The sequence below is a fragment of the Absiella sp. AM29-15 genome (genome assembly GCF_003434225.1).
Taxonomy (GTDB): Bacteria; Bacillota_I; Bacilli_A; order Erysipelotrichales; family Erysipelotrichaceae; genus Hoskinsella; species Hoskinsella hominis.
This window is the reverse complement of record NZ_QVFL01000005.1, coordinates 115,344-173,014: the sequence shown is the minus strand read 5'-3', so window position 1 is coordinate 173,014 and position 57,671 is coordinate 115,344. Positions and strand designations below refer to the sequence as shown.

General features: G+C 32.3%; 65 protein-coding genes and 1 pseudogene (2 of these 66 cut by a window edge). 7 read left to right on the top strand and 59 right to left on the bottom strand.

What is annotated here, in order from left to right:
• From DW761_RS07150 to DW761_RS07010, 30 genes and pseudogenes are all read right to left on the bottom strand, one after another.
• On the bottom strand, positions 1-176 hold the 5' end (the start) of the coding sequence (locus tag DW761_RS07150; RefSeq protein ID WP_199485606.1) for an ADP-ribosylglycohydrolase family protein. Its footprint begins 859 nt before the window's first position; the window shows 176 of its 1,035 coding nt (coding positions 1-176); its start codon is at positions 174-176; its stop codon lies beyond the left edge, outside the window.
• A 215-nt stretch (positions 177-391) separates the two neighbouring features.
• Positions 392-787, bottom strand: coding sequence for a hypothetical protein (locus DW761_RS07145; protein WP_117517147.1), 396 nt, complete (start codon positions 785-787; stop codon positions 392-394).
• An 18-nt stretch (positions 788-805) separates the two neighbouring features.
• The gene (locus DW761_RS07140) at positions 806-1,186 is read right to left on the bottom strand and encodes a hypothetical protein (protein WP_199485605.1); all 381 of its coding nucleotides are present in this window, start codon (positions 1,184-1,186) and stop codon (positions 806-808) included.
• A 10-nt stretch (positions 1,187-1,196) separates the two neighbouring features.
• Positions 1,197-1,844, bottom strand: coding sequence for a hypothetical protein (locus DW761_RS07135; RefSeq protein ID WP_117517145.1), 648 nt, complete (start codon positions 1,842-1,844; stop codon positions 1,197-1,199).
• A 74-nt stretch (positions 1,845-1,918) separates the two neighbouring features.
• Entirely contained in the window at positions 1,919-2,329 is a 411-nt protein-coding gene (locus DW761_RS07130; RefSeq protein ID WP_117455215.1) for a hypothetical protein, read from the bottom strand.
• A 100-nt stretch (positions 2,330-2,429) separates the two neighbouring features.
• Positions 2,430-2,762 carry a T6SS immunity protein Tdi1 domain-containing protein gene (locus DW761_RS21160; protein ID WP_199485604.1) on the bottom strand — a complete coding sequence of 111 codons (333 nt, stop codon included), beginning with the start codon at positions 2,760-2,762 and terminating at the stop codon, positions 2,430-2,432.
• Positions 2,695-2,982, bottom strand: a complete 288-nt coding sequence (locus tag DW761_RS21155; protein ID WP_199485603.1) for a GAD-like domain-containing protein — start codon at positions 2,980-2,982, stop codon at positions 2,695-2,697. Before DW761_RS21155 ends, DW761_RS21160 begins: the two co-directional genes overlap by 68 nt.
• 378 nt (positions 2,983-3,360) lie before the next feature.
• Positions 3,361-3,711 (bottom strand): DUF7674 family protein, encoded by a 351-nt coding sequence (locus DW761_RS07120; RefSeq protein ID WP_117517143.1) that lies wholly within the window; start codon positions 3,709-3,711, stop codon positions 3,361-3,363.
• A gap of 248 nt (positions 3,712-3,959) precedes the next feature.
• A complete protein-coding gene (locus DW761_RS07115; RefSeq protein ID WP_117517141.1) occupies positions 3,960-4,427 on the bottom strand; it encodes a hypothetical protein in 468 nt (155 codons plus the stop codon).
• Between the two features lie 402 nt (positions 4,428-4,829).
• Entirely contained in the window at positions 4,830-5,066 is a 237-nt protein-coding gene (locus DW761_RS07110; protein ID WP_117517139.1) for a hypothetical protein, read from the bottom strand.
• A 625-nt stretch (positions 5,067-5,691) separates the two neighbouring features.
• Positions 5,692-6,246: an SMI1/KNR4 family protein gene (locus DW761_RS07105; protein WP_117517137.1), complete on the bottom strand. Its 555-nt coding sequence runs from the start codon at positions 6,244-6,246 to the stop codon at positions 5,692-5,694.
• A 512-nt stretch (positions 6,247-6,758) separates the two neighbouring features.
• The gene (locus tag DW761_RS07100) at positions 6,759-7,493 is read right to left on the bottom strand and encodes a PoNe immunity protein domain-containing protein (RefSeq protein WP_117517135.1); all 735 of its coding nucleotides are present in this window, start codon (positions 7,491-7,493) and stop codon (positions 6,759-6,761) included.
• A gap of 454 nt (positions 7,494-7,947) precedes the next feature.
• The gene (locus DW761_RS07095; protein ID WP_117517133.1) at positions 7,948-8,445 is read right to left on the bottom strand and encodes a DUF2247 family protein; all 498 of its coding nucleotides are present in this window, start codon (positions 8,443-8,445) and stop codon (positions 7,948-7,950) included.
• A 1,236-nt stretch (positions 8,446-9,681) separates the two neighbouring features.
• Positions 9,682-10,395 carry a hypothetical protein gene (locus tag DW761_RS07090; RefSeq protein WP_117517131.1) on the bottom strand — a complete coding sequence of 238 codons (714 nt, stop codon included), beginning with the start codon at positions 10,393-10,395 and terminating at the stop codon, positions 9,682-9,684.
• A 175-nt stretch (positions 10,396-10,570) separates the two neighbouring features.
• Complete coding sequence (locus DW761_RS07085; RefSeq protein WP_117517129.1) at positions 10,571-10,873, bottom strand: hypothetical protein; 303 nt, start codon at positions 10,871-10,873, stop codon at positions 10,571-10,573.
• Between the two features lie 10 nt (positions 10,874-10,883).
• Positions 10,884-11,087, bottom strand: coding sequence for a polymorphic toxin type 50 domain-containing protein (locus DW761_RS07080; RefSeq protein WP_233513051.1), 204 nt, complete (start codon positions 11,085-11,087; stop codon positions 10,884-10,886).
• 20 nt (positions 11,088-11,107) lie between these two features.
• Entirely contained in the window at positions 11,108-11,644 is a 537-nt protein-coding gene (locus DW761_RS07075; protein WP_117517125.1) for a hypothetical protein, read from the bottom strand.
• A gap of 123 nt (positions 11,645-11,767) precedes the next feature.
• On the bottom strand, positions 11,768-12,145 hold the full coding sequence (locus DW761_RS07070; RefSeq protein WP_147323314.1) for a hypothetical protein: 378 nt from the start codon (positions 12,143-12,145) through the stop codon (positions 11,768-11,770).
• Between the two features lie 140 nt (positions 12,146-12,285).
• On the bottom strand, positions 12,286-12,426 hold the full coding sequence (locus DW761_RS21390; RefSeq protein WP_233513047.1) for a hypothetical protein: 141 nt from the start codon (positions 12,424-12,426) through the stop codon (positions 12,286-12,288).
• Between the two features lie 199 nt (positions 12,427-12,625).
• Positions 12,626-13,051, bottom strand: a pseudogene (locus tag DW761_RS07065) (RHS repeat-associated core domain-containing protein); the annotation flags it as partial.
• A 254-nt stretch (positions 13,052-13,305) separates the two neighbouring features.
• Positions 13,306-13,674, bottom strand: coding sequence for a hypothetical protein (locus DW761_RS07060; protein ID WP_117517121.1), 369 nt, complete (start codon positions 13,672-13,674; stop codon positions 13,306-13,308).
• A gap of 735 nt (positions 13,675-14,409) precedes the next feature.
• Complete coding sequence (locus DW761_RS07050) at positions 14,410-14,727, bottom strand: hypothetical protein (protein WP_117517117.1); 318 nt, start codon at positions 14,725-14,727, stop codon at positions 14,410-14,412.
• Positions 14,728-14,739: 12 nt separating this feature from the next.
• Positions 14,740-15,090, bottom strand: coding sequence for a hypothetical protein (locus DW761_RS07045; protein ID WP_117517115.1), 351 nt, complete (start codon positions 15,088-15,090; stop codon positions 14,740-14,742).
• A gap of 65 nt (positions 15,091-15,155) precedes the next feature.
• Complete coding sequence (locus DW761_RS07040) at positions 15,156-20,801, bottom strand: RHS repeat-associated core domain-containing protein (RefSeq protein WP_117517113.1); 5,646 nt, start codon at positions 20,799-20,801, stop codon at positions 15,156-15,158.
• Positions 20,776-23,610 (bottom strand): DUF6531 domain-containing protein, encoded by a 2,835-nt coding sequence (locus DW761_RS07035; protein ID WP_117517111.1) that lies wholly within the window; start codon positions 23,608-23,610, stop codon positions 20,776-20,778. The genes DW761_RS07040 and DW761_RS07035 overlap by 26 nt, the downstream gene beginning before the upstream one ends.
• Positions 23,611-24,069, bottom strand: a complete 459-nt coding sequence (locus DW761_RS07030; protein WP_117517109.1) for a hypothetical protein — start codon at positions 24,067-24,069, stop codon at positions 23,611-23,613. It abuts the gene before it with no gap.
• 268 nt (positions 24,070-24,337) lie between these two features.
• Positions 24,338-24,958, bottom strand: coding sequence for a hypothetical protein (locus DW761_RS07025; protein ID WP_117517107.1), 621 nt, complete (start codon positions 24,956-24,958; stop codon positions 24,338-24,340).
• 41 nt (positions 24,959-24,999) lie between these two features.
• The gene (locus DW761_RS07020) at positions 25,000-25,278 is read right to left on the bottom strand and encodes a hypothetical protein (protein ID WP_117517105.1); all 279 of its coding nucleotides are present in this window, start codon (positions 25,276-25,278) and stop codon (positions 25,000-25,002) included.
• A gap of 78 nt (positions 25,279-25,356) precedes the next feature.
• The gene (locus DW761_RS07015) at positions 25,357-25,707 is read right to left on the bottom strand and encodes a DUF2185 domain-containing protein (RefSeq protein ID WP_117517103.1); all 351 of its coding nucleotides are present in this window, start codon (positions 25,705-25,707) and stop codon (positions 25,357-25,359) included.
• Positions 25,708-25,717: 10 nt separating this feature from the next.
• Complete coding sequence (locus DW761_RS07010; RefSeq protein WP_117517101.1) at positions 25,718-26,074, bottom strand: immunity protein Imm33 domain-containing protein; 357 nt, start codon at positions 26,072-26,074, stop codon at positions 25,718-25,720.
• A 352-nt stretch (positions 26,075-26,426) separates the two neighbouring features.
• On the opposite strand from DW761_RS07010, the gene DW761_RS07005 reads away from it, so the two are divergent.
• Complete coding sequence (locus tag DW761_RS07005) at positions 26,427-26,789, top strand: hypothetical protein (protein ID WP_117517099.1); 363 nt, start codon at positions 26,427-26,429, stop codon at positions 26,787-26,789.
• A gap of 29 nt (positions 26,790-26,818) precedes the next feature.
• Here DW761_RS07005 and DW761_RS07000 read toward each other — a convergent pair whose 3' ends face one another.
• The 10 genes from DW761_RS07000 to DW761_RS06955 are packed head-to-tail and all read right to left on the bottom strand — an operon-like array spanning position 26,819 to position 34,060.
• Positions 26,819-27,727, bottom strand: coding sequence for a transketolase family protein (locus tag DW761_RS07000; RefSeq protein ID WP_117517097.1), 909 nt, complete (start codon positions 27,725-27,727; stop codon positions 26,819-26,821).
• Complete coding sequence (locus DW761_RS06995; protein WP_117517095.1) at positions 27,720-28,538, bottom strand: transketolase; 819 nt, start codon at positions 28,536-28,538, stop codon at positions 27,720-27,722. Before DW761_RS06995 ends, DW761_RS07000 begins: the two co-directional genes overlap by 8 nt.
• Complete coding sequence (locus DW761_RS06990) at positions 28,535-29,170, bottom strand: ketohydroxyglutarate aldolase (RefSeq protein ID WP_117517093.1); 636 nt, start codon at positions 29,168-29,170, stop codon at positions 28,535-28,537. The genes DW761_RS06995 and DW761_RS06990 overlap by 4 nt, the downstream gene beginning before the upstream one ends.
• A complete protein-coding gene (locus DW761_RS06985; RefSeq protein ID WP_117517091.1) occupies positions 29,163-29,663 on the bottom strand; it encodes a hypothetical protein in 501 nt (166 codons plus the stop codon). The genes DW761_RS06990 and DW761_RS06985 overlap by 8 nt, the downstream gene beginning before the upstream one ends.
• Before the next feature lie 15 nt (positions 29,664-29,678).
• Positions 29,679-30,557 carry a 4-hydroxy-tetrahydrodipicolinate synthase gene (dapA, locus tag DW761_RS06980; protein WP_117517089.1) on the bottom strand — a complete coding sequence of 293 codons (879 nt, stop codon included), beginning with the start codon at positions 30,555-30,557 and terminating at the stop codon, positions 29,679-29,681.
• A complete protein-coding gene (locus DW761_RS06975; RefSeq protein ID WP_117454967.1) occupies positions 30,554-31,177 on the bottom strand; it encodes a KpsF/GutQ family sugar-phosphate isomerase in 624 nt (207 codons plus the stop codon). Before DW761_RS06975 ends, dapA begins: the two co-directional genes overlap by 4 nt.
• Positions 31,174-31,941 (bottom strand): HpcH/HpaI aldolase family protein, encoded by a 768-nt coding sequence (locus DW761_RS06970; RefSeq protein WP_117517087.1) that lies wholly within the window; start codon positions 31,939-31,941, stop codon positions 31,174-31,176. Before DW761_RS06970 ends, DW761_RS06975 begins: the two co-directional genes overlap by 4 nt.
• A 59-nt stretch (positions 31,942-32,000) precedes the next feature.
• Positions 32,001-33,281 (bottom strand): PTS ascorbate transporter subunit IIC, encoded by a 1,281-nt coding sequence (locus tag DW761_RS06965; RefSeq protein ID WP_117517085.1) that lies wholly within the window; start codon positions 33,279-33,281, stop codon positions 32,001-32,003.
• Between the two features lie 36 nt (positions 33,282-33,317).
• Positions 33,318-33,596, bottom strand: a complete 279-nt coding sequence (locus tag DW761_RS06960; RefSeq protein ID WP_117517083.1) for a PTS sugar transporter subunit IIB — start codon at positions 33,594-33,596, stop codon at positions 33,318-33,320.
• A 14-nt stretch (positions 33,597-33,610) separates the two neighbouring features.
• On the bottom strand, positions 33,611-34,060 hold the full coding sequence (locus tag DW761_RS06955) for a PTS sugar transporter subunit IIA (RefSeq protein WP_233509611.1): 450 nt from the start codon (positions 34,058-34,060) through the stop codon (positions 33,611-33,613).
• A gap of 351 nt (positions 34,061-34,411) precedes the next feature.
• Here DW761_RS06955 and DW761_RS06950 point away from each other — a divergent pair, with 351 nt between their 5' ends.
• A complete protein-coding gene (locus DW761_RS06950; protein WP_117517078.1) occupies positions 34,412-36,505 on the top strand; it encodes a BglG family transcription antiterminator in 2,094 nt (697 codons plus the stop codon).
• A gap of 151 nt (positions 36,506-36,656) precedes the next feature.
• The gene (locus DW761_RS06945; RefSeq protein WP_117517076.1) at positions 36,657-37,916 is read left to right on the top strand and encodes an aminoacyltransferase; all 1,260 of its coding nucleotides are present in this window, start codon (positions 36,657-36,659) and stop codon (positions 37,914-37,916) included.
• A gap of 52 nt (positions 37,917-37,968) precedes the next feature.
• Here DW761_RS06945 and DW761_RS06940 read toward each other — a convergent pair whose 3' ends face one another.
• Positions 37,969-38,859 carry a PHP domain-containing protein gene (locus DW761_RS06940; protein ID WP_117517074.1) on the bottom strand — a complete coding sequence of 297 codons (891 nt, stop codon included), beginning with the start codon at positions 38,857-38,859 and terminating at the stop codon, positions 37,969-37,971.
• 143 nt (positions 38,860-39,002) lie between these two features.
• Between DW761_RS06940 and DW761_RS06935 the strand changes: the two genes are divergently transcribed.
• A complete protein-coding gene (locus DW761_RS06935; RefSeq protein WP_117517072.1) occupies positions 39,003-39,299 on the top strand; it encodes a hypothetical protein in 297 nt (98 codons plus the stop codon).
• Between the two features lie 38 nt (positions 39,300-39,337).
• On the opposite strand, the gene DW761_RS06930 is transcribed toward DW761_RS06935, so the two are convergent.
• From DW761_RS06930 to DW761_RS06870, 13 genes are all read right to left on the bottom strand, one after another.
• On the bottom strand, positions 39,338-39,964 hold the full coding sequence (locus tag DW761_RS06930; RefSeq protein WP_117517070.1) for a zinc metallopeptidase: 627 nt from the start codon (positions 39,962-39,964) through the stop codon (positions 39,338-39,340).
• Positions 39,965-40,219: 255 nt separating this feature from the next.
• Positions 40,220-41,422: a hypothetical protein gene (locus DW761_RS06925; protein ID WP_117517068.1), complete on the bottom strand. Its 1,203-nt coding sequence runs from the start codon at positions 41,420-41,422 to the stop codon at positions 40,220-40,222.
• On the bottom strand, positions 41,415-42,107 hold the full coding sequence (locus DW761_RS06920) for a LytR/AlgR family response regulator transcription factor (protein ID WP_117455010.1): 693 nt from the start codon (positions 42,105-42,107) through the stop codon (positions 41,415-41,417). Before DW761_RS06920 ends, DW761_RS06925 begins: the two co-directional genes overlap by 8 nt.
• 38 nt (positions 42,108-42,145) lie before the next feature.
• Entirely contained in the window at positions 42,146-43,216 is a 1,071-nt protein-coding gene (locus DW761_RS06915; RefSeq protein WP_117517066.1) for a hypothetical protein, read from the bottom strand.
• Between the two features lie 210 nt (positions 43,217-43,426).
• On the bottom strand, positions 43,427-43,804 hold the full coding sequence (locus tag DW761_RS06910; RefSeq protein ID WP_117517064.1) for an SdpI family protein: 378 nt from the start codon (positions 43,802-43,804) through the stop codon (positions 43,427-43,429).
• Between the two features lie 5 nt (positions 43,805-43,809).
• A complete protein-coding gene (locus DW761_RS06905; RefSeq protein ID WP_117517062.1) occupies positions 43,810-44,145 on the bottom strand; it encodes a hypothetical protein in 336 nt (111 codons plus the stop codon).
• A gap of 11 nt (positions 44,146-44,156) precedes the next feature.
• Positions 44,157-44,531, bottom strand: a complete 375-nt coding sequence (locus DW761_RS06900) for a hypothetical protein (RefSeq protein WP_117517060.1) — start codon at positions 44,529-44,531, stop codon at positions 44,157-44,159.
• Positions 44,528-44,929: a DUF3887 domain-containing protein gene (locus tag DW761_RS06895; protein WP_117517058.1), complete on the bottom strand. Its 402-nt coding sequence runs from the start codon at positions 44,927-44,929 to the stop codon at positions 44,528-44,530. Before DW761_RS06895 ends, DW761_RS06900 begins: the two co-directional genes overlap by 4 nt.
• A gap of 136 nt (positions 44,930-45,065) precedes the next feature.
• Positions 45,066-45,383 (bottom strand): DUF1648 domain-containing protein, encoded by a 318-nt coding sequence (locus DW761_RS06890; RefSeq protein WP_117517056.1) that lies wholly within the window; start codon positions 45,381-45,383, stop codon positions 45,066-45,068.
• Positions 45,370-46,026, bottom strand: a complete 657-nt coding sequence (locus tag DW761_RS06885) for a YhfC family glutamic-type intramembrane protease (protein ID WP_117517054.1) — start codon at positions 46,024-46,026, stop codon at positions 45,370-45,372. The genes DW761_RS06890 and DW761_RS06885 overlap by 14 nt, the downstream gene beginning before the upstream one ends.
• Positions 46,023-47,132: a sensor histidine kinase gene (locus tag DW761_RS06880; RefSeq protein WP_117517052.1), complete on the bottom strand. Its 1,110-nt coding sequence runs from the start codon at positions 47,130-47,132 to the stop codon at positions 46,023-46,025. The genes DW761_RS06885 and DW761_RS06880 overlap by 4 nt, the downstream gene beginning before the upstream one ends.
• 155 nt (positions 47,133-47,287) lie before the next feature.
• A complete protein-coding gene (locus DW761_RS06875) occupies positions 47,288-47,971 on the bottom strand; it encodes a LytR/AlgR family response regulator transcription factor (RefSeq protein ID WP_117517050.1) in 684 nt (227 codons plus the stop codon).
• A 112-nt stretch (positions 47,972-48,083) separates the two neighbouring features.
• Positions 48,084-48,398, bottom strand: coding sequence for a hypothetical protein (locus DW761_RS06870; RefSeq protein WP_117517049.1), 315 nt, complete (start codon positions 48,396-48,398; stop codon positions 48,084-48,086).
• A 553-nt stretch (positions 48,399-48,951) separates the two neighbouring features.
• Between DW761_RS06870 and DW761_RS06865 the strand changes: the two genes are divergently transcribed.
• Positions 48,952-49,281 carry a hypothetical protein gene (locus DW761_RS06865; RefSeq protein ID WP_117517047.1) on the top strand — a complete coding sequence of 110 codons (330 nt, stop codon included), beginning with the start codon at positions 48,952-48,954 and terminating at the stop codon, positions 49,279-49,281.
• A gap of 232 nt (positions 49,282-49,513) precedes the next feature.
• Here the strand turns inward: DW761_RS06865 and ispF are convergent, their stop codons facing one another.
• Entirely contained in the window at positions 49,514-49,990 is a 477-nt protein-coding gene (gene ispF, locus DW761_RS06860) for a 2-C-methyl-D-erythritol 2,4-cyclodiphosphate synthase (RefSeq protein ID WP_117517045.1), read from the bottom strand.
• Positions 49,991-50,196: 206 nt separating this feature from the next.
• On the opposite strand from ispF, the gene DW761_RS06855 reads away from it, so the two are divergent.
• Both DW761_RS06855 and DW761_RS06850 read left to right on the top strand, forming a co-directional pair.
• A complete protein-coding gene (locus DW761_RS06855; RefSeq protein ID WP_117517043.1) occupies positions 50,197-50,940 on the top strand; it encodes a hypothetical protein in 744 nt (247 codons plus the stop codon).
• A gap of 215 nt (positions 50,941-51,155) precedes the next feature.
• Entirely contained in the window at positions 51,156-51,713 is a 558-nt protein-coding gene (locus tag DW761_RS06850) for a manganese efflux pump MntP family protein (RefSeq protein ID WP_117517041.1), read from the top strand.
• Positions 51,714-51,846: 133 nt separating this feature from the next.
• Here DW761_RS06850 and DW761_RS06845 read toward each other — a convergent pair whose 3' ends face one another.
• The 4 genes from DW761_RS06845 to DW761_RS06830 all read right to left on the bottom strand — a co-directional run.
• The gene (locus tag DW761_RS06845; RefSeq protein WP_117517039.1) at positions 51,847-52,893 is read right to left on the bottom strand and encodes a Fic family protein; all 1,047 of its coding nucleotides are present in this window, start codon (positions 52,891-52,893) and stop codon (positions 51,847-51,849) included.
• Positions 52,894-53,134: 241 nt separating this feature from the next.
• A complete protein-coding gene (locus DW761_RS06840; protein ID WP_117517037.1) occupies positions 53,135-54,580 on the bottom strand; it encodes a glycoside hydrolase family 1 protein in 1,446 nt (481 codons plus the stop codon).
• Positions 54,570-56,357, bottom strand: coding sequence for a beta-glucoside-specific PTS transporter subunit IIABC (locus DW761_RS06835; protein ID WP_117517034.1), 1,788 nt, complete (start codon positions 56,355-56,357; stop codon positions 54,570-54,572). The genes DW761_RS06840 and DW761_RS06835 overlap by 11 nt, the downstream gene beginning before the upstream one ends.
• A 152-nt stretch (positions 56,358-56,509) precedes the next feature.
• Positions 56,510-57,671, bottom strand: the 3' portion of a protein-coding gene (locus DW761_RS06830) for a GH39 family glycosyl hydrolase (protein ID WP_158553760.1). The gene runs 1,082 nt beyond the window's last position; only the last 1,162 of its 2,244 coding nucleotides appear in the window; the start codon falls outside the window, past its right edge — the gene reads right to left on this strand; the stop codon is at positions 56,510-56,512.

The window sequence follows — 57,671 nt, the reverse complement described above, 5'->3', positions numbered from 1 at the left end:
CTTTTTGTGAATTCAACAGGAACACCCATTGCATCTCCAAGTATAAATCCCCATATTCCTCCATAAAGTTTTGATTGATACTCATTCTTCACTTCTATATTTATAGGAAATTTACTTTTAAAATGTATACAACCTTTTCGACAAAGATATACATCCACAGGCTTTTTTTCTTCCACATACTTTTCGCAATGATATACATCTATATCATAATTATTATGAATACAAGATTTACAAATCGGAATAGAAAGCATATTACCATGCTTTTCATAATATTCAGTATCACTTTTCCATCTTTCACCTATACTCAATTGTTGATTTTTCACTTTTTTCCGCCATTTCATTTTATTTATACTCCCTATATATTTACTTTTTTCATGATAAAAACGTTGTATTAAAGACTGGCTAATGTAATCTTTTCTCCTACTTCATATCTGTCAAAATCAGTTAATTTATGTGAAAAACTAATTATATTTCCTAAATAGGTATTCAAATTACATTGACACTTATAATCTTCATTTCTTATATCAATATGTATCATTACATGTCCCAAAGCATCTATTTTGATAAGTTCCAAAATCAAGGAAGATTCTTTAAATTTTTCAGAATCACTCCAGCTAACTGTATTCTTAGTTTCTATAAATTCATTTATCTTATCACTTAACTTAGATAATCTTCCACAATTTATATACGTTTGATGAATAGCACTAACTTTTTCTGTCACAAATTTAATGCGAACTTCATAAAATGTTTCATCTGTCCATATTTTTTCAATTACAATATTATCCATAATCTACCTCACTCATCTTTATAGATTGCTCATATGTAATGCCATAAACCTATTGGAAATCAAAACAACAAAATCTTCAATTGATATTTTAATACGAGTTATTTTTTTATCAACGCCAAATTCCTCTCCTATCATATCAATGATGATCACTGTTTTGTCATCGATATTTCCTATCAAATATTGATTTCCTTCTATATACATCCCCTTGTATCTGTCACCTTCATATAATAAGTCATGATACTTTTCTTTTTTTTCTATATCAGAACAATTTAAAAATTCTATGGTTTCTTGCACATTTTCTTCCTCAATCTCTGACAGCAAAAAATCTTTAATTCTATTCATCTGTTGTATATCATATTTAGCTAAAATAGTGCTTATTATTTCAATTTTGTTTTTCATTTTTCTACCATTAACGTTTATCATCATTCAGCCATTTTTCATTTGCATAGTTATCAAAAAATTCTATAACTCTTTTATCAGTAAACGTATTGCTAATATATAAATCAGTTAACAAATCATCAACTTCTGGACACGCTTTATATTTTTCTATATTTGAAACTATAACATATATTAAGTCCTCATCAAATCTTAGTTGACGATTTAATGCAATAAGTGAAAACTTTTTGATATATTCATCGTTCGCCTTTCTAAAGAAAGCAGATAACAAGATGAAATAATGTTCCTCTCTAGAATTTTCATTTTTCAAAAACTCGAATAATTCTTCTTGCGAACATTCTAATGAAAATATTTCTATTGATGCTTCTACTATCTTTTTATATGTTTCAACTGATTCACCATCTTCACTATAATAATCACTATAAAATGTTGGATAAGAAAGCTTATGATACCTATATTCTTTTTCACCTACATTATCCTCGATTTCTATATAATTCGTACGATCATTATGGATAACCTCAAAACGATTTATATGATTTCCTAAGTATCTTCCTTCTTCTAAAATTTTATATGCACCATGATCATCATAAGCAATTACTGCATAAACTCTGCCTACTATCAAACCTTCTCCATCTCTACACATCGTACATTTTACTATCATATATTTTCACCCAGCTCTTCTATTCTTGAATCGAATATATAATGATTTCTATACAATACATCTTTATTCATATATTAATTCATGATTACAATTGGAACGATTTCTTCAAACACTTTTTTTCTAACTGCTTTCCTTTCTTCTTCTGTAATATTAGGAGCAAAATCAAATTTATTATTTGTTATAATAAAATTATTTTTAAACAGCTCTTCTTCTTCCACTAATACTTTTAAAACCTGACACCATGGATAATTATCATCTAATGATAAAGGTCGCATAGATATTTTTCTACCTTCTGCTATCCATCTTTCTCTTTTATATTCTAACCTCAACCAAGCTAATACATCAGTTATAATGCAAATTAACGTCATCATAGAAATATCTGCCTTTATTAGCAATATCTCATTTTTTTTATTTTTGCTTTTACTAAAGTTGATCATTAAATCAATTGATTCATTGATATTCATTTCTGCTGCACCCACTTTCAAAAATCATTCCTTTTTTAAGCATATTCTGCTTAAATCTTTCTTACTTTTAATATATGCAAATTCATTCTATCTCTAATTATCTTTGTTGTATATTTCTGAACTATTCTATTCTTCCAACCAATTCAGTAATCAATAAGATATGTTCTCTAATCTTTACTTTGGATAAATTAGAAACTTCTTCAGAGCCTCCTAATCCAAGCAATGGTACATATCCATAGCACTCATCAAATTCTAATGGTCCTTTCATTTTTAATGCTTCGGCATATTTATCAAATTCAAAGATTTCTCTTTTGAATCTATTAGAAGTAATTAGATCGCCCCAAAAATATCTAAAACTTGCTGCTATTCCTTTAAGTGTTCCATTTTTATATTTGACACTTTTTATAAAAGTATTTTTCTCCCATGTGATGATATCTCCGAATGCTGTTACCATGATCGGTATGGATACTGATGCCGCAAAAATAAGAAGCATCTAAAATATCTTGATAATCCATTGGATTTACAATTTTTATATAGCCATTCAAAATGGTTCCAAAACCATATTTTTTCCATATTTCTAGAAATTCATCTGGCAATATATTCTTATATTTTTCTAATATAACTTCATCGACATCTTTATATTTTTTAAACCCTTCAAATACATTTTCACTCATATTGATCCTCCCTAAAACATCCATCTTTGTTGATATCGTGACTCATATCAAACATTCCATTATCTAAATTTACTATTGATCTATTACACAACATAACAAACTTTATATGATATGTATACAGACTATATAAAACTTAGAAATTAATGTTTTATATGCTCAGGATTGTACAGTTTTTACGTATGATTTCTTATGTTTTTCCATTTAATCTAAATTAGTACATACAATATAAACTTTAACTATAAAATAAAAAAGAATCTAATGTTGCTAACTCAGCATACCTTTAGATTCTTCTTATCTCAAATCTGTATATAATTTTTCCACATAAATGTTAAAAGGAATTTCACAATATGTTTCTTTACTCTGAATACCAATTCATAATTAAACACAATTTTGAAAGCTCGCTTTCGTTAACTTTCCATAGAATTTTGTTAATGATTCATCATCCCAAGTATACTGAGGATCAAGAAACAAGCTCTCAATTACCGCTACTTCTATTAAGTTCTTCGTATCATCATCTCCATTTTCAAGCATATCTTCAACAAAATCAAAGATATCTGATAATTTAGATTCATTATATTCTTTAGCTTTATTTATGATGTTTGTTGTAAATACTTGCTCATAGAACACATAAGGAAGGCCCTCATAGAAGTCCTCCTCGATATTATAGATTATTCCCAAGCTTGGAAATCTTGTTATTAAAATAGTTATTGCTTTGCCATAATCATACATAAAGTATTCTCCTAATTGATCATTTAAATTCTGCATGTAGCCAAATAGACTTTAATTTTTTTGCACATAATACTGTAAGATTTTTCTCTGCAAATTGCACTCATAAATCGCTTTCTGAAACATATTTGTCACCGATACAATACCAACCAATAATTTCATCGAAATCGTTTTACTCCTTTTATAATTTTATCATTTGTATCATATTCCTCTATCCAATTAGAAAATTAACTATACGACAAGATGTTTTTTCATTCCTGTTCAAACAATATACTTCTAAATTCATCGAACATTTCAAATTCAATTTCTAATATTTCTTTTAAATCTTCATAGCTTCCGATTACTGGGCTTTTTGTCCTATAATCAACATCTATCAACATTCTTGAATATACAGCTAAAGGTGATGCCAAAATTAATTTTTTATTTTCTCTTACAATCCAAATCATATCGACAATTCCAACATCTAAGATGATATGAGCTCCATAAGTATATTTCCCATGTTTATTCTCCTTAATCTTAAAAAATTTTTCTTTGCGATCAAACTTAGCTTCGTATCCTAATTCATTTAAGATTTTCATTACTATATCAATATCAATATTTTCAAGTCTTCCATTCATTTCTGCTCTATCATCATTAAATCTCATATACAGTTTCTCATATTTTCCAACGAAATCCATATCTAATAAAGCTTGTTTAATTCTCGGTTCTAAAAATATCATTTTATCTTCTCCCTAGATTATTTATCCCTTAAATTATTCCTATTAACCAATAATATCAAATATTATAGCTTACGTACATAAGCTATATAAAAAATTAGAAATTCATGTTTTATATACTGTCATTTGTACAGATTTTGTATATAATTTCTTCTGATTCTATGTTATACATATTTTAAAATTTAATTATAATGTCATTTAAATGCGTTTCTTATTTAACATGACCTATAGTCTTATAGGTATACTATTCATTTGAACAAAATAAAAGAGAAGCAATAAGTGATATAATCAAAAGTGTTTCCCATTTATGATGTTATCAATTTTCTTTAAGCCTTTTTAAAATATTAAATGAATTATAATTTATTCCAACTCCTCCTTTTTGCATGTTGAGCTTAATTAAAGATATTATAAAAAGAATCTACCAAGACTATCAATCAAATCCTCTAATTTTTTACCATAATCATTAATTTCTCCATTGATGGAAAATCCTTTTTTGATAAGTTCATCACATACAATATCTCTTAATTGATTATATTGTTCTTTACTTAAATGATTTATATCCTCATGATAATCAAATGAAATCTTTTTCTTTTGCAAACATGTTTTTAATAACGCAATTTCGTTTAGGTTTAGTTTTTTCAATATTATTTACCTCCACATATCCATTGTGATTCTTTTGCATATGTTGTGATAACATTTATTATATCAATCATCATAGACTTTATTAATCTAATTCAACTCCTCTCCAAGAAAGGTAAAATATTTTTAGATTTAATTCTAATAATGATATTTTTTTAATACTTCTGATGATATCACGTAATTTACTTGTGCATAATATGATTGAACATAACAATAAATAAATGTTATATTCATTCTTAATTTGTTTAATAAAGTTTATATTTTCTTACAATATATCTACCAATTTATTTAGAGCATTATTGGGATTTCCACCGTTGTTGTAGCATATATCGAAACTCAATAAATCAAACTTATTTTTTCCAATCACTTTACTATTAACTTCACTTTTGATAAACTTTTTTGTGCTTTCAATACCTCAATTTTATTAAAATTTAAATTTTCAGCTTTTATTATAAAACTGCAAGTACCACTATCTTCCATAATTCACTATCTCCAAAAAAATTTTTTCACCTGATCTTCTGATTTCTTTCCATATAAAATTTTTTATTATTTAGTACAAATTCTTTAAAACTTTCCACATAATCGTCAAATTTCTTTTTGAAAAGGATGGTTTTTATACTGCCTCATTCTAGTCTTCTAATATTACTTTCTCTTGATGAATATTTGCATATAAATCAATTTCAGCTTGCCATCCTGCTATTTTTTCAGGAGTTATTTTATGCCCATTTCCTAGAGATATTAAATCGTTTTTTCTTTCATCTATACTTCGTATATGACCAATCTTTTTACTTTTACATTTACTTACAAAACTCGCAAAATCTTCTGCAATTTTAATATACTTTTTTTGTCTATCATGGAATAAAAAATTTACAGAGCCATTTCTTAAATCAATAACAATTTTATCACCAAAACTATTAATTCCAATTGGAAACATCTTATCTATTATAAATTCTTCAAGTGGTATATTTTCGATGCAAAATGTCTTATCTTCACACTCAAAGCCATAAAATCCTTCAATATCAGATGAAATTTTACTTAATCTGAAAGTTGTATCAGGTGTCAAGCCACCATTATATTTTATCAAAAATTGCCTATATTGTTTAGGTATTCGAATATTAAACTCTTTCTCCAATATCAATGTATTATCTAATACATTTTCTGCATTGAATTTTGAAATTAACATTTTTCCTCCACGTATAATTACTAATTTTACAATAATGCCATTAAAAGCATTTTAGAAACATATAAAACCGTAATATTTGACTTTTACTACTTTTGATTATATAACATTCAAACTTTTTAGTATCTTAAATTCTACTTGATTTATATCTTGTAATTGACTCCAACTATATCATTATCTTTATTACATAAAACATAATTTTTTAGTAAATCTTTTTTCATAAAATCAATATTTTCATTGTTAGTTAGACAAATATTAGCATAAACTATACAAAATATAACACTATCAATTTCACAATTTTTCTCATTAGAATCAAAATCATGTAATAATGAATAAAAAGTATCCAGCAATGAATGCCCAAAATCCTTATATAAACCTTCATATGTTTCAATTACAGCATTTTTTTATTCTTCATATGGTAACAATTTTCTCCTATTTAGTTAATATGTTTAACTCTAACAATTATAGTTATAGATTATTAATAATCTCAATTAGAACTTTTACTATTTGAGTAATTATCCAATTCTTTTGTTCATACTTATTTTATTACTATAGATATCTTTGGTACCTTCATCTATGAAATGAACCAAATCATATGGATAATACTGTTGGTTTTTTAATTTTTCATCGTTCAATTTGAAAATTTTCGCAATAGCACCTAACTCAAAACACCAGTAACCACGATAAGTATTATTTTTTGATTTATGTGTATCATACCATGAAGCATCTTTATGGAAGGAATACCATTTTTTTATCACTCTCATCAAATTTTCAACTTTATTCTCTCCATTTAACAACTCATTTAAATACGATAATATTGAATTTTTATTGTCTTTAAAATCAAATCCTAAATAACGTAAACAAGCATTTATCATACCATCATCTAAATTCAATTTTTTTACTATTGCGATTAAATACTCAGCAAAATCTTCTTTTCTTTTTTCATAGAAAACTGCAATTGAAAACATATCTATTATGTCATACATGCTATCATCTTTTGTACAAATCTCGCTATATAATTTAATCCACTCTTTATAATAGATATAAATATCTTCAATAGAGTCCCCCACTGAATACAATAATTTAAAAAGATTTTTATTGAAATTTGCTATAATCATTAACCCATTATAACGACCTCTAACATTTTCTGGTTCAAGACTTGCTAGTACTTGGCTAAATTCATTTATATTATTTTTTTCATACGTTATACATTCGTCAAAATATTCTTGACTTTTTATAATATCTCTCATAATTTTCTCCTTTTTTAAAATTTATCTGATATAGATTTCTTAATAACACCTTCTAGGAAAATGTTAATTAAATGAGTTTTAAACTTATCATGAATTAGGATGACAGCTTTCCATTTTAACCTAATTGATTCTGTCATAACCTTGTTGTTTATAGTGATTGTCATTTCTCCATTGATACCTTTTTGTATATTACTAGTAAGCTTTATGTCACCTTCTATGCCTGATAATGATCTTCAGCATCTTTTTTGCTATTTTACGATTATAATATGAATATATAACAATATTTTCTAAATCATAAGACATCTCAAATAACTTTCTACTGATACTTTCATTAATTTTCAGTATGTTTATTAGAAATATCTTGAATCATATTATTTCTCCTCTACGATTAATCTAACAGTCTAATATTATATCTATTCTTCTAATACTACACATCCTTAAAATATGAATATCATTATGGACAATGAATACCAAATCTTTTACATTGTTCTTTTATATAATTAGCCCAAGATTTTTCTATACTAATGCCAGTGGAAGGGAAATAATAAATAAGTCCATCCATATCTTTTGGATGATTAAAATCTGCCCCTATTTCCGCTATTTTTTCATAGACATTCGTATACTGATCTCTTTTAAAATATAATTGCAGCAACATTGCAAAACGCCATTTATCCATTATTACATCAATTTGCTCATCTTTTTCTAGATTAGCTAATACTTGTACTTTACTTTTAATATCTTCAACATCATCTGAAATAGCTATATCTAATATTAAATCAAAATTTTGAATGCCTTCTTGTAAAATTGATTTAGAGTACTCTATTACATCAACACTATTGATCAATTCAATTTCTAATCCTATATTCAATTCTCTCCATGTCCAATTTTGAATGAAATCAATCATTTCTAAGAATTTAAAATCCTTATACAAAGGATATACATAATTTAACATAATAACCCCCCATTAGTTTCAATATTTATGAAAAGAGCCTTTTTATCATTTAAATATATCATCTAGTGCTCCTAATTTGATATGATTTATCACGTCATCTCTTCTCATCATCTCATTTTATCATCTAGATTTTTCATTGATATAATATATAGCTTATCAAACTTTATATATTATGTACATAAGCTATATAAAACTTAGAAATTAATGTTTTATATGCACAGGATTGTACAGTTTTTACATATGATTTCTTTTGCTTTTGATCAAAAAGCAGCTAGAATTCCTCTACTACTTCTTGGAAAGCAAGTGATGAAATGACCACAATAATCCTTTGACATTATAATAGATCTTATTTCTAGCTAACTTATAATAAAATAAGCCATAACTTTATGATTATAGTTATAGCTTATTAATTTTTCTCACATTCCAAAAACTTTCATGTCATTACTCTATTTGTATTACTAATATGCCTAATCGCTTTATTATTAGAACGCTCTGATAATTTATATGCACCTTGAGTTCTGCTTGTAGATAATAAACAATTTGTAATCTACAAGCATCTGTTTGAAACTAATTTACTCACATATAATGCTATTTAACTTAAGCTCTAAATCATCTGAATTTTCATATGTACATGTTATTAATTTAAGTAAAATTAGTGTTGCTAAACCAAATATAGATTGACTTGAACCATAATATCCATGAGCACCGATATTAAATATCAGTTCTCCGGTTGAACATGCATTATCATTCAAATACTGTTTGGCTACTCGTATGATTTCTTCACCATATTCTTTAGGTATCCCAAGATGTACTTCATCTCCAAGGGTGGCAATAGTATTATCTACTATGCTTCCATCATCACATCCGATATAAACTTTTAAGTCCAGCTCTCTGCTATCCTTTTTTATATATTGTACGCCTAGTTTAGCATAATTACTAAATGGTTTTCTTTTTACACAAAGTTCAATTAGATAAGAATTCTCTTTCCATTGACTCCAATTATCCTTTACCTGTATTGGTTAGTTTTATCATTTTATACTCTCCCAAAATTTTTTCCAAGCAATAGAGAACTCTTGAGGATATTTTACCCAATCCATTGCCACTAAATTCTGCATTTCCAGAGTATGCTCCTGCTTTTAAGTTATTATTTATATCTGCCCACTAACTTCATTAAACTCTTTTACATATTCAAATGCTTTTGATCCTGCATACACGGAACCAGAACTTAATGCACTGTCAAATATCAATCCACCTAGATTGTCCTATCACTGGATTATAATATCTTGCGCGTAGATAGATCAGTCCTGTTTCATCCTGTTCTTCTCCATTATAACCGAATCCACTCTTGATGTCATCGCTATATCCATAATCTGTGTATTCGATCGCTTTATATTTGTAGCGGATATCTCCCCATGCATTCTCTGTTGTTGCCATGCCATACACAGAGTTGTTATTACCATTGACATAGTTGATCATTTTATTGATGCCATCATTTGTTTTGGAGTCTGTAGATAATCGTTCATCTTGTCCATAGATATTAATTTCACCAGTGCTGGTTGCGAGTACTTCTGCATTTTCTAAGCTCTTATCTAAGATATAGGCAATGTTTTTGTTTTCCCAGTCATCTCCATCACTGTCCCAGTTTTCTTCTTCCATCAGTACACATTTGTGATGTGTCTTACGATAGTTGCTTTGGTAACGTACAGACTCTATGATCTGATCACTGTTCTTGTCATCCAACAGTTCTTCTACTTCTTCAAAGCTTGTCTGTTCTAGGGATTCATACCATGTATCGTTGTCATAGGCTTCACTGTAGTTCTTTTGATAACGGATACGATCTCCTTGGGCATCATAGCTGTAAGTTGCCACTTCTTTAGAACCTTTGGATACCTTCGTGATCTTATGCATATCGTTGTATTGATAATTGATCTTGGTATTCTTATAGTTCATGCTTGTCTTATTGCCATAGATATCCTCATATTATATAATTTACATAGACTGTTAATCATTTGCAACTTAAGAACTCATTGTATTGAAGAATATACTGCTTAATTTTTCACTTTCATAGAAAAATTATGTCCCATAATAATCATCATAAAATTCCTTTTCTCTCTAAATCTTTTCATTAAATTTTCCATATAACCAAACCATTTTCAAGAGTTATTTCAGCTGGAGTATTTTGCATGGAAATTTCAATCATACTATTTTCTTCAATACCATTGATTTTATTTGTTTTTTTAAATATCTCTAAAACCATAATTAAGCAAACATAAAATTCTTTATATTCACTTGATTCAGGTTCCTGTCCATTGTCAGTCTCATAAATTGTATCAATTTTTCCCTTTAATGATGTTCCATCATTCCATTTAATCATCAAAATTGTTCCATTCGGATACTTATTTATTTTTCTTATCATTTCATCCATCATTTTTTTCTCCTTACGGTCTAGCAGGAACAATATGAGCTTGTCCTTTACTATTATAGTGTATAATTCCTTTAGTTGTATCTAAATATTTCCCAGTCTGCTCATCATAATATTGACCTATTACTTTACCAAAATCTACTCTTTCTTTATTGGTTCCAATTTTTGTTCCTGTTCCTGCATAATCATCAAGCAATCGTTGTGGATCTTCTCTTAAAATACTTTTAAATTTACCATTTGCTATTTCTTGATTATAATTACTAGTATCTGGTTATATACATATTCCTCAACATTTTCTGCATTTTCATTCGTTATTTCATCATACACATATCTACTTCCTGCATGTTCAATCAACTCTTCCTCTGCTTCGGCAAAGACTGATTTCTCATACACTGTAAATGATGTTGTGATGGATGCTACTGTTTTCTCTATCTTCTTTCCAATGAATGGTATACTACATACTTTTTCATTTAACCATATCGCAAAATCTGGTACCTTATCTATGATCTTCTTTGCTACATTTTTAACTCCATCTGTTGCCCATCTTAATGGTTTTAATACTGCATCTCCGATTGCACTGAATACGATGAATCCCATACTGATGATACTATCTATATACATTCCTCTTTGGAAATATATACACGCATTAATTCCATCACAGAAATCTCCTAATGCAGGTAAGAATCCTGTACTGCCTTCTTCTGTGAAGATACTTGTCAGCTGGTTGTAAACTTCATAATCTTTTTTTATTGATATATCCTGCGTTATCCATCTCAATAATGTCACTTAGGTTATTATTAGGAATTTTCCCATAAAAAGAACTATAACTACTAACAATTATAGCTTTTGAATTTAAATCATCAGTTATTCCGTTTTTGCATTTTCACTCAAAATAGTATATCAGTATATCAAAAATTCTGAATCAATCCTATTCACCTCAAATGTCACATATTTACCATACAAATATGGATAATCATAAAACAATTCATTATCTTCTATAATAAATCCTATATCTAATTTTCCATTTTCAAACAAATATCCATGTATTATATATCCAAACGTTTCACCCATTCTATTAATTTCTATTTTCTTATCTAAGCTCTCGGTTATATTCAATATATCTCCAAACAACGTAATATCTACAGGATATTCTTCACCTATTTTAATTTTATAAGGTGTAAATGCAATAAATGTAGTAAAGTCAATATTATTTATCGAAATTATTGCTTCTTCTTCTATATTATCATTTAATTCTTTAACTATTGCTGTATACATCATTTTACCTCCTCGTATAATCACGATTTAATGAATTTAAGTTTCTTCTAAAATACTTATAATTTACTTTTATACTTCGATCCATTTTATAAATACATTCATTTTTAAAATCAAAACAAATAATTCTTATTCCACTGGATTAATTACATGAATATTTTTACCATTAAGCATCTTCCAAAATGATTTGCCACTTTAAACATGATATGTCGTAATATCTCTTGCTCCCTGCAAATAATCATCAACACTTTTAATGGAATAACAAAATCTTTTTTATGTTTTTTCAAAATGCTCTTCCAATTTCTCTCTGTTCGCAAAATTAGGCTGAATATCTTTAATGTGATTATTTATACCGTTAATAATAGCTGGTGCTTTTGTAGCTCCATAACCAAACGTTGCTCCAGCATAGCTGCTCCTAATGTAGCTAATACATCTAGAAAACTATCTAAGAATTCTCCTACTGCTTTTGCACCTTTTGCAATTTATTTACCTACCGTCTTTCAATCCTTTTAATACTTCTTCTTTAAAGTCGTTTAGATTTTTACTTAATGTTTCTATTGCTGAACAAGCTGGACTTGGTAAATAAGTTTCTCTTGTTGTATTTGCTGTCTTTGCTTTTGGATTTCTTTGGTCTTGTGTTTGTGGTGCTTTATATGACGTCGATGGCTTTTGATGTGCCCTATTGTAATCAGCTTTTGTCGCATACACGCCTTTTGGTTTTCCTCCATAGTTGTAATTCATCAGTCTGGCTGCTCGTCCATTCTTATCGATGTATTTGTTTGGATTGTTTAATGCGTAAGCATAGCGGTTTTGGCTTTCAATGTTGCCTGCATTACCTCGGTTTTCATCTAGCTGGATGAATTGTCCTATCACTGGATTATAATATCTTGCGCGTAGATAGATCAGTCCTGTTTCATCCTGTCTTCTCCATTATAACCAAATCCACTCTTGATGTCATCGCTATATCTATAGAAAAAAGCGCCAAACATTGTACACCAAGTACGATATTTAAACACTTATAATACCTGTTTTCTGCTTCTTAGTCTGTATGTGTAGGGCGGTGTTACTTAGCACCCAGACATGAATTGTCTTAAAGCGACAATAACCAAGCCCACTTAACATACTTGTCGGTTGGGCTTGATTATCACCTATAACTTATTATAATTCTAATACAAGTCTAATCGCCCCACTTCAAATTCAATATAATCCCCATCGTTAATATCATTTGGAATATTGGCTTCTGAAATATCTATTTGCAATTCTCCGATGCTAACAATTTTATCTTCTCTTTTTTCTAGCTTTCCTCTCAAAGTATATTCATAAAATCCATTTTTCTTTATAACAGCAGGATAGCTTTCAAAAGATTTAACAATGTCTTTGATGTTAAAACAATATATTAAGTTTTCAAAAATATCCTTTTCATTTTGATTAAATGGATAAGAAAAGCATAATAGAGTATAAGTTCCATCAGTAATGGTTACATCCGCTTCTCTTTCATCTTTATCAACCCAATTTATTTTATCTACGATTACCATATAATTCCTCCATACTTTTTAATTTCTAAGCTAGGTGCTTTTTTACTTAATTTTGACGCCGTTTTGAAGTGAAATATGGTTATCTCACCAGTTGTTCTAAACCCTTTAACATAATCAAATACTTTTGATCCTGCATACACAGATCCAGAATATAATGCACTATCAAATATCAATATTCTCCACCACTATCTACGCCTTTTAGTTCTAGGAACTTCTCTTTATCGAAATCTGCATTCGCATAATCAGTAGCTTCTTCTCCGACTATAAAACCTGTTCCTATCACAAGTGCTTATAACAACAGACTTTATTCCATCAAAACACTATGCGTATATAAATTTCTGCACGATCATACATGACTATAATTCTTAAAATCCTTCCTCATATGATAATGAGAAAGGATTTTTTTATTATCAACATTTAGAAATCGTATGGATCAGCAACTGTAAAATCATCTTCTGTTAATTATCTATCATCTGGTAGATAAGACAAAAAATCTCTAATTGCTTCTTATAATGCTTCTTCTATTGCTTTCCCACCATTTAGGTTTTGCTTATAAACTTCACGTTTATAGGCAAGATAGATTTTTTAACAGACTCCTTATTTTAGAAGAATTATTTGAAATATTGCGATTGAAAATGTTAAATCTTTAGAACCATTTAAAAACATAAAAAGTAATCGTATAAAATATACATCCTTGTTCTATTGATCTTTTTAAATCCTGTCAATAACTTCTTATCATAAATCCTCTAGTTTAACATCATTTTCTATTTCAAAATCAAAACCTACTTTTTCCTGAAGATTTGATTCCACACTTGTAATTTTATTTAAAAATTCTTTTCTTTTATCAGAATCATTAAATCCAATATATTTAAAGTCAATTCCATTATCTAAATATAATTCATCAAATTTTTTTTGAAGTTCAATGCATTGTTGCTCTATATCCTTATCATTAAGTAGCCTATTTGGTAAATCATTATTAATAAAATTATCTTTCTCATCATATAGCCAAATGGGAAAGCATCTATATTCTAACCTTATTTTAATTTTTTTCATAATTTTCTCTCCTTACTTCATGGATGAAGGATTAGCTCCTACTATAAATCCATTATCTCCTATAGTTATTCCTACTCTTTGTGTAGTTCCATTATATACAAATTCGTAAATAGGCCTTCCTGTGCCTCTCCCTTGGTATCCCACAATCTTGCCTTTTTCAACAGCACTTGCAAGATAATCAGGTATTTCATCTTGTGAAATTCCTATTTTAATAAAGTCCTTACCATGTTTTTCAATTATATGATTTAAGCCAGCAGAATCGCCTCCATATTCAAGCCATACTAACTTTCCACTTGAATTTTTTGTTATCATAACCACATCTTCTACATTGTATTTAACTCCACTTTCTGCCAGTTCTTTCATCAACTTTTTATTAACTCTAGCTCCACTTACTCCCTTAAACCCTTTAACATCATCGAAATAGCCATCTAAAATCCCTGCATATGCATACTTTTATTTACCTCATTACTCAATCTATTAATATAACCAATGAAATCATCACATATATTTTTTAAACGGGCTTTCGCTTCTTTAAATCCAAATAGCACGTTATCAACTTTAGTAGATATTCCTGATATAAAATTCTTTATGGTTGGTAAGAATCCATCTATTTTTTGTGATATCTTAAACACTTTATCTACAGCATTTCCTGCTGCATATAAAAATGGTTTCAATACAGCATCTGCCACTAATGGAAAGACTGCACATCCAGCTGATATCAACGCCTCAAATTCCATTCCACGTTTATAATATATCCCAGCATTTATTCCATCTGCAATTTCACCAAATCCTGGTATGATACCAATAGCATTTAGCATATTCTGCAAAGAATCTAATCTTGCTTCTCTTTGTTCTGCTGTTTCTGGACATGGCTCTGGTATATACGTTGGTCTTGTTGTGCTTATTGTTTCTGCTTTTGGACTTCTTTGGTCTTGTGGCGGTTTTGGCTTATATTTATCTTTCTTAGCGTTTTTTGAATCTTTCTTTATTGATTTTGCTGCTTTATTTGCCTCGTTTTTAACGATATCAGTGATTCCACCTTTAGCTAATCCGCCAAGATTAAAGGCTCCACTTGACCTGCCACTTGTGGAGAATCCCCCGCTTTTACGCTTACTACTTCCTCCATCATTCATTAGTCTGGCTGCTCGACCATTCTTATCGATGTATTTGTTTGGATTGTTTAACGCATAAGCATAGCGGTTCTGGCTTTCGATGTTGCCTGCATCACCTCGGTTTTCATCTAGCTGGATGAATTGTCCTATCACTGGGTTATAATATCTTGCTCGTAGATAGATCAGTCCTGTTTCATCCTGTTCTTCTCCATTATAACCGAATCCACTCTTGATGTCATTGCTATATCCATAATCTGTGTATTCGACTGCTTTATATTTGTAACGGATATCTCCCCATGCATTTTCTGTTGTTGCCATGCCATACACAGAGTTGTTGTTTCCATTGACATAGTTGACTGTTTTATTGATGCCATCACTTGTTTTGGAATCTGTAGATAATCTTTCATCTTGTCCATAGATATTGATCTCACCAGTACTGGTTGCGAGTACCTCCGCATTTTCTAAGCTCTTATCTAAGATATAGGCAATGTTTTTGTTTTCCCAGTCATCTCCATCACTGTCCCAGTTTTCTTCTTCCATCAGTACACATTTGTGATGTGTCTTACGATAGTTGCTTTGGTAACGTACAGACTCTATGATCTGATCACTGTTCTTGTCATCCAACAGTTCTTCTACTTCTTCAAAGCTTGTCTGTTCTAGGGATTCATACCATGTATCGTTGTCATAGGCTTCACTGTAGTTCTTCTGATAACGGATACGATCTCCTTGGGCATCATAGCTGTATGTATAGCTCTTGTCTTTATCATTTGTTACTTTGCTTAATTGTCCATATTCATCATAGTCATAGTGTTCTTTGCCACCGCCTGCATATAAGACATCTCGCATATTGCCATTTTTGTCATAATAGATATCGGTACTGCCTTCTTCTGTGAAGATGCTTGTCAGCTGGTTGTACTTGTTGTAGTGGTATCGTTTGAATTTACCATTGGATGATATCTCTACTTTATTACCGTTCAAGTCATAGGCATAGGTCGTCGTTACTTCTTTTCCTTTGATGTACTTGATAGATTTTGTTAGTTCATCCATGGCATCATACGTGTAGCTGTTCTTCTTGCCATTGATCGTTTCTGTTAAGATGTTGCCTGTGCCATCGTAGGTATATTCGTATTTGGCTGTTTGTTTCTTATTGCGAGTAGTAACAGCACTCAGCTTACGATTCAATTCATCATAGGTATACGTCGTACTCAGTTTACCATTGGTCTGTTTGGTGATGTTTCCTCTGGCATCATAGCTGTAAGTTGCGACTTCTTTAGAACCTTTGGATACCTTCGTGATCTTATGCATATCGTTGTATTGATAATTGATCTTGGTATTCTTATAGTTCATGCTTGTCTTATTGCCATAGATATCCCATGTATAAGATACGACGTTGCCATTGGCATCTTTTACTTTCGTGATCTGATTGAATTTATCATATGTATAAGATACTGTTTTATTGTTTAGCGTAGCTGTGGAAAGGTTGTTGTGTTTATCATAGGTAAAGCTTCGTTTGCCTTCTGATAATTTGTTGCCGAGTTTATCGTATGTGTAAGTAAGTGTCGTACCATCTGGTTTGGTATGTTTCAGAAGGTTTCCATCGACATCATACTGGTACTCATTCTTCTTGCCATATTCATCTTTTTCTACTGTCATATGATCATTTGCATCATATGTATAGGTAGCTTTCTTATCGTTGATGAATTTCACTGTCATATTGCCATTGCCATCGTATTCGTATCTTACGATGCGATCGAGCGCGTTTTGTACCTTCTTGATATTACCGACACCATCGTAGTCATATCTTGTCGTATGGTCGTTTTCATCTGTTTCACTCGTGACTTCCCCATATGGTGTATAGGTCATCTTCTTGCTCTTGCCATAAGCATCTGTTGTCTTGATCAGATTGCCTGTTTCATCATATGCATGGGTATAGATGGTACTGTATTCACCTTTATCGTTTGGATAGGATTCTTCTAAAACACGATTCATTACATCATAGCTATAACGTACACGAAGTCCGTTATCCATCTTTTCTAATACGTTGCCTAAAGCATCGTATTGATTTGTAGAGATGACTTTGCCATTCTGTGTCTGTTTGATCGTACGACCTAAGATATCATACGTATAGGTCGTTACCTTATCAGTATTTTCTACCTTTTTGATCAGCTGGTTTTGATCATCATAACTGTTTTCTGTGATATATCCTTCGTTATCCGTCTTGATGACATTGCCATAGTTGTCATATGTCGTCGTTGTGGAATGATCTAACGCATCAGTTGTTTTGATAATCTGATTGTATGCATCATATTCATTCTTTACGGTATAGGTATCATTTTCTTTTGTGGAAACTAATCTACCTAACTCATCATAATCATTGATGATGGTCTTGTTTGGAATCACCTGTTTTACGACATTGTTCAATGCATCATATTCAGCTGTTGTGACATTGCCATTTGGATCAGTTTTCTTTGTGGTATTGCCATAGATGTCATATGCATATGCTGTGACATTTCCGTTTTGATCTGTTTCTTCTTTAATGTTGAGATGTTCATCATAGCTACGTTTGACTTTGTTTCCATTTTTATCGATGACATGATCGACAAGCAAGCGGTCGTTATAGACATATTCGGTAACGAATCCTCTTTCATCGACTTCTTTAGAAACAAGATTGAACGCATTGTAGGAAGTCTGTGTCGTGCTTCCTGCGGCATTGATCGTCTTGATGACATTACCTAGACCATCATAAACAGTCTTAGTTTTTTGCCCTAAGGCATTTTCACTTTCAATGACCTGATTCTTCGCATCATAGGTTGTCTTTGTAATATTGCCTGCTTTATCAGTTGTTTCTATGACATTGCCAATGCCATCATATTTGTTTGTGGTAGTCTTATCTGTGAATGAATCCCATGTAGAAATGTTTCTTCCTGCTTTGTCATATGTGTATTTTGTAGTAACACCCTTTGGATCTTTGGAAGTGATCAATTGTTGTAAAGCGTTGTAGGTATTGATTGTTTCATTGCCATATTTATCTGTGGATTTTATGACATTGCCATAGATATCATATGTGGAAGTCGTTGTTTCATTTTCATAATTGATGTTCTTTGTGACTTGTCCAAAGACATCATAAGTATTGGTTTCTTTTCTGCCATAGGCATCTTTTGTTTCTAAGAGTTGTCCATAGTCATCATAGGTGTATGTTGTTGTACGATCATTGTTGTCTATTTCTTTGATTAGACGATTGAATCGATCGTATTGTTTTTCTATCGCAAGTGTTGTGATAAGATTAGTTTCTTTGATCACTCTGCCATAATTGTCATAGGTATAGGCAACACCTGTATTCGGTGTCGTTTCTTTGATGACTCTGCCATAAGCATCATATTCTTTTTGAGAAACGATGACTTTATTAATGATTGCTTCTAGCTCATTTCCATAAGCGTCATACTTATAAGTTGTTGTTACGCTATTGGCGTTGGTAGAAGCTTCTAATAAGCCTTTTTCGTTATAAGCATACGTTGTTTTATAACCAAGCGCATCAACATCGGCAATCTTATAACCATTGACATCATAGATTGTTTTTGTAGAGTTTCCATTAGCATCAATGGTTTCTATTTCATTATCATTCGCATCATAAACATGTTTTGTTTGATTGCCCATGGCATCTGTTTCAGATACAAGACGACCTAACAAATCATAGGCTTTCTTCGTGGTATTTCCTAATGGATCGGTTTCAGAAATAAGGTTTCCATAAACATCATAGGTATACGCTGTAATATTGTCATTTTCAGTTTTCTTGATGACATGATCATCTGTATCATAGGTATAGGTGATCTGGATACCACGTTCATTTGTTTCTGTAATAACACGATGGAATTCATCATATGTTTTTTCATTTTTTAAGCCTTTTTCATTGACTGTAGAAATGATATTGCCTTGTTCATCGTAGGTTGTTTTTTCAGATTTACCATTTGGTTTAATAGTTTCAATCATACGATTTTTATCATCATAGCGATATTCTGTTTTATTGCCAAGGGCATCGGTTTCAGAAATCAAATTGTTTTTATCATAGACATAGGTTGTTTTATTACCTAAGGCATCAATTTGTGAAAGCTTATGACCTGCTTTATCATAGGTATACGTTGTAGCATTTCCATAAGCATCGATTTCTTTTATAATATTGCCTGCTGGATCATAGACAGTTTGTTTGATACGTCCTTGTTCATCTGTTTCTGATATGATTCTATTTTGAGCATCATAGGTTTTCGTTGTCACAAGGGTGCCTTTTTGTGTCTTAATCAGATTGTTATTGTTGTCATAGACACTGATGGTTTTAGCACCTAATTTATCAACATATTGTACAACATTGCCATTGCCATCATATACATAGGATTCTGTTTCCCCATAGGAATCTGTAGTAGTAAGAAGCTGATTGTTGTGATCATATGTATACGTTGTAGTTTTTCCCTGGTTGTCTGATTCTTTAATGACATTGCCCATGGCATCGTATACATAAGAAATCACCAAGCCATTACTTTGTGTGACTTTACTGATTTGATTGCCAGAATATTCATATTCTTTATATGCACCTTTTGCATTTGTTTCTTTAATGAGATGGCCTTCTTCATCATAAGTGAAAGTTGTTGTTAGACCTTCTGCATCCGTTTTTGATGTGACATTGTTATGTGCATCAAATTGATATGTTTCAACTTTTCCATCGGCACTACGATAAGAAATTACATTGCCTTTTTCATCGTAAGCATATGTTTCATATGTGCCATCAGGATTATCTTGACGCAATAAGTGATCATTTTCATCATAGGTGTACGTTGTTTTATTTCCTTCGCCATCTATTCTGGAAGTCATATTTCCATGATCATCATATGTATAACGATCGCCTGTACCATCACTATTGGTGATACCTGAAACGTTGTATTCATCATTAAATGCATACGTCTTTGTTTCCATCAGAATAACTAAGTTTTACATTACCTTTTTCATACGTGAACTTGATTGTATTTCCATTGCCATCTTTTTGTGTTAAAACTTTACCATCTTTGTCATAAGTGTTTTCCGCAATTTTCTTGCCATTCTTATTGATGATAGATGACATTTTACCTTTTGCATCATAAGCATATTGTTCACTGTTTCCAAGTGCATCAATAAACTTTGTCAATTGATCGTTTTGATTAAACTCATATTGAACCTTTGCGCCATTTGGTAATGTAATAGATTTTACAAGATTACGTTTTGGATAATATTCAAACGTGATTTTTTTCTTACCAAATGTGATATCTGTAATTTTTCCACTTTCATCATAATGAATGGTAGAACGATTACCGGTTTTGGTTTCTAATACTTCTAATATACCAAAGCCATTGAAATGCAATTTTTCTCCAGTATCTTTATCTTCTACAACAAAGCCATCTTTTTCTTCTTTGATTTTGTAATTTTCATCATCCTCAAAACCATTTCCTGCTTTTTTGAACTGAAAGATTTTTCCATCCCCTGCAAAATATAACAGGTTTCCTTCTTTGTCATAACTTAAGTATTGTTCAAGGTTGGAATTAAAACCTAAACCAAAGATGGAAGAATTTTCTTCACCCAAAGAGTTATAGGTACGCTGCATAGCAATATCTTCATAATCAGACATGGTGAAGTCTTTTGACTGATGATAGAAGTTACCTGTAGAAACACTGACTGGATCTCCAACACTACATTTACCAGCACATTTTGGCCCACGATATTTATATTCCGCAATATATGTTGTGATACGTTTTGGTGGTGTGTAGACATCTTCACTTAAATAAGGATTTTCATGTGGAAAATCAATAAACAAGATATCACCGGTTTTCACCATTTTCTCACTTGTATTGTTGTATTTTAAAATATCCTGTACAGAAACTCCATAATGTGTCGCAATACTTTGTAGGTTATCACCCATTTTCACTTCATAAAATACAAAGGAATCGGTGGTTAATGCTTTACTTGTTTTTCCATCTTTTTCTACTGAAATGTGGAAGTTATATAATGTGTCTTTCTTTGGAAAGAAATCCAAAGTTAGATAATCAGTTGTATAATTAGTATCTTTTGCGCTGTATTTCTGTACACCTTCTATTGGAGATTTTTCAAAAATCGGTTTTACTTTGTATGCATCTGATTTTGTGGAAATACTTTTTACTTTTGTTTCTTTATCTGCGCTTTTTTCATATAGATCAAACGTCACATTACTGTATGGTTTTGCGATACCATCGATACTGATACCCTTAAAGTTATTATACCCCTTGGTGTAATAACGGAAATGTTCATCAAAGGATTCAATATCCATATCTGGATCAAAATCATATGCAGCTTGATCTACAACATTGATACATGGTCTTGTACCTGTTGACTCACTATAGAATGCAATCATGTAATAACGGTTGCTTTCATCGCTTGCTCTTAATTCGATCGAAGTAGGATTGCCTGCATATATCTTCTTTGCTGCAGCTGTGATATCAAAAACTTTATTTCCAACGCCTCTCAAGTTACTGTTCGTTGAAATCTTTGTAACGTTTTGAGGCTGATTACTCCAATTTACTGTATGAACATCAAGTTTTTTATTAGTATCATATACATCAATAGAAGGTACTTCAAAATCACCATAATCTGTAAACTTATCTAATACCAAAGATGCAGAAACAAGCTTACGATCTGAATCAAGTTTTGGCATTTCAAAAGTTAGAAAAGTTCTTGCTTTTGCTATAATCGTAGGATCGTGTAATGCTGACACTGCACCATCCTTGTCATATCCAACCATCAAGTGATCATATTCGCTCGTTACTTCAGGTGAACCTGAACGGATATAAGAGGAATCCATTTTTAGTGTTGTATCTTTTATAACACCTGAGGATACCTTTACAGGATATGCTGTTTCTTCATCAGTAAGGAATTTCTGATCTGGTGTATACGTAACTGTATATCCATCATCAGCTTTCTCTAGTGTTACCTTTGTGTTTGTGGATAACTTTCCATTCTGGTCTTGTACAATCGGTGCTGTAACAACATAGTTTTTCCCATCAATTAATAGATTACCATCTTTTTCTTTGATTTCTTTATCTGTATGGATTTGATAAGTAAAGCTTTCTTTTTCTTTGTACAGATTAACATCCTGAAACAGATGATTACTACGGACAGTATATTGTACATCTGTATCATTTTCCACATGGTTATATAATACAGCGTTTTCTTTAACTGCATAGGATGACATATCCCCTGTAAGAATAGTCATATCTTCATCAATTTCAATACCATTTTCATCAAATGTTACTGGCAATATACCATCTTCATTTGTAAATTCTTTTTTAGATGAACGGAATAAGGATTGTTTCTGTTCTAGTGTATCATCTATATCTACCCATTCTCCATTCACCTTTTTATGAATTGGCTCAAAGTATTGTTTTGTGACTCTGCTGCCATCTGATAATTGAAATGTTTTGGTATTTTCTGTTCGTTTTTCAATGATTTCCATTGAACTATCATATTCTTCTACTTCTTTTGAAACTTCTGGTGTTCTTTCTACTTTATCCGGATCACCAACTTTCACAGTTTCAGAATTGGAGTCTTGTTCATTTAATTCTTTGTTGTACATCGCACCATGTGATGCTGATGTTTGAATCAACTCACGTTCATGCGCAAGAACTGTCGTAAATCCTTCCCCAGTATTTAAGAAGATGGCGAAAGCAAGTGCAAAAAGTGTTACCTTTTTCGCTTTCTTAAAAAGCTGTTTCCCCCTCATTTAGTTTCCCTCCTTTGGATAAAGACTGTAGTAATAATCATGATACTTGTGATAGCTTTCTTTCACTAAATCAAGATGTTCATCAGACATATTATCTAATGACTTTCTTAAACTAATCACAAGATCAAGCTGTAACTTCATCATCTGTTGCACTTCCTCATCCTTTGACCACTTATTACGTTCTAACTGTGCTTCAAACATTTCGATACAGGAATTAAATTCCTCATACCATTGTGGAGAGCATAGAGAGCTTCCATTTAAAATCTTCATAAGAATGAGCATGTTTGTGACTGGTGTTTTTTCTTTATCGAATTTACCGATGTCTTTTCCATGCAGGGTATAAAACCCGTTGTTTTGTTTCGCATAGGTTGGATTTGTTTGCGAGTAACAAGCGTAGCCAATGCCTGTAGACGCAATCACGCCAACCAAAATGAGCGCAGTGGTGCGTTTCATTTTCATATAATTTCTCCTCCTTTTAAATAAAGTTATACTAGCAGAAATAGGTAAAAAAATATACAATTTTAACTAATTTTAGAAATGGACACCTAAAACTGTACAATAAGGCACTTTTTGAGATACGATTTATGACCTTATAAGAGATAAATATTCAAAAGACTATATTTTTAACATTTTGTAAATTATCAAAAAAGTAACTTTTAAATAAAAAAGAACCTAAGATTTAATCCTTAGATTCTCATATGTATTGATTACAAAAAACTATTTACAGTTATTTTATGCTCTCTTTATTATTGTTTATGTAATTTTCTTCCCAATACTTATATGTATCATACATATAAGTATTGGGATCATTTTTTGTTTTAATTATTACTACATGTGTCATAAGACAAGGCTTAAAAAACTTTCCATTTTTAAAACCTAATAATCCTGGCGCATTAGGAAACATATAATTTGGAATTTGTTTCAATGTTACGATATCCCAATATAGCTCTGGATATTTTAATAAAAATATCTTTGCCCAATAATATGCAACATCTACAGTGATTTTAATTATTTCATTTGTAAAAACTTTTTTATCTGGTATTAGCTGATGCACTAACCAGTCTTTCTTATTAAACCTTTCTTTCATCCATTGAAATCCTTTTGATTCTTTTATTATTTGCTGTGCAAGCCATTTGTTTAATGGTATCAATGATTCAGCTGAATAATCTAGATTTATTTTATCTAACATTTCAGGATCACTATCTATAAAATCTTTTAATATCGCTATACGTTCATCCATATGGTCTACATACCATTTCAGAAATTCATATGCATCCTCTTCGCCTAACTCATCTATTTTAAATCGTTCCTTATCTATTATAAGACTTGGATATTCTCTTTTTGACATATGCTTTCTCCTAGCTCTAATGGAAAATATATTTTATATTTTTAAGGTGTAATATGATTATATCTTGGAACGATTTCATCTAAGTCTTTTTCCGTATCAAATGACAGCATCTTAGCACCTTCAGGAATCTTGACTCTGCTGATATGAATTCCATTTGAACAATGATGACACCATACCTGAAGATATCCTATTTTTGTTTTTTTATCACCGATATAAAGATAGTCTAATGTCTTTCTACCACATGTAGGGCAATTGATATTATTGATATCTTTAAAATTTTTTGCTACATTAGCGGATGTCATTAACCATATTTTATACATTATTTTAACACCCGTTTAATTGTATATTTTGATTTATCTTCCATAGAATACCTCCTCATATTAATTTATGATCGATGACTATAGATATTTTCTGATGAACTTTTTTAATGAAATCGATTTATCTTTTGTTAAATCATAAAAGTCTTTAAAGTTGCCGTTTTCATCATATTGCCAGCACAGATCAGTACCATAAGGTGCATCAAATATCTGTATCATCAATGGCGCTATTTGATAAACGGATTCTGCGCTAAGAATCACAAAGTTATTAGAATCATTAACATATGCATCATCATCTTCCATAGAATAGATCGTCCAACCATTTAATTGTGGAATTGTGCTTTTTTCCCGATATGTATATCGAATTGGTTTTCCATCAATGACATTTTTTGATACGATAAATCCACCAAAATCATCATTATTTATTTCCATTTACATTTTCTCACTTTTTACTTTTCTTTTTTAAGATATCATCAATAAATGTTTCTTTTCTTTGATTCATATCATAGAAACCGGCAAATTGTCCTTTTTCATCATACTTCCAACATAAATCCGTACCATAAGGTGCATCAAATATTTCCAACATCATTGGAGATACTGTATTGATAGTATCTGCATTTAAAATCACAAAGTTTTTATGGTTTTTCACAAACTGATTATCATCTACCACACTATAAATTGTCCATCCATTGAGTTCAGGAATTTCACTTTCCTGACGATATGTATAACCAATTGCTTTCCCATGCATAACATTCTTCGATACAATAAAACTTCCATACTCTGTATTATTTATTTCCATTTTTTCTATCCTCCATTTGTTTCACAATAAAATCTTAATTAGCGAAATTAAACTCTTATGTGAATCAATTTCTACCTGTATACTAACAAAATTATGAAGGAAAGTATACATATTTAGTTAATTTCAGAAATACGCATATAAAATTGCTCGTATTGAACAAATTCAGGATATGATTTCAAATGTTTTTTTACAATATTTTGTATTTAAATTATGAAATATTGCGATAATTTTTACTCTTTAAGCAAAAAAACAACAATTTATAAATGCAATTAGTTATTTTTTCATTCTACCTTGCTTTTTTATAAATCAGGCATATACTGAATGTATTCTTTATAAAGAAAAGGAGAAAGCTATGAAAAAAGATAAGCTTCTAATCGCTGTCGTAATTCCTGTCTATTTGATTGTGAATTTGATATGCTACTATTTGAAAGTAGATAAGATGATTTTATTACTTGTGAATGTTGCTGGTATTGGCATCATAACACTTATTTTAAATTTTGTTGTATATGGGCATAAAACTGATAATCATGATACAAAGTTGTTGGATAACCAGTTTTTCTTAAGTGTTCTCTTTATCGTTACTATGATTTTCTATATTCTTACGTTAACTGTGTGGATAGATTTATCTACATTTGGCTTGTTGTTTTTTATGATTACATTAATTTTAGTCACAAGGAATGCCTATAAAAATCTGCATAATCATGAGGTGAATTAAAAACGATGCAATCGCATCGTTTTCTTATATTATAGGCTCTGTATAACGTTTCGGATAGAAGCCGCATCAATCCCATACTTTTCAAACAGCTGTGCTGGTTTTCCACTTTCGCCAAAGCTGTCTTTTACACCAATCATGATTTGTTTACACAGCTTACAAGGTGCTAGTACTTCAGCAATTGCACTGCCTAAACCTCCAATGATGTTATGTTCTTCACAGGTAATGATATATTCATGGGTTTTCGCAAGTTCAAGGATAAGTTTATCATCGATTGGTTTGATACAAGGCATATCGACAAGAGTAATGTCCATATCCTGTGTGGCATGTATGGCTTCTTGTACCATTGCGCCACTGGCAATGATGGCGATACGGTTTCCTTTTTTTAAGATATTTCCCTTTCCGATTTGGAAATGGGAAGTTGTTTCATATACATCTTCTACAGCACTTCTTCCAAGGCGTACGTAACATGGTCCTTGATAATCTGCGATACATTCTATGACTTCTCTAGTTTGGATATCATCACATGGCTGTATCACCACCATATTAGGGATAACACGCATTAATGCTAAATCTTCAATACATTGATGACTGGCACCATCTTCTCCTACCGCAAGTCCTGCATGGGTAGCGCATATTTTTACGTTTAATTTGGGATATGCGATACTATTGCGTATTTGTTCATAGGCTCTGCCTGCCGCAAACATCGCAAAGCTGGATGCGAATACGGTTTTTCCACTCGCCGCAAGTCCTGCTGCTACCCCCATCATATTTGCTTCCGCAATGCCCATATTGAAATGCTGGTTAGGACATACGACTTTGGCTTCATTTGTTTTTGTGGATTTACTTAAATCTGCGTCTAATACAATGATATCGTGACGTTTGGATACAAGGCTGGCTAATGCTTTTCCATAAGCTTCTCTTGTAGCTGTTTTACTCATGATCACACCCGCCTTTCAGATCTTCGCAAGCTATGTGGTATTGTTCCTTATTCGGTGCACTTCCATGCCATGCGGGGTTATTTTCCATAAAGGATACGCCCTTGCCTTTGATCGTATGGGCGAGAATCATCGTTGGCTGATTCTTACATGCTTTCGCATGTGCACATGCCTGTGCGATTGCTTCAAAGTTATGACCGTCAATAGAAATGACATGCCAGCCAAATGCTTCAAATTTCGCATCGATTGGTGTAGGATTCATGACTGTATGAATATCTCCATCAATCTGTAGGCCATTGTAATCCACAAAGACACAAAGATTATCTAATTGATAATGAGCCGCAGCCATTGCGGCTTCCCATACTTCACCTTCTTCACATTCTCCATCTCCAAGCAAGGCATAAATGCGATGATTGTTGTGATCAATTTTATTGGCGAGTGCCATACCTACAGCTGCAGATATCCCCTGTCCTAAAGAACCGGTAGACATATCTACACCTGTGACTTCATTCATATTAGGATGTCCCTGTAAGTTGGAATTGATTTGACGAAAGGTGGATAATTCTGATTCTGATAGAATGCCTTTTTCCATAAGAACGCTGTATAATAAAGGACTGGCATGTCCTTTGGACAACACGAAACGATCACGATCGATACTGTCTGCGTTTTCTTTTGTGATATCCATTTCTTCGAAATATAAGTATGTTAAAATATCTGCGGCTGACAAGGAACCGCCAGGATGTCCGCTTTGGGCAAGATATACCATATCCACAATACGTTTTCTTATCTGTTGCGCATGTTTCTTTAAATTCATTTCCTTCCTTCTTTCCTTGTTTCATCTATTTTATTTCTGATGGCTTTTGCGTTTTCTGCGATATCTTTAGATGTACCTTTGGTTAATAATCCCCCAAAGCCTAAACAATCAGCACCCTTCTTGATCCATACAGGGATTTCATCCAGTGTGACTCCCCCACTGGCTAAGATTGGCATATAGGGAATCGGTGTTTTAAATACACTGATTAAATCTGGACCATAAAAGTTTGAGATGGGAAATGCCTTAATCATAGAAGCGCCTGCTTCTAGTCCTGTGATTGCTTCTGTGATACTGGTGCATCCTGGCATATAAGGGATACGATATCGATTACAGGTTTTCGCAACATCTAATGATAAATTTGGCGCAATGATAAACTGTGCACCTGCTAAAATCGCAAGGCGTGCTGTTTCACTGTCTAATACAGTGCCTGCTCCTACTAATAATGTATCCTTATAGCGTTCTCGTAATGCTTTAATCACATCATTGGCATTGGATAGTGTAAAACTTATTTCCATGATGGGTACGCCACCTGCGATTAATCCATCTGCGATTTCACAAGCACGTTCGATAGAATCTGTACGTACGATTGCCATCGCTTTTATTTCATCGATTCTTTGTAATATTTTATACATTGACGTTTACCTCTTTTTTTATACAGGCTGCCATACGCACCTGAATATGATGCTTATGAAGCCATTGATACAGGTATTCTTTATCCTGTTGTAACTGACTGTGTGCGAAAGGATGGTGCAAATCAATCAAATACACGCCACTTGGATGATGAATGTTTTCCCCATGAATAATCATACGGATACGGTGTGCTTCTTCTTTGATTTCCACATCTTCAATATCTTTTACTGCCATGATTTTCCCATCTCCTGATGGCATAGCAATTTCTATTTCTTTATCACGAAGTACACATAATGGTTTATGTTTGATAAAACGATAGATGGCTCTGCCACCCCATTTGCCTGTGAACCAGCATAGTGTTAACATCATGAATACGCCAATGGGATTTAATGGTAAAAAACCCATAGAGATAAAGATGACAACAAGAAGTAGCAAGTTGATAATGCCTTTGCCTAATAATAATATTCTATCGTAGTGGATCGTGTATGATTTCATAAACATCTTCCTTTCTTACATATGATAATATTCCAGCATTTCTTTTACTTTCTGGGTTGTTTTTTCATCTGGTGCACATACAGGATAACGGGCATCTCCTACCGGAATACCTGCCATATGCACAGCTTTTTTTAGGATGGATGGTACTGTCCCAAGTTTTAATACAGCACGTAATGGTTCTATTTCTTCTTGATAATACTGCGCTTTTTCTATATTGCCTGCTTTATAATTGTCATAGATAGCGACATCGATATCACATAACAAATTACTGGTACCGGCAACTGCGCCAACAGCTCCCATTTCAAAAGCTTGAAGCATTTTGGAATCTGAGCCAATCAGTACTTCAAAATCATAACGTGATGCGACATCTAAGTAATCTTTCAAATTATCCATATTGCCACTGGAATCTTTGATGGCAACAATATTGTCTACTTTCGCAAGTTCTTCTACCACTGCCTTAGATAAATTGATACCTGTACTCTTTGGGATATTGTATAAAATAATAGGCAAATGAACTGCTTCTGCGATCATTTGATAATGCGCAATCAGTTCTTCATCTCTTGGAGCGATAAAGTATGGGGTGATAATGGATAAGGCATCTGCGCCAAGGGCTTCCATTTGTTTAGATAACGCAATGACATGTTTGGTAGAACAGCCGCCAGTTCCTACGTATACGGGTACACGGTGGTTGGTTTTTTCTATGACATATTTTGCGAAAACAATCTTTTCTTCATCATCTAATACATGGAATTCTCCATTGCTTCCTAAAATAAACAAGCCTTTTACACCATGGGCAATCAAGTGTTCTATCAACTGTCCACATGCTTCATAGTTGATTTCCTGATGTTCATCAAATGGTGTTACAATCGGTGTAATGATTCCTTCAAAATTCATGCTGGTTCTCCTTCCTTTAAGGTTTCTTTAATGCTCTTGCCAAGACTTCCTCCCGGATGCCATTTGACATATTGTTTAGGATCTAAGTGTTTTTCATTTTGTAGAAGAATGCTTAAACACTGTAAGATAATAATCTCCGCTAGAATGGATGATCTTGGTGGTTTATTTAAATCATCCCCTTCCTGTTTTACACCCGCAAACAAATAAGCATCTCCTTGTTTTGCCAGCCAGGAATCTGGATTTCCTGTCACGGAAATAATTTTAGCGCCATTGCGTTTTAATGTTTCTACGGTTGCTTTCAGCTCGTTTGTTTCTCCGGAATTGGATATAGCAATGACCACATCTCCTTCCTGTACCTGACCACTGCTTCCATGCACAGCTTCTGTACCATGCAGTTCATATGCTGGTGTTCCTGTACTGGACAATAAGCTTGCGATATAGCCTGCCACATGTCCTGGTTTTCCAATCCCTGTCACATGTACACGATTTTTATTTCGTTCTGCTTCAAGTATCAAATCTCTTGCGTTTATCAATGATGCTTCATCAATCTGATCAATGAAGTTTTGTATTTCATTTGTTTCTATATCTAAGAATGTTTTAATCTGTTGTTGTTCATTCATTTTAAATCTCCTATCATATCTTCGTATGTATTGACTGCCTGCATCATGGCATTTCTGATCATATTGGTATCAATGGCAGATAGAAAGAAGTCGATATCCTGTTTAAAATATTGAAGTAAAGCGACGCCTCCTATAATACCGAAATACTTATGATGTGCATGTGCAGCATCAATTACTTTTTGTATCATTTGTAACTCCTCACATGCCATGACATTGTCTGGATTATTCATCGATATCCCTAAATCACATGGTCCAACGATTACTGCATCTATGCCTTCTACTGATAATATTTCATCAATATTGGCAACCCCTAAGCAGGTTTCTATTTGTACGATGGACAGGGTATTGGCGTTTATTTCTGCCATATGTTTTGCATGATTTCCACCCGGGCCATAAAAGGTATTGGCACCCCCGGAATAACTGCGTTTTCCAATCGGTGGATATTTACTGTATGCGACTAGCTGCTCTGCTTGTGCTTTGGTTTCTATCATTGGTACCATGACACCCCTTGCGCCATAATCAAGAATCTGTGAGATATCCTTTCTTGCACATTGTGCTACTCGCACAATGGATGGTAATTGTATGGCATTACCAAACAACATGAGATCATGCAGCTTACGATAGGTAAGTACCCCGTGTTCAAGGTCATAAAACAGAAAGTCCATGCCACAATCTTTTGCCATACAAACAATCGCAGGATTTTCTATGATTTTTACCAGCATCCCTTTATAAGGATGGTTTTCTATATTCTGAATCCATGTCATTTTCTTATCCTCTTAAAAATAAGAACAAGGATGAAGCTCCTTGTTCTTAATATATTTCATTAAGCAAAGATGCTTAAGATCTTATCTAAGATAGCGCCGATGATGTTGTAGTCAACATTCGGGAAGCTTGCGCCTGCAATACCTAACTGCGCAAATGCAGGATACAGAATTAATGGAAGTGCTGTTAAGGCAATACCAACGATGAAGCTGCCGACCAGTGCACCTTTCCATCCACCATATGCATTACCGAATACACCACAAGTACCACCTGAGAAGAAACAGATACCAGCAGCAGGAATCATAATGGTTTCACTACCCATCATAACCATACCGGTCATAGCAACCAAACCACCTAAGAATGATCCAACAAAACCAATCAATACAGCTGTAGGTGCGAATGGGAAGATTGCAGGACAATCAACAGCAGGTTTAGAATTAGGAATATATTTTTCAGAAATTGCAACGAATGCTGCAGTAATTTCTGCGATAAACTGACGAACACCATAAATCAATACACTCATACCAGCCGCAAACTGAAGTGCCTGTAAGAATGGATAGATAAACCAGATATCATTTCCAGATTTTTCTAATACAAAATCCATGTGACCATTGACTACACAAGCGATGACAGCAATGTAGAATAAGATAACCATAAACAATGCGATGGAGAAAATAAAGTCACGGAATAATTCAAAGAATTTAGGCATTTTTACAGTACTTGCGTCTTTGTGTTCTTTATTTCCTTTAGAGAATAATTTACCAACATAACCTGAGAAAGCATAACCAATACAGTTAAAGTGACCGATTGCTAGATTGTCTGCGCCAATGATTTTGTTCATGAATGGCTGACACATAGAAGGAAGTGCAGCACCACAGAAACCTAAGATGATACCTCCACCGATGACTGTCACAGGCATTGGAAGTCCACTGGAAATGAATACTAATGCAAGTACACATGCAAAGTATAAGAAGTGCTGTCCTGTTAAGAAGATAGCTTTAAATCTAGTGAATTTAGCGACTAACAAGTTGATAACAAAACCAAGCAGCATAACCATGGCAACTTCTGTACCATATGTATTTAAGGCTAAGCCGGTTGCAACTTCTACCTGTGTGGTAACCCCGTTGATTCCAAAGCCGGTATTGAATAATTCGTTGAATGTTGTGATAACCGCAGACATTGCATTGGAACCAATATTGAAGACCATAAACCCTATCACTGTCTTCATTGTGCCACTCATAACATCTGTAGCTGATTTCTTTTGTAGTAATAAACCGATTAACGCGATCAACCCCATGATCAGCGCTGTATTTCTGGATTGTGCTAATATAGCATCTAACATATATAAATCTCCTCTCTTAATTATTTTCTATACATTCTATCCTTTTGTTGCTAAGAAAGCTTCCATTTTTTCTTTCATTTCGACTTTATCCATGATATTACGAATCCCTAATGCGTAAGGCACTTTATCTGCCAGTTCATTGGATAAATCATCCATTGTAATAACTAAATCCCCATTAAATCCCATTAATGAATCCAAATTTCCATGTTCTGTTTCAATTGGAAAGTTGTTTTCCTTAATAACCTGATCGGCTTTGATTTTTAATAACATACTGGAACCCATACCAGCACGACAACAAACTAATGCTTTATACATAAATGTATCCTCCTTTATTTGTTTAAATATTCCATAATCTCTTCAGGTGTGTTGGCCTGATCCAGCAGATCGAAGAATGCTTTTTCTTCAAACAGCCCTGCCAGCTCTGCCAATGCGTTTAAATGTTTGATATTATCTGTTGCGCTTAAACAAAACAGATATTTGACCGGATCGTTGTCTTTATTGCCAAACTTCACTGGATGTTTCAATGTAGCAATACCAATCGCACTTTCTAGCGCACCAGCTTCTGGTCTTGCATGTGGTAATGCCACATGTTTGGTAATGACAATATAAGGTCCCATCTCCAATACACCATTGATGATTTCATCTACATAAGCCGCTTTTACTTTTTTGTGATCCACAAGTGGCTGTGCCGCTTTGCGGATTGCTGTTTGCCAGTCATCAGCTTCAATGTTTAATCGAATCAAGGATGTATCCGTTAAATCCTTCAACAAGGTTATCACCTCCTATACATGTTTGTTTGATATCGTATCGATCCGCTATCAAATCTTACACTCACATTGTAATCTGATTTTTAAACGCTTTCAATTCTTTTTATATTCAACTTTTGTGTTTAACCTTTACAAAAATCATACACAAATGATACACGAAAATCATGCATAAAACCGTCATTTTTTCAATATTACTAATATTCAATTTTTGTCAATTCCCATCACAAAAATCAGACATGTGACAATGTTCAGATTTTGTAACAGTGCGAAACAATAATCATACAGAAAAACACTTGCAACCGCTTCATATTTTCCATACAATAAACATGGAAGATTTATATCATATAGAAAGGGGAATGTTTTATGGATAATGAGCTGTTGGTACTCATTCGCCTGTTACTAAAAAAATCATTTCTGACAACCAAAGAAATTGAAGTGGAAACAGGCGCAAGCAGACGCCAGATTACCTATCGTATGGAGAAGCTGAATCATATGTTAAAAGAACACGCTGCCAATACGATTCGTATTTCCACACGTGGAGATATTATGATGGATCAGGAAATCAAGCATACCTTACGCCTTCTACTAAAACAGGCAAAAGATGATAAATACTATGTCATGAATAAAAAAGAACGTATGATCTATCTATACCTCATGCTGTTTTTAAACCTGTCTGATGTATCTCAAAGTGATTTGGTCAATGCCTTAAAAGTTTCCCGTTCCACTGCATTATTAGACTTTAAAGAACTCCAGCAGGAGTTGTCCACTTATCATATCAAAGTCGCAAATAATCGTACCAGAGGCTATTATCTGGTAGGTTCAGAACTATCCATTCGCCGCTATATGATGGAACTTGTCATCTATTTTCTAGCCGAAGAACATAATACCAAAGTATTTGATATCTTTATCGATGATTTCCATTTGGATTTATTTGAATATTCCCGCCTAGTTATATCTGAGCTGGCAGATAAGTATGATATTCGTTTTGTGGAAGATCGATTAACTGAATTCATTTATATCTTCTGTTTCCTAAAAGTGCGTATGAGCAGTGATATTCCTCAGGATGAACAAATCCTTCGCCTGCAAGAAGTCATTGACTTATCCACAATGAAAGAATACCAGTTCACAAAAGAGCTGTTGTCACACTTTAAACAAACACAACACATTTCCCCTATTGATCAATACTATATCAGCTCCTGGGTACTTGGCATCTGTGTTGGCAACGTGGAAGAAGATACACAGGACTGCCTGGTTATCGCAGAAATTGTGGAAAAAATTATGTTCCGTTTTGAATCATTAAGTGGTATCCATTATAAAGATAGTGAAGATATTTTTCGTAAACTATACTCCCATTTTCGCCCAGCGTATTATCGATTATTATTCAAAATTCCGATTGTCAATCCTTTGCGGGAACGTGTAAAGGAAGAGTTTCCAGAGTTGTTTCAATTAGTCAAAGAAACCATGAAACCCTTCAATGCCCTGTTTGGTGAACATATCCCAGATGATGAAATTGCCTATTTGACGATCCATTTCACCGCCATCTACTCTAAAAGCCGTGCCATGGAAGTGATACCTAGAAAGACTGCATTAATCGTATGTTTAAATGGTATTGGCAGCAGTGCAATACTATATAGTGAATTAAGTGACCTATTCCCGGAAATGCAGTTTCTTCCACCTATGGAAACAAGTAAACTCCTACATGCGGATATCAAAGCGGATATCATCTTTACCACAAGTGAGTTGATCGATATCGATATTCCTGATGTCCCTATTGTGAAGGTATCTCCTGTGATGAATTTTATGGAACGATATCAGGTAGCACGGGAAGTCTATTTATTGATGGGAAATGCCATGAGTAAACAGCCGGATATTGATGCCATCATGGATATCATCGCACATCATGCAGATATCAAAAATGGCCCTCTTCTACAACAAGAATTATTACGCTATTTCTCTAATGTAGATGTGAAAGAAGATGTACAGCACAGTTCCCTTGCGTTAACCAATATGATAACGGAATCTATTATTCAACTACAGGTGGAGGCAAACGATTGGGAAGATGCGATACGCAAAGCTGGCAAACCAATGATTGAACATTTATATGTAAAACCTGCTTATATTGAAGAAATCATACGGATTATGCACCAAGAAGGACCATTTGTGGTTATCACAAAGCATGTCGCATTGCCACATACCAAACCATCCAGTGGAGCATTGCGCTGTGGACTAGGACTTACTGTCTTAAAAGAAGGCATAACCTTTGGCAGTCAGGAACATGATCCCATCAAATACATCTTTACCTTATCCGCAGTTGATAACGAAAGTCATTTAACGGCCATGTCACAATTGCTGGAGTTATTTAATGAACCATCCTTTTTCACCATGATGGATGAAGCAGAAACACCACAAGAAGTGATTGCCTATATCAAATCGCACATCACAATGAATGGTCTGTAAGGAGTATCATCACGATATTCCTTTTCTTTTCCATGTTTTTCATAATGAAAAGATGGCTATTTAAACACTTCTGTAGTATACTGTCCATGTATCATTTTTTTAAATGACAAATATATAATTAGTTTGTATAGATAACATAAGGAGTGGGAATATGAGTCAAAGAAAGCTAATGCAGATTAGTGAAGAAGAATATGATCAATTTATTAACACGCAGGAAAGCAACAACTTTCTAAATTCCATTTACGCAGGTAAAAAGCTGACCATTGATGGATGGCATGTAGAATATGTTGGTTTAAAAGAAGAAAACAATGTTGTAGGTGCCGCATTATTAATATCAAGAAATATCAAAGTCGGTAATTACTTTTATGCCCCAAGAGGCTTTGTGATTGACTTCAAGAACGAAGAACTTGTGAAAGACTTTGTGACACAGTTAAAGGCATATTTAAAATCTAATAAAGGTGTTTATTTAAAAATCGATCCATATGTTTTCTATCAGGTACGTGATAAAGATGGTGTGGAAAAAGAAAACGCCCAGAAAAACGATTTGGTCATCGCATTATTAAAATCCTTAGGATTTGAACATGATGGTTTCACAGTTGGGTATGATGAATCAAGACAATGCCGCTGGATGTCTGTTTTATTCCTAGATGGAAAAACCAAGGAACAGGCACTAAAAGAAATGAATTCACAAACACGTCAAAACATAAAAAATACCATCAAAAATGGTATCAAGGTACGTAAACTCGCCTATGATGAATTACACATTCTAGATGAAATCGTCAATGCCACAAGTGAGCGCAGAGGCTTCTCTAATTTATCTTTAGACTATTACCAAAACGAATATAAAGCATTCGGGGAACACGCCTGTGCCTATTATGCATATCTGGATTTAGATGATTATTATGCACGTATCGTTAGTGAACGTGAAAAAGAAGAAGAAACCATTCGTGCAGCGGATGAAGTATTAAAAGATAATCCACATTCCAAAAACAGCACTTCACGTAAGAAAACAGCACTGCAGCATTTAGAATCATTAGAAAAACGTGAACAGGATTATAACGAATTAAAGAAAGAATTTGATCATGAAGTACCACTTGCGGCTTCTTTATTCATTATGTATGGTAAAGAAATTATCTATCTGACAAGTGGTTCCTACGACCAGTACAAACGCTTCAAAGGGCCTTATGCTTTACAGTGGTATATGATCCAGAAAGCAATTGATGAAGGTTATTCTATGTATAACTTCTATGGAATCAGTGGATATTTTGAAAAAGACCAGGATGGCTTTGGCGTATTTGATTTCAAGCGTGGATTTAACGCAGAAATCGTTGAATTGATTGGAGATTTCACATTACCGATTTCCTCCACAAAGCTTGCGTTATACAATGCATTAAGAAAAGTTAAACATTAAAGGCTGTAAACTAGCAAATTTAGCTAGTGATACAGCCTTTTTTTTCATCGATTTACTTGATTGCTTCTAAAAACTTCTGAAGTATCTCATCAGCATTCTCTACTTCTTCTCCAACATCCCCCATATGAATACTTGGTTTGTGTTTACCATGGAAATCACTGCCACAGGTAATTAATAAATTATGTTTTTTTGCGTATTCTGCATAATAATGATTATGCTTTGGCTCATGATAATTACTATATGCCTCAATGCCATCAATACCATAGGAAACAGCAAGGTCTAATAATGCTTCTTTCTGATAGAACGTCGCAAATGGATGTGCCAATACCGCAATACCACCCGCATCATGAATCAATTGAACCGTATCTTTGAATGATGGATATTCTACATGTACATATAAAGGAGAGCCTTTTTGACATTTATCCCAAAAGAAATTTACAGGTGCAGGATTACTACGTTTTCCTCCAGCTCGATAATCTTTAAAATCTTCGATATCCGCATTCTTAGGATCATTAAAGATCGTATCACACAACATAAACCATGGATTTTCACCATTGCTGTCTTTGATAATCTTTTCTTCATCAAAATCTATGTGATACGTTTCTTTAAACTTCTTCACCCTTAACAAGAATGCATCATCAGACAACTTTTGAGTTTGTTCATGTAAGGTTGTAAAATAATCTTTATGATAATCAAAATGGTATCCCAACAAATGACATTCGATATCTGGTTGAAATAATGTGGAAAACTCTATTGCGGGAATCACCTGTATACCCGCCTGTTTCCCTTCTTCGATCATAGTATCTACACCTAACATACAGTTATGATCACTCAATGCCACACATTTTAAATGGCGATCCTTCGCAATCTGTATCAGCTCTTTTGGCGTAAATTCACCATCTGCGCTATAGTTTGAATGCATATGTAAATCAAATGGTATCATTAACTTCATCTCCTTCAAAATCACGTTTCTATTATAGACCAATTCTTTAGGTATGCAAGCCCTAGAAAAAAATTTACATATAGGAAATGATTGACCATATACTTATATAAACCTATAATGAAGTTAAGGAAGCTGGTGGCTGTATGAAGAAACGCTTTAATATCAAAAGGATGATTCTACTCATTGCGATTATATCAATTTTTGGCGTGATGTTATATCATGTCATATCCACCAGAAACCAATTGATCCTTATGAAGCAGGATTTAACAGATATTCAAAATGGTGTTATCACAATCGATGAAGCAACCCACATACCTGAAGGCTTTGCCTATACAACACCGGAAAGTGTTCATATAGAAAGTGCCTATCTATGGGCGATTCCTTATGTAATCACAGAAGTCGTTCTTGGTGCTTTGTATATCGTTATGTATAAAACCTAAAAATGCCCAATGAAGTTTGGACATTTTTTTATCATATTTTATAGAAATTTAAACAATAACAAAATAAATAAAATCAGAAAAAATCGGTCTATGATTTGTATCACCATTGCCATGTTCAAAAACTTTTGATGATGAACTGGTGTACTTTGATTTTGTAAAATATGAATCGCGATTTTTTTAGCATTCCATTCTAAATTTATAGATATTATCAGATCCACAATCATAAGCACCAGTGTTAAAACAAGTGCAAATAACAATAGTTTTGTATGAATTCCTAGAATAAATTTCATACAAATACAAACAAAAATTATGACATATAATATAGGTATAAATGTTTTCACAAGCATTATAAATCGATTATAATCAGCACTTTTCTCATGTAAATCTTTACAATGCCCATATTCATGTATTAGTATATCATACGCATCTAATGATTGTACCTCTTTATCCTTTATAACGATTTGTTTCTTAAACATATCATAAGCATAATTCTTTCCTTGTATAACATTTATCTCTGAATTATTATAAATATTTTCTTCCACAAACATTCGCATATCGGTATCCACATGTATATTCTTCAGCTTTACTTTTAATTGATGATATTGAGCTTCCAACACGATTTTAAACAGAATGATCAATATTAATATCACTTGTATAACACACATATCAATCACTTAAATTTCTAAAAAAATAATAATAGAAAAACACAGAAAATGTAAATAAGGTTACAATAAATGTAAAGCCAAAAGCTACATTTGTTTTGATATAAAAGTATAGAAAGAACATGACACTGCTTAGAAATTCTATGATTCTACTTGTGGTTATTTTCATAGGATAAAAGTCTAAAATGTTAAAGATGCTGATTTTAAGGTTTTTAGATGCTCGATAAGCCGCAATCGCTTATTTTACAGCCAACAACATTAGAAAAATAACATGATTCTACATTCAAAATCTTTATTCTGTATCAAGACAATATTGCCATTATATTTTTCCACAATCATTTTGATGTTTTGATATTCCACACTGTTTTCCGTTAATATTTTATGACACATTCCTTTCATACAAATAGATAACTCGTTATGATTGCCACAAATACTGATATCCAATTCGTTCTTTACGTTTTCACAAAAGTAATTCAGCAATAACATTAGTACAGAAAGTAAATCTCTATTTTTCATTGGTATATTTTCTGGTACTTGTATTTTTAAGTTGAAATGAATATTCTGATAGTACTCTATTTTCTGACGCAATATAACATCAATGTAACTGTTGCGACAAATTTTTGTCACATAAGATGTTCCATATAAATAATACCAGTTCTTTATTAAATCTTTTGCCTCTATTAATTGATTCTGATCGATAGAACTTTCGATATCTATGAATAAATTTTTTGTATCATGAATAAATTTCATCGTTTTTTTCTGATCTTCTATCATCTCATTAATTTGTTTTTCTTCTATATCCATAATTTCTTCCATTTTCATAGTCTGATATTTTCTAATAATGATCGTAATATATTCAACTGCAAAGTAAAATGAAAATAAAGCAATCAAAAGCAGGATAAACATAACTTTGACATATATATCATTATTCTTTGATAATTGCATGATTGTAGCACCAATCAAAATACAGATAAGATAACTGCCTATAAAAATATTATAAGATTTCATTGTCATGTTAATCTGTAGTTTTTTAAATTGACGTATAAACAGCCACATAAATATAACCATTAATATTTTTAAAATAGTGAAAAAACAAAATTGATATAGTCCCAGTGAATTTGTATAAGCAATATCTATATGAATAATTTTCCCAAGAGCCATGAAAAGTGAAACAGACACACGAAAAACAGCATCTATTGTGAATGCATTCATGATATCCTGCACTTTGAATTTTTTCATATACACCAATAATGAAAGAATGATAAAAACATCATTCCAGATTGTCAATAAAACCCTCGATGCATCCATCATTTCTATAACATGCCAAAATAACGCAAAAACAAGTACTCCTCCAATAAATTTTTTCTTATTTATTTTCTCATTCTCCAATATATGATACATGTACAGAAAACATATAAAATCAATGATATGTAAACAAAATTCAGATAGAAACTCAATCATATAAATACCTCTTTGCTTGATACCTTATGATAAAATCTTTCCAAAATCCTCTTGTGACAGCATATTCCTTTCCATTAATCAGCAATACTTTATGCTCTTTACTAAGCACTTGTTGTATCTTTTGAATATTAATAATTGTCTGACGATTAATTTTAATAAAATTATCGGAAAGCTTTTGATTCTCTAATTCTTTTAAAGAACGCAAATTTAAACGTATAGGTTTCTTTTCATTCTGTAAATTTAAATAAACAGAAGTATAATCAAGATAAATTTCTAAAATAGAATTCTCATATACTTTTATATTTCCATCCATTGTCACAAAATCATACTGTTTCATGTTATCTAAATACTTTTTCGCCTTTTTCACTTTAGGTAATAAAGCTTCTTCTAAAACATTTTTGCCTATAAACCCAATGACATTGGGATTAAAGGAATCAACCATCCATTCTTCATGTGATGAGATATAAATCACAAGTTTATGCTTCACAGGTGCATTTTCAATATATGCAATACCATTTTCATCTGGCAATTCTATATCCAATAACAATAAATCATAAAAACATTCATCAGCTTCATATGCCGCAATAGATGAAAACGTAGTTATTTGAAATTCTTCAAAGGGACTTAATATATAAGTGATTTTTTTACATATAGATGTATTATCATCAATCACTGCGATTTTCATTCATATTCCCTCCTTCGTTTCATTGTATTACTTCATTTTTACTTGGATATATTCCAAATACCTGAATAGATGATATCAGAGAATGGTTCTTTAGAATTATCTATTTGATAATCTATGGCTGCTTGTTCTCCGGGGATCAGTTGTGTCCACCCATTATATGTATAATTGCCCTGATTATAAAAATCACCATGGATAAAGAAACGTATTTGATTCTTAGATTCAAACATAAGGCTTATTTGTCCAGCAAACGCCTTCTCTTTTAATGATATCAAACCATTTTCAATATTCACGCAATCAAGTGCTACATACAATATTTTATCAATATGATGCTGCCTGCCTTCTCCAATAATATATAATCCACCAGGTCGATATACATTCTTTAATACAGGAAAATCATAAGCTTTCGCAATTACATATTGTGTGTTCTCTAATTCTTTTTTTATTTCCTCATGACTAAGATTTGCTCCCTCAGTTTCTGCTTTTTGAAGATGCTGTTCAACTTCTTCTTCACTTTCTCTGGATAACTTTACAAGTTGTTTTACCACCTCATCATATGAAACCATACGATAGCTGGAATTTTCTGTTTCACTTTGTGTTCCATTTAAATAATCACTCATTTGATAATCTGTGCTTTGTATCTCTTTATTTTTTTGATCATATAAATGTAATGTACATGTGATCTTTTTTGATAATTCTGTTATTTTCTGTTCATCTGTTGTGTGAAAATCTAACAAATAGAAATCCACAAAATCACTGTTTTTTTGAAATGGTACTGTATTATTGAAATCTTTTAATGAGAGCTGTGTGATAGTTTGTGAATCAAGAATATTATGAAAATCCATTGTAAGCTTTACGGAATCTATTTGTTCATACTGATGATAATCCACGCTGATTTTTAATACTCTGACTTGTGAAACATCCGAGATATTCTTTTTAATATCCGCAGGAAGTTCTTCATAATTTTTTTCATTGATATCAAGTAAACTGAAATACACATTAGGTTCTAAACCCGCCTTTTTCTGATTACCAAAGTAAAAAATCGCTCCTGCACATATAATCAAGACGAAAACAATTATATATATCATGTAGCTTTTCTTTTTCTCAAACATAACTACTTCCCTCCTTTATGATTCTAACATAGGTTAACAACATAAAATCATTCCTCTGCATATGGATGCCAATAGGCATCTATGATTTATGTACATTGCCTTCTTTTCTATATTTAGTATAACATTGATTGATTGATGAATATATATAAATGGGAAATATTATAGAATAAATAGGAAAAACGTGTGCAGCTTATAGTTACACACGTTTCTTCATTTTCGATTGCCTTCTTTGTCAAATGTTTTTCTTAATGCTTTCTCTGTTGGTATAATTGCCGCAATTAAAGGTATTATTTGTATACACATAAAGATAGTACTCATGATGGACATCCGCTCTTCATCCATTTGAAATACCCATAACATAAATATTATCGTAAAAACCAATAAAGCAATCCCCCATTTCAGCCACAGGTTTCCTGCATAATGATGCGCAAATTGCCATGTATCTTCATTCAACATAGACATGCTTGTACGATATCCAAATATATCATTGATTTCTTTTGGTGCATGGCGATAGAAATAATATCCAAAGCCTATCATGGTAAGTGGCACCAGCATACTGCATACGAACAATGTAATCTTTACAACCATATATTTCACCCCGTATATTTTTTGTGTAAATATGTCCAATAGATTGTCATAATCACAATCCCTATACTATATATGATAATCGTGGAAAACGCAAAACTTTGTATACTGATTAAATGAAAACGATATAACAGATAAGGGATAGCACTGAATATTGCATACATCCCCCACATCATCCCGTTTTTATGATTGTATTCTTCTATATCATGAAAATGTTCAGCTTTGATTTCTTCTTCACTGCCAGAGAAAAACCACATCGGTTCTTTTTTACGCCAAGCATAGATGCCAATCGCAAAAAATATGCTAGAACAAAATAACATAATAAAATCTAATACGATATTCATAAATCTTCGCCTCACTTAAAGTATATTCCCAGAACTTTGCCATTTTCATCATACGCAAAAGAATATTCTGCCTTATAATTCTCAAAATTGATAAATACAATTACCTGATATCCTGATTCTATTCTCATCATTTTTATTTTGTCTACATTTTGAAATTCACCATAGACATCAGGTACCTTACTAAATTCATGACGCGATATCTCCGCATCTAAACCAACCACTGCCAGAGAAACTTCTTTTCCAACTTTTTCATATTCGCCTTTTTGTAGATATTCCATTAACATAAGTGATTTTTGTTTTAGTTCTTCTTTTTTTTCTTTTGGTATATCATTTGATGAACATCCACACAGGCAGATCAAACAAATTAATAATACTAACTTTTTCATTTTACCGGTTTCATGTAAATGCCTGTCATCACATCGTCTTGATCAAATGATAAGGTATACTGTACCTTCCCTTTTTCATACTCTGCAATGATGCCAATTGTAACATTACCATCCTTTGCGATACAATCATGTTCTCCTATTTTTTTGAATATGCCTAACGGTGTTACATACGTATCCATCCCTTCTTTCAAGGCATCTGTGCCAACAGATTTCACATCTTTACTACCTCGATCTAAGACTTTCTGATATTCCCCATTATTCATTTCATTGATGATATCCGTAGCAAGTGCTACGACTTTTTCTTCGTCATAGTCATCTTTTTTACTATCCTGCTTACTGCATGCACTGACTCCTAATAATAATCCTAAACACAAACAAATACTTAAAATCTTTTTCATAAACGTTTTCCTTTCCTGCTGCTATGCAGCATATATATTCCCATACATATAGATAATATGGATAAACCTGATATAAAAACCGGCATAAAGAATGAAGAAAGTGGCGTTACATGTATGGAATGCTGAAATACATATATCAAACAAACCATGATATATTCATACAGGCGATGTAGCATTGTACAGCCATCGTCATATTCTCTTTTTGTCTTTCTAATGTTGAATGCCATGAACATGAAAAACGTTCCACAGCTAACATCATCATATAAAGAAACGCAATCACAATCAGTATAATATATAAGGAAGAACGAGGCCCAAATTTATCAATTTCTCCTTGAAAATTGAAATGTGAACCAATTTGTTCAGGAATATCCTTCCATATATATAAGACGTAAACATAAAAACCGATATAAACTAGCCACCCACATATGCCGATCGTTTTTTTAAATGTTTTCATATCTGACTCGCTTTATAATCGTTTGATATAATACAATCCAAACAATGACTGTAAGAATAAGAATATATCCCTCTATCACCCATGTCTGATTGCCTAATATCGCATAACAATCAAGCAGCATATGAAGGACAATTGCCAATCCAGTATAGTAATTTTTATGTTCTTTCACACCGTACCAGACAATGATTGACATGGCCACATGGAATGCAATCGCAAGTATTCTTTCTCCACATGCCAGTAATACGCTTGATAAATCTGTGGATACACTCAATAAAGGTATTCCTGTTAGCAACATCGCTTCTATACCACCATGTCCTAATCCAAATGCAAATGCATCATAGATCGAAGCATGCTTCTTTTTGATACATTGAAATCCAATCAGCCTTGCTGTTTCTTCAAATAAACCAGCTGTGAATGCTAATATAAGAATGTATAAAACAGGATGTTTCAATGTGAAAAGCGATATGGATCGCTGTTGCGTCATGATACTTAATAAAGGTAAACGCAATACCATCTGCGATATCACAAATGCCAGCATACCCACCACAAATGATACCCATAATCCTTTCTGTTTTCTGGATAAACAGATTGTGAGCAGGATGGGCATTAAGAAACAAACCAAAATTACAATTGCTGTTTTCATGTCCTTGGGATATACAGGTGAATAGTAAATTCATGTTCTTCAGATGTCACCTGCATATTTCCTCCATAGTGATCTAACGTCTGAGCAACATTTTTCAAACCAAGTCCGGCATGCCCCGGTTTGCTTGATTTTTCTATATCCTTAAATTCTTTCGTGGAATTGCTGATCGCAATGACGATAAACTCATGAATCTGATCAATACATATATGAATAAATTTATTTCCTAACGTTTCTTCACATGCATCAATGGCATTATCTAATAGATTAGCGAAGATAACCGTCACATCAATTTCTTTCATAAAACTAAAATCAATTGGCGCAATCTGACAAGTTACTTCAATACCATCGTTTCTGGCTTCATCAATTTTTTCATGTAAGATCACATTGATAATTGGATGAGAACTGTACACCGTATGTGAATAGTTATTCAACAGTTCTTTCATATCCCCAATATAATGCTCCACATTTTCTTTTGGGAGTTCCTTGCTTTCTAATACTTGCATATGGCGTTTCATATCATGAATGATTCCACGACTTTGATCATACTTTTCTTCCAGTTTCTGATAATACGTATACTGCATCTTTCCCATTTCTTCTAAACGAATTGCCTGTTCTTTCAACATGACATTTTCTTTGATTTTCTCAAACAGATAAAACAGATAAATATCTAACAATACCACAAAAGCCATATCCATAATCACTAAACAGATCATAACCGGTTGTAAATAATACGCACACATCATCAATACTGCCTGATAATTCACAAAGGTAAATAATGGAATGACAACGATTTGAAACAATGCTTCGGATAAACTTTTTTTCTTATTGGTTTTAATTGATAAACGACGATACAGCCAATAGGCATATAAAATCAGCAATTGTGGAGAAATGATTGTTATTGCCATCGACCATTTATTCAAGGTAACCACATGATTGATAAACACCGAAATATATATGGAAATCGGATAAGACATATACTCATATAATCCCAGCAGCATCACAAATCCCATGATATTGCGCAGTGGCTTTTTACGATTCGTGAAAGGATATAACAAGAGGGCATCGAATAACACCATGACACTTTTACTGAGGGGATAGTATCTCATAGCACTGATTGCCAGCACTGCGGCATTGATAAATAGTACGATAAAAAACTTTCAGCCACTTTGTTTCCATTCGATATGATGTAGAATCACAAATGATGTGATACAGCATGCACAAAAGGAACAAAGATACGTAAATACATATATATTCATAAGTATTACCTCTTAATCTGACGATATAAATAATCGTTTAATTCACTTCGGAAACTGGTACTTCGCTTTTGCGATAAGGGAATCAAATCACCATTGATCATCGTGATATCATAACCTTTTAAAAGTTTTACATGCTTTAAGTTAATACAGAAACTTTTATGTGGCATAACAAAGTCATAATCTTTCATCTCACCCGCAATTTCATGCAGGCTTTTACTCATGATATATTCCTGTTTCAAAGTATGCAGAATCACATTCCTTCCTAAGAATTCAAAGTACAGAATATCATCAGTAGGAAGTTGTAATACACCATCTTTTGTATGAAAACTGCATAATACTTCCACTTGTGTAACCATCGATTTCACATCCTGCAAAACCCTTTCTATATCTGATTTTTGAATTGGTTTCTTTAGATAATCAAACGCATGTACGCCAAAAGCCTGCGCTCGATAATCATCAAAGTTTGTGAGATAGACAATACAACAGTTTGGATACAGCTTTCTCAACTGATTTCCAGTTTCTATCCCATTCATTTCTTCCATCCCAATATCTAAAAAGTATAGCGGATATTTTTTATCTAACAACTGTCTTGGATCATGGAAACAATCCACCTCATGTCCCATATCTTTCAACAGTGTACTTAGTTCTTCCAATATTGTAAATTCATCGTCACATAATGCTATCTTCATGTGTTGTCCCCTGCTTTCTTGCCTTTATTATATCTTTTCAATGTTCGTTATACAACCATCTATGCATGAGGTAAAGCAAAAAACGTATAAAAGAAAAGATCCTATAGGACCTTTATGTTTCAGTTAGTATACACTCTTTCAACATCGTTATGATTTTAGGAATATCCTCCTCTGACAGCAGCTCTGTATCCTCCATCCTTTGAAAGGTACCACTATACGCTATATCATGTGTTTGAAAATTAAAAACAATCTCTTTTCTTTCCTTATATATATTATCGTTACAAATGATGATTTCCATTAGTCCAAATTCTGTCTGTATATCCTTTGTTTCCAGGATATCTTTTTTTGGTATATGTATAGCATAACCTAAATTCAATTCGAGTTGTTGCTCATCCTGATGCCAGATTATTTGATTATATGATTTCATTTTTTCTGAAACTCTAGTAAACGTTATTTTATTGTTTTCTATAAGTTTTTGGTTTAAATAATAAGTTTCGCATATTTGAGATGGTGACATATTCATTTTTTGATATCGTTTCCCATTCATTAAGCTTAAGGAATATATGATAACGATAATGGCAAGTTAATGTGATGATACAGCCTATTGTGATTTTTATTTTCTTTTTCATAATAACCATCCTCTATTCCATTATATCATTTACATTTCATCTTTTGTTTGTTTCATGAAAAATTAAAGGATAGCTTCTTTGCTTGTACACCTAAAGTATAAAAAAATGGAAAATATGCTGCTGAATACGACATTATCCGTTATACTGGAAGCACAACATACATATAGTCATTACATAGTAAACAAAATATATGCTATATTGATATATATATTTATCTAAATATCTAAGATATTATAATTATAGAATATTAAAATTGAAAACAAATCTACTTTAAAATGTAATTAGAAAGTGATATACTTCAGGTAAATATAAAGGCGAAAATCCTTTATAAAAACTACTCAAGGAGAAAAAATGGAAAAAAATATAATTGCTATAATAGTAGGAATCGCTTTAGTTTTTGTGGCATATTTGATAGCATTTAAAGGAAAAATTGATTTAATCCACAAGTATCATTATGCTAATGTACTTAAGGAAGATATAAAAGCATATGAAAAAGCTACAGGTTTCTCTATTTTTGTTGTAGCAGTAGGTGTGCTATCTATGCCCTTAGTAAATATGTCAGTGAACGAAAATTTAGGTGATAAAATTGGATTAGGATTTGTAATAATTGGTATAATACTGCTAATCTATTTTTCATTTAAGTACAATGGAGGATTATTTAGCAAACATGAAAACAAATAGTTTTTACATTTATACATGTAAATGATGAATCAAATCTTATATCTTTTGTTATCAGTATACCCATTTTTGGCTATACTGATTTTTTTATAAAGTGGTGTAATAAAAAGACCTATGAAAGAATCTTAATTTCCATAGGTATCTGATATTTGTTCCATTAATGGAATATATATTTTACTGATTGTTTAGTTATGTAGAGGTTGTAACTTTTGATCATAAACAACAGTCCTACTAGCTAAATACTTGTTAAAAGGGTTACACACTGTGCCTGCACGCCTTCTTCTCTACCTACAAAACCCATCTTTTCTCCACGAGTTGCCTTGATAGATACTACCTCCAGATCACAATGTAAAGCATTCGCAATATTCTTGCGCATAGCTTCAATATGGGGTGCCATCTTTGGTCGTTCAATCATAACAAGTGCATCAAGATTATTGATACGATATCCTTTTTCTGTCATCATATCATGCACTTTGCCAAGCATCCAGATACTATCCATATCTTTATATGCAGGATCTGTATCAGGAAAATGTTTTCCTAAATCTCCCAATGCTAAAGCTCCCAAAATACTTTCTGCGATTGCATGTGTTAGCACATCCGCATCGGAATGCCCTAATAAACCTTTGGTATGTGGAATATCCACACCCCCGATGATAAGTTTTCTTCCTTCTACCAATTGATGTATATCCGTGGATTGTCCTATACGAAACATGATTATTACCACCTTTCTAGCATTAGTGTACAAGAAACGAATTATTTTTGCAAATGCTTTTTCAGCTTTCCTATTTGGAAATGGATATCTTAATTCGTACAATAACATGTTTGTAAAATATAAAAATCTAATTTTTAAAAAAATCATGTTCATATGTGAAAGTTTATGATATAGTAAAATCACAAAGGGATGAAAAGGAGACATTTATGAAAAAATTATTAACCTTAATATGTAGTGCCGGATTATTATTTTCTATGGCAGCATGTAGTGGCAGTAAAGTACAGGATAAAGCATTAGATGCATTAGAAACATCCTTAAACAAAATTGTGGAAATGAAAACTGCAACGTATTCCATGGGAATGGATGCAAAAAGTGGAGAAGAAACTGCAACTTTAAAAATCTCTGGCGGTTATTTGGCAGATACTGCTAAACCTTCATTTACAGCTGTTGTGGATATGGAATCAGAAGGACAGAAAATGGATGGTTTCATGAAACTGTATATGAAAGATAACGTTGTTTATTATGATATGATGGGTATAAAAGGCAAAAGTCCTGCAACAGAAATTGAACAGGAAGAAACAAAGTTTGAAAAGTTCAATTTAAAGAAAGATGAAATCAAGCCTTATTTGAAAAAAGCTGAATTAAAAGGTGATTCTTTAGTATTAGAATTAGACGCCGATAAAGTAAATAATATCGCAAAAAAAGCAGAAAGCAGCGAAATTGCAGCTACAGCAAATGTAAAAGACAGTACAATTTCTAAATTTAATCTAACAGCAACACGTCAGGATGATTTTATCACAAAAGCTGTCATTGATTTTGAAGGTACACAAAAAAATGCTAGTGGAAAAGATGAACCAATCAGTGGAAAAATTACAATTGAATTCAACGATATCAATAAAGGAAAAGCATTGACATTCCCAGATTTCTCTGAGTTTAAAGAAGTTAAATAGCAAGACACCTGTGTAAAAGCAGGTGTTTTTTTAGATTAGTGTTGAAATTTATTATTTTATTTGTTATGATAGACAAGCCTAAGGGAGTAGTTAGCTCAAAAGAGTTGTTAAGTCAACATAATGATTCATAGTGAATCTGGCTTAAACAGTAAATAACGAGACTTATGCGTGGATTTTTCACGTTGAGTCTCGTTTTATTTTTGGAGGAAAACGATATGAGTGTAATTTCAATTTTTATGATTGGTATTGGATTGAGTATGGATGCCTTTGCGGTAAGTATCGCAAAAGGTATGACAATGAAGAAACAGGAAGTTTGGAAATATGCGATCATCCTTGGATTCTTCTTTGGTTTATTTCAGGCTGGTATGCCCGTAATCGGATGGTGGGTAGGAAGTTATTTTCAAGAATTAATTTCAAGTGTCGATCATTGGATTGCATTTGGTTTATTGGCAGTCATCGGATTTAATATGATAAGAGAAGCCGTTAAAGGTGAAGAGGATGTTGATAGTTCCTTAACGTTATCTACGATTATCGTGTTAGCAATTGCGACATCTATAGATGCTCTAGCCGTAGGCATTAGCTTTGCATTTCTTCAGGTAAATATCTGGCTGGCAGCTTCCATTATCGGTATTACCACTTTTGTATTAAGCATTATCGCTGTTGTGATCGGCAATCGATTAGGTGGTGTTCTTGAAAAATATGCAGGCATTCTTGGTGGTATCATCTTAATTGGTATTGGTACTAAAATTTTGATTGAACATCTATTTTTCTAAAGATATCTTTCTTAAGGATATCTTTTTCTTTCTGCATAGTTTTTTGTAACTATATGCAGAAAGATAGCCAAATTCATGGTTTTTCTGCATAGTTTTATAAAATTATATGCAGAAAAAAAAGCATATAATTGCTTTATGCTTTAATATATTTGGTTAGCTTTGCTTTCCCAACTTTTTTTACTGATCCAGTCTTCACCATATTTCCTAAAACTGATTCTACAGTAGTTGGACTAACGTCAGGTAAAATTCTACATATTTCTGCCTTAGAAATTGGTATTAAGCTATTTAGCACGATTGCCTCAATTCTTGCTTTTTTTGATACTTTTTTTGTATTCATTGTCGCAAATCTTTTATCTAGTTCTTTATAACACATATAGAGGGTGGACAAGAAATTTTCAATAAAATAAAAATAGTTATTTTCATTACTACTCCATCCTTCTGATGATTTTCGTAATGCATCATAATAATATGCTTTATAATTATTGATTTGCTCTTCAAAAGATACATACTTAACCACATCATAACCATTTTTATATAACAAGAGTAATGATAATAATCTTGACATTCTTCCATTACCATCAGTGAAAGGATGGATGCATAAAAAATCTAATATAACACACGGAATTAACAAAAGCTGATTGACATTTATATTATTTCGAGCATCCATATAGGCCAACTCTAATTGTTCCATTGCTTGTTTTGTTTCATTTGCTGGCACTGGCCTAAATCTAACATGTCGATTACCTGATGCATCTGTTTCTAGAATCACATTATCTAATTTTTTATATTTCCCGCCAAATTCAGAACCAGTCAGTAATAACATTTTTTGATGTAATCTTAATATATCATTTTCTGTAAAATCTATTTGATCATAATTTAAATGAATTTCATTTAATACATCTCTATACCCTGCAATTTCTGCTTCATTATGATTTAAAGGCGCACTGTTTTGATTAACAATAGCTTCAATACGATCATCACTTGTGATAATACCTTCAATTGCATTGGAACTTTTAACAGATTGAACTTTTGCTACAGCTTCTAGTGCTGTAAACACATTTATGTTATCATCTTTACGCACTCCTGCCATTGTTTTTAATGCTGCTATATTGGTTGTTAGATTAATAAGATTTGCTGGTAATAATCCATTTTTCAAAAATGAATAATCAAATGTTCTCATATTTATCCACCTGCTCTTTCTGCATACATTTTATATAATTATATGCAGAAAGTCAATTAAAATCATTATCTTTCTGCATAGCTTTTTGTAACTATATGCAGAAAAGCAGTCAAATTTATGGTTTTACTGCATAGTTTTATAAAACCATATGCAGAAAAGAAGCATAAATTTAATATATGCTTCTATAACAACATGATGTATATTTGTAATATATACAGGTTTCCAGCAATGAATAATGAAATTATAATTCTTCACCATTCGTTTCAATGACGTGTTTATACCAATCATAAGATTTTTTTGGTATTCTTTTTAATGTCCCATTTCCTTCATTATCCATGTCTACATAAATAAAACCATATCTTTTTTCAATGCTTCCGGTAGATAATCCAACAAGATCAATCGCACTCCATGGCATATATCCTATGACATTAACGCCATCACAAATAGCTTCTTTTAAAGCTTTGATGTGTTCTTTCAAATAAGCTATGCGATAATCATCATGCACTTCCCCATTTACTAATTCATCTTTTGCGCCTAATCCATTTTCAACAATCATGATTGGTTTTTGATATCGATCCCATAATGTATTTAATAGATAACGAAGTCCTGTACTATCAATTTGCCAACCCCACTCACTTGCTTTTAAATATGGATTTTTTAAGCCTAATCCTGAAATTAGATTTCCTGCTGCTTTTTCTTTAGCAACACCTTCTCCTTCACCTCTGCCACTAATGCAATACGTTTGATAGTAACTGCATGAATAAAAGTCAACACACCCTTGTTTCAAAATATCCATATCTTCCTCGTGTATTAGAAGATCTATTTGATTTTCTTCAAGAAATCTTTTTGCGTAAGTTGGATAATAACCACGTATCATAACATCACTGCAAAAATAATTTCTCATTTGTTGATGCTGCAAGGTCGCAAAAACATCATCAGGATGACAAGTAAGAGGATAGGCTGTCATTGTGGCAATCATACACCCTACTTTAAAGTTTTCATTCATTTCATGTGCTAATTTCACTGCCTTTGCACTAGCTACAAACTGATGATGCAATGCTTGAAATCGTGTATGATCATTATTGATGGAATCCTTCATGCAGGCATTTAATCCAATAGCTGTCCGTATTCCAAAAGGAACTAATGTACAATTTATCTCATTAAATGTTATCCAATATTTTACTTCCTCTTTAAATTCTGTAAATAATGTCTTACAATATTTTATATAGTGATTAATCATTTCCCGATTTGTCCAACCACCTATTTTAGCAAGTTCATATGGTGGTTCATAATGAGAGATTGTAACAACTGGCTCTATGTTATACTTCTTACATTCTTTAAAAATATTATGATAGTATGTCAAACCTTTTTGATTAGGTGCAGCATCATTCCCATTAGGATAAATTCTAGTCCATGCAATAGACATACGATAGGCTTTTAATCCCATTTCCGCCATCATTTTTATATCCTCTTTATAATGATGATAAAAATCAATTGCTTTATGCGATGAATAATATCTTTCTTCAAATGGTGAATCCACCTCTATGCGCATACCTTTTGTAAAATCACTGGCCAGTGTATCCATGACACTGATTCCCTTACCATCTTCTTGCCACGCACCTTCAATTTGATTAGCTGCAGTTGAAGCTCCCCATAAAAAGTTGTTAGGGAATTTTTTATTCAACATGTAAGATTCCTTCTTTCATATTTAATGCGATATTTTTATATTTTTTTGTATTTGTTACTACAATCATGGTCGTTGTATCATATCCTTCTTTTTTTATAGCGTCTAAATCAAATGCAATCAAAGTATCTCCTTTTGAAACATAATCTCCTTGTTTGATTTTTGTATCAAAATATTTTCCATTTAAATTCACTGTGTCTATTCCAATATGAATCAATACTTCAAGACCATTTTCTGATGTTAAGCCAATCGCATGATGTGTAGGGAATAATGATGTAACCTGAGCATTAAAAGGTGCAATTACTTTTCCTTCCGTTGGATTTACTGCAAAACCTTCTCCCATCATTTTTGTGGAAAATGCTTCATCATTGACTTTATCCAGTTCCATAATTTCCCCTTTAACAGGTGATGCAACTTTGATATCATCTTCATCTTCTATATCTTCAAAACCAAATAAATAAGTGATGATAAATGTGATAATAAATACAACTGGAATGCTTGATAATCCTATAAGGAAATTTACTCCGGTTCCGATATATACAGGTATGGTAATTAAACTAGGTGTTACAAAAGTAGGTGCCGTTAATCCAATAAAGCCAATATAACATCCACCTAGTAATCCCCCTAATAAAACAGCAATGAATGGTTTTTTCAAGCGTAAATTTACACCATATAATGCTGGTTCTGTAATACCTAATAAAGCGGAAAAGCTTGCAGATAAAGCAGTTCCTTTGAGTGCTTTATTCTTCGTTTTAAAAGCAACTGCCCCAGCAGCACCAGCTTCTGCAATATTGGCTGCCATACCTGATGGTAGAAAAATAGGATCAAATCCTTGTGTTGCGAATAATTGAATAATAAAAGGAATTGTAGCGTTATGTGTTCCAGTTAAAACCATTAATGGGAAAATAGCTGCATTAATTCCAACAGCAAGCCAACCCCAGTCCATCATAATTTTAGCAAGAGCAGCGAACCAATCACCAACAACAGATGATGCCGGACCAATTAAAATCAACATAATAGGGGCAACGATTAATAATGAAATCATAGGACGTAAGAATACTTTTACAATATTTGGACTAACTTTGTCAGCAAATTTATCTACGTATTTCAACAGCCATACTGCGAAAATAGCTGGCAATGCTTGTGTACTATAATTTAATATTTGTAAACCTAATCCAAAGAACCCGGAATAACTTGATAACTCTCCTAATGCTAATAAATTAGGATGTAGAAGTATTGCAGCTAATGTCATGGAAAGGAAAATATCTACTTTCATTTTCTTTGCTGCATTAAATGCTACGAAAAATGGCAAGAAATAGAATACTGCATCACCGATTAAATATAATGTAGCATATGTACTTGACTCAGCACTCATCCATCCTAAACTAGATAATACTACCAACAACACTTTGATCATACCTGAACCTGCAATCACGGGAATCGTAGGTGTAAAGCAGCTTACCAACGTATCTAAGCCTTCTTTTGCTAAGCCTTTCACAGTTATTTTTTTATGAGCTTTCTGATGTTCTTCTTGATGATCTATCATCTTTTCTACTTCTTTATACACATCCTCAATCGCAGTTCCAATAATTACTTGATATTGATCAGCTGCTTTTTTTACGCCAATCACACCGTCTAAACTTTCAATCTTTTCTGTCTGTGCTAATGATTCATCAACTAATGAAAATCTTAGCCTTGTAACACAATGCGTCACGTTGTTAACATTTTTCTTTCCTCCAACAAGTTCTATAATTGTTGAAGCTAAATCCTTGTAATTCATATAAATTCCTCCTCATCTTTTACATACATATTATTTCAAAATTCAAAGTCTTTATCTTTTTCAAATTTATCTAAAATATATATAAAAATTTAATCTATCCTTCACAACATAAAAAAAAAGTATAGATGATATTAAAAATCTACACTTATTTTTTAATTTAAATGGATAATATGGATATGTCTTATCTCATTAGGCTGTAAAGTAAACGTAAATTCTAGGATACCATTGATTGCGGTTACCTTTTTCCCATTTATCGAAGGTTGAGATACAGATTTTAAATATTGCATCTCGTCAGGACCAAAAAATGAACTATCTTCAAAATTCATTTGTATCCATTTACTTAAAGCACTTCCATGCTCATCATTAATATATCTGGATTTTATAAAATATGTACCATTTTCTACATCTGGAATTTTAAAAGAGAATGTTAATTCTTCAGTATCCTCAAAATACTGTGACAATAAATGAATATCAAAACCATTATTCTCATTACAATAAAACATATAATTTAATTCTTTACAATTATGACATACAATCTCAAAATAATTGTTTGTATCATTGGTCACAAGGCAATATTCGTCTTTATATACAAAATTACGATCTAATTTATTTAAAAACTTATAGGCATAAAATGATGGCTTTTTAACTCCCTGTCTTGTTAAGATTCCTGGCAAACCAGATAACATATTATTTTCCTTATGATTATCAAGCATTAAATCTAATGGATGATCGATTGGCAATGTTGGTAAATCATAATAGCCATGCAAGATATTTTTCATAATATTTGCTGCACGATAACTAGAATCATTGATATAATGATTTTCAACCAGCATATTTTTCCACGCTGAAACGACTAATTTTTGTATATTATTTTCATCGCAAATGCTCTTTGCTAGCTGATATTGATGTGATATATAATGCGCATCTGTAATTCTGTTTAAAAATATATCAGAGTCACTATTTGTTAAAGAATATGGCGCTATCGATATGGAAATCATTTCCATATCCTTGTTATACTTTAAAAATTCTTTTAGATTTTCTCCATTTTCATCCATCAAAAAACCTGGACCATATACATGTTTATGAAGTTTTAATTCAGTAAACAGTATATTTAATTCATTCGCAAACTTTCGATAAGAACATGCTTTTTCTTTTGTAAATACTGTATCAAAAAATAATTCATATTCCCATCGCTTTACGTTATCAATGCCATAGCGGTTAATACAATGACTGATTAATTTTTTAAAATATTTGATAAAACCATCTATTTGATGATATGTACGAAAATCAATAACGATGATTTGTTTAAATTGT

Bases quoted from the DNA above. Each gene is read 5' to 3' on its own strand.
- DW761_RS06945 (WP_117517076.1), top strand. From the start codon at position 36,657: ATGAGTCAAAGAAAGCTAATGCAGATTAGTGAAGAAGAATATGATCAA.
- dapA (WP_117517089.1), bottom strand. From the start codon at position 30,557: ATGAATTTTGAAGGAATCATTACACCGATTGTAACACCATTTGATGAA.
- DW761_RS07070 (WP_147323314.1), bottom strand. From the start codon at position 12,145: ATGATGTATACAGCAATAGTTAAAGAATTAAATGATAATATAGAAGAA.
- DW761_RS07005 (WP_117517099.1), top strand. From the start codon at position 26,427: ATGAAAAAAGATAAGCTTCTAATCGCTGTCGTAATTCCTGTCTATTTG.
- DW761_RS06985 (WP_117517091.1), bottom strand. From the start codon at position 29,663: ATGAAATCATACACGATCCACTACGATAGAATATTATTATTAGGCAAA.
- DW761_RS06990 (WP_117517093.1), bottom strand. From the start codon at position 29,170: ATGTATAAAATATTACAAAGAATCGATGAAATAAAAGCGATGGCAATC.
- DW761_RS07015 (WP_117517103.1), bottom strand. From the start codon at position 25,707: ATGGAAATAAATAATGATGATTTTGGTGGATTTATCGTATCAAAAAAT.
- DW761_RS07140 (WP_199485605.1), bottom strand. From the start codon at position 1,186: ATGAAAAACAAAATTGAAATAATAAGCACTATTTTAGCTAAATATGAT.
- DW761_RS07025 (WP_117517107.1), bottom strand. From the start codon at position 24,958: ATGTCAAAAAGAGAATATCCAAGTCTTATAATAGATAAGGAACGATTT.
- DW761_RS06965 (WP_117517085.1), bottom strand. From the start codon at position 33,281: ATGTTAGATGCTATATTAGCACAATCCAGAAATACAGCGCTGATCATG.
- DW761_RS21160 (WP_199485604.1), bottom strand. From the start codon at position 2,762: ATGGTAACAGCATTCGGAGATATCATCACATGGGAGAAAAATACTTTT.
- DW761_RS07040 (WP_117517113.1), bottom strand. From the start codon at position 20,801: ATGGAAACAAAGACGTATGCATTTAATGATGAATACAACGTTTCAGGT.
- DW761_RS06935 (WP_117517072.1), top strand. From the start codon at position 39,003: ATGAAGAAACGCTTTAATATCAAAAGGATGATTCTACTCATTGCGATT.
- DW761_RS06970 (WP_117517087.1), bottom strand. From the start codon at position 31,941: ATGACATGGATTCAGAATATAGAAAACCATCCTTATAAAGGGATGCTG.
- DW761_RS07050 (WP_117517117.1), bottom strand. From the start codon at position 14,727: ATGAAAAAAATTAAAATAAGGTTAGAATATAGATGCTTTCCCATTTGG.
- DW761_RS07045 (WP_117517115.1), bottom strand. From the start codon at position 15,090: ATGAAAGAACTGGCAGAAAGTGGAGTTAAATACAATGTAGAAGATGTG.
- DW761_RS06850 (WP_117517041.1), top strand. From the start codon at position 51,156: ATGAGTGTAATTTCAATTTTTATGATTGGTATTGGATTGAGTATGGAT.
- DW761_RS07060 (WP_117517121.1), bottom strand. From the start codon at position 13,674: ATGGTAATCGTAGATAAAATAAATTGGGTTGATAAAGATGAAAGAGAA.
- DW761_RS07000 (WP_117517097.1), bottom strand. From the start codon at position 27,727: ATGAGTAAAACAGCTACAAGAGAAGCTTATGGAAAAGCATTAGCCAGC.
- DW761_RS06940 (WP_117517074.1), bottom strand. From the start codon at position 38,859: ATGATACCATTTGATTTACATATGCATTCAAACTATAGCGCAGATGGT.
- DW761_RS06950 (WP_117517078.1), top strand. From the start codon at position 34,412: ATGGATAATGAGCTGTTGGTACTCATTCGCCTGTTACTAAAAAAATCA.
- DW761_RS07095 (WP_117517133.1), bottom strand. From the start codon at position 8,445: ATGTTAAATTATGTATATCCTTTGTATAAGGATTTTAAATTCTTAGAA.
- DW761_RS07105 (WP_117517137.1), bottom strand. From the start codon at position 6,246: ATGTTAATTTCAAAATTCAATGCAGAAAATGTATTAGATAATACATTG.
- DW761_RS06910 (WP_117517064.1), bottom strand. From the start codon at position 43,804: ATGGTTGTAAAGATTACATTGTTCGTATGCAGTATGCTGGTGCCACTT.
- DW761_RS06930 (WP_117517070.1), bottom strand. From the start codon at position 39,964: ATGTGTGTTATACAAGTGATATTAATATTGATCATTCTGTTTAAAATC.
- DW761_RS06900 (WP_117517060.1), bottom strand. From the start codon at position 44,531: ATGAAAAAGTTAGTATTATTAATTTGTTTGATCTGCCTGTGTGGATGT.
- DW761_RS06925 (WP_117517068.1), bottom strand. From the start codon at position 41,422: ATGATTGAGTTTCTATCTGAATTTTGTTTACATATCATTGATTTTATA.
- DW761_RS06915 (WP_117517066.1), bottom strand. From the start codon at position 43,216: ATGTTTGAGAAAAAGAAAAGCTACATGATATATATAATTGTTTTCGTC.
- ispF (WP_117517045.1), bottom strand. From the start codon at position 49,990: ATGTTTCGTATAGGACAATCCACGGATATACATCAATTGGTAGAAGGA.
- DW761_RS06845 (WP_117517039.1), bottom strand. From the start codon at position 52,893: ATGAGAACATTTGATTATTCATTTTTGAAAAATGGATTATTACCAGCA.
- DW761_RS07035 (WP_117517111.1), bottom strand. From the start codon at position 23,610: ATGAGGGGGAAACAGCTTTTTAAGAAAGCGAAAAAGGTAACACTTTTT.
- DW761_RS06975 (WP_117454967.1), bottom strand. From the start codon at position 31,177: ATGAATGAACAACAACAGATTAAAACATTCTTAGATATAGAAACAAAT.
- DW761_RS07120 (WP_117517143.1), bottom strand. From the start codon at position 3,711: ATGTATGATTATGGCAAAGCAATAACTATTTTAATAACAAGATTTCCA.
- DW761_RS06865 (WP_117517047.1), top strand. From the start codon at position 48,952: ATGGAAAAAAATATAATTGCTATAATAGTAGGAATCGCTTTAGTTTTT.
- DW761_RS07085 (WP_117517129.1), bottom strand. From the start codon at position 10,873: ATGATGGATGAAATGATAAGAAAAATAAATAAGTATCCGAATGGAACA.
- DW761_RS06885 (WP_117517054.1), bottom strand. From the start codon at position 46,026: ATGAAAACAGCAATTGTAATTTTGGTTTGTTTCTTAATGCCCATCCTG.
- DW761_RS06995 (WP_117517095.1), bottom strand. From the start codon at position 28,538: ATGAATTTAAAGAAACATGCGCAACAGATAAGAAAACGTATTGTGGAT.
- DW761_RS07010 (WP_117517101.1), bottom strand. From the start codon at position 26,074: ATGGAAATAAATAATACAGAGTATGGAAGTTTTATTGTATCGAAGAAT.
- DW761_RS06875 (WP_117517050.1), bottom strand. From the start codon at position 47,971: ATGAAGATAGCATTATGTGACGATGAATTTACAATATTGGAAGAACTA.
- DW761_RS06890 (WP_117517056.1), bottom strand. From the start codon at position 45,383: ATGAAAACATTTAAAAAAACGATCGGCATATGTGGGTGGCTAGTTTAT.
- DW761_RS06960 (WP_117517083.1), bottom strand. From the start codon at position 33,596: ATGTATAAAGCATTAGTTTGTTGTCGTGCTGGTATGGGTTCCAGTATG.
- DW761_RS07100 (WP_117517135.1), bottom strand. From the start codon at position 7,493: ATGAGAGATATTATAAAAAGTCAAGAATATTTTGACGAATGTATAACG.
- DW761_RS07135 (WP_117517145.1), bottom strand. From the start codon at position 1,844: ATGATAGTAAAATGTACGATGTGTAGAGATGGAGAAGGTTTGATAGTA.
- DW761_RS06895 (WP_117517058.1), bottom strand. From the start codon at position 44,929: ATGAAAAAGATTTTAAGTATTTGTTTGTGTTTAGGATTATTATTAGGA.
- DW761_RS06880 (WP_117517052.1), bottom strand. From the start codon at position 47,132: ATGAGATACTATCCCCTCAGTAAAAGTGTCATGGTGTTATTCGATGCC.
- DW761_RS21155 (WP_199485603.1), bottom strand. From the start codon at position 2,982: ATGAGTGAAAATGTATTTGAAGGGTTTAAAAAATATAAAGATGTCGAT.
- DW761_RS06920 (WP_117455010.1), bottom strand. From the start codon at position 42,107: ATGAAAATCGCAGTGATTGATGATAATACATCTATATGTAAAAAAATC.
- DW761_RS07020 (WP_117517105.1), bottom strand. From the start codon at position 25,278: ATGTATAAAATATGGTTAATGACATCCGCTAATGTAGCAAAAAATTTT.
- DW761_RS07090 (WP_117517131.1), bottom strand. From the start codon at position 10,395: ATGAACTATAAGAATACCAAGATCAATTATCAATACAACGATATGCAT.
- DW761_RS06870 (WP_117517049.1), bottom strand. From the start codon at position 48,398: ATGAAATCATATAATCAAATAATCTGGCATCAGGATGAGCAACAACTC.
- DW761_RS07030 (WP_117517109.1), bottom strand. From the start codon at position 24,069: ATGAAAATGAAACGCACCACTGCGCTCATTTTGGTTGGCGTGATTGCG.
- DW761_RS07145 (WP_117517147.1), bottom strand. From the start codon at position 787: ATGGATAATATTGTAATTGAAAAAATATGGACAGATGAAACATTTTAT.
- DW761_RS06905 (WP_117517062.1), bottom strand. From the start codon at position 44,145: ATGAATATCGTATTAGATTTTATTATGTTATTTTGTTCTAGCATATTT.
- DW761_RS06835 (WP_117517034.1), bottom strand. From the start codon at position 56,357: ATGAATTACAAGGATTTAGCTTCAACAATTATAGAACTTGTTGGAGGA.
- DW761_RS06840 (WP_117517037.1), bottom strand. From the start codon at position 54,580: ATGTTGAATAAAAAATTCCCTAACAACTTTTTATGGGGAGCTTCAACT.
- DW761_RS07115 (WP_117517141.1), bottom strand. From the start codon at position 4,427: ATGATATTTTTAGAACCGAGAATTAAACAAGCTTTATTAGATATGGAT.
- DW761_RS06855 (WP_117517043.1), top strand. From the start codon at position 50,197: ATGAAAAAATTATTAACCTTAATATGTAGTGCCGGATTATTATTTTCT.